53 protein-coding genes and 1 pseudogene are annotated in these 47,221 nt (G+C 64.9%); 17 read left to right on the top strand and 37 right to left on the bottom strand.

Features of this window, described 5'->3' with window-relative positions; translation table 11 throughout:
- Nucleotides 1-653: 653 nt before the first annotated feature.
- From AYJ54_RS53115 to AYJ54_RS39140, 9 genes are all read right to left on the bottom strand, one after another.
- On the bottom strand, nucleotides 654-896 hold the full coding sequence (locus AYJ54_RS53115; protein WP_063707933.1) for a hypothetical protein: 243 nt from the start codon (nucleotides 894-896) through the stop codon (nucleotides 654-656).
- An 83-nt stretch (nucleotides 897-979) separates the two neighbouring features.
- Nucleotides 980-1,366, bottom strand: coding sequence for a VOC family protein (locus AYJ54_RS39105; protein WP_063707832.1), 387 nt, complete (start codon nucleotides 1,364-1,366; stop codon nucleotides 980-982).
- A gap of 24 nt (nucleotides 1,367-1,390) precedes the next feature.
- Nucleotides 1,391-2,248: an FkbM family methyltransferase gene (locus tag AYJ54_RS39110; RefSeq protein WP_136624237.1), complete on the bottom strand. Its 858-nt coding sequence runs from the start codon at nucleotides 2,246-2,248 to the stop codon at nucleotides 1,391-1,393.
- Between the two features lie 57 nt (nucleotides 2,249-2,305).
- Complete coding sequence (locus tag AYJ54_RS39115; RefSeq protein WP_063707834.1) at nucleotides 2,306-4,444, bottom strand: hybrid sensor histidine kinase/response regulator; 2,139 nt, start codon at nucleotides 4,442-4,444, stop codon at nucleotides 2,306-2,308.
- A gap of 191 nt (nucleotides 4,445-4,635) precedes the next feature.
- Nucleotides 4,636-5,418 carry a succinate dehydrogenase iron-sulfur subunit gene (locus AYJ54_RS39120; protein WP_063707835.1) on the bottom strand — a complete coding sequence of 261 codons (783 nt, stop codon included), beginning with the start codon at nucleotides 5,416-5,418 and terminating at the stop codon, nucleotides 4,636-4,638.
- Nucleotides 5,419-5,548: 130 nt separating this feature from the next.
- Complete coding sequence (gene sdhA / locus AYJ54_RS39125) at nucleotides 5,549-7,384, bottom strand: succinate dehydrogenase flavoprotein subunit (protein ID WP_063707836.1); 1,836 nt, start codon at nucleotides 7,382-7,384, stop codon at nucleotides 5,549-5,551.
- 3 nt (nucleotides 7,385-7,387) lie between these two features.
- Nucleotides 7,388-7,792: a succinate dehydrogenase, hydrophobic membrane anchor protein gene (sdhD, locus tag AYJ54_RS39130; RefSeq protein ID WP_063707837.1), complete on the bottom strand. Its 405-nt coding sequence runs from the start codon at nucleotides 7,790-7,792 to the stop codon at nucleotides 7,388-7,390.
- Nucleotides 7,789-8,187, bottom strand: coding sequence for a succinate dehydrogenase, cytochrome b556 subunit (gene sdhC / locus AYJ54_RS39135; protein WP_063707838.1), 399 nt, complete (start codon nucleotides 8,185-8,187; stop codon nucleotides 7,789-7,791). The genes sdhD and sdhC overlap by 4 nt, the downstream gene beginning before the upstream one ends.
- Nucleotides 8,188-8,644: 457 nt before the next feature.
- Nucleotides 8,645-9,562: a LysR family transcriptional regulator gene (locus AYJ54_RS39140; RefSeq protein WP_063707839.1), complete on the bottom strand. Its 918-nt coding sequence runs from the start codon at nucleotides 9,560-9,562 to the stop codon at nucleotides 8,645-8,647.
- Nucleotides 9,563-9,669: 107 nt separating this feature from the next.
- On the opposite strand from AYJ54_RS39140, the gene AYJ54_RS39145 reads away from it, so the two are divergent.
- On the top strand, nucleotides 9,670-10,530 hold the full coding sequence (locus AYJ54_RS39145) for a sulfite exporter TauE/SafE family protein (protein WP_063707934.1): 861 nt from the start codon (nucleotides 9,670-9,672) through the stop codon (nucleotides 10,528-10,530).
- 248 nt (nucleotides 10,531-10,778) lie between these two features.
- Here the strand turns inward: AYJ54_RS39145 and AYJ54_RS39150 are convergent, their stop codons facing one another.
- Nucleotides 10,779-12,308, bottom strand: a complete 1,530-nt coding sequence (locus tag AYJ54_RS39150; RefSeq protein ID WP_063707840.1) for a malonate--CoA ligase — start codon at nucleotides 12,306-12,308, stop codon at nucleotides 10,779-10,781.
- Nucleotides 12,309-12,408: 100 nt separating this feature from the next.
- On the opposite strand from AYJ54_RS39150, the gene AYJ54_RS39155 reads away from it, so the two are divergent.
- From AYJ54_RS39155 to AYJ54_RS39170, 4 genes are all read left to right on the top strand, one after another.
- Complete coding sequence (locus AYJ54_RS39155; RefSeq protein ID WP_063707841.1) at nucleotides 12,409-13,170, top strand: SDR family oxidoreductase; 762 nt, start codon at nucleotides 12,409-12,411, stop codon at nucleotides 13,168-13,170.
- A gap of 504 nt (nucleotides 13,171-13,674) precedes the next feature.
- Nucleotides 13,675-14,229: a fasciclin domain-containing protein gene (locus AYJ54_RS39160; protein ID WP_063707842.1), complete on the top strand. Its 555-nt coding sequence runs from the start codon at nucleotides 13,675-13,677 to the stop codon at nucleotides 14,227-14,229.
- A 183-nt stretch (nucleotides 14,230-14,412) separates the two neighbouring features.
- Entirely contained in the window at nucleotides 14,413-15,042 is a 630-nt protein-coding gene (locus AYJ54_RS39165; RefSeq protein ID WP_063707935.1) for a cytochrome b/b6 domain-containing protein, read from the top strand.
- A gap of 11 nt (nucleotides 15,043-15,053) precedes the next feature.
- Nucleotides 15,054-15,836, top strand: coding sequence for a molybdopterin-binding protein (locus tag AYJ54_RS39170; protein ID WP_063707843.1), 783 nt, complete (start codon nucleotides 15,054-15,056; stop codon nucleotides 15,834-15,836).
- Nucleotides 15,837-15,944: 108 nt separating this feature from the next.
- Here AYJ54_RS39170 and AYJ54_RS39175 read toward each other — a convergent pair whose 3' ends face one another.
- Nucleotides 15,945-17,156 (bottom strand): YbfB/YjiJ family MFS transporter, encoded by a 1,212-nt coding sequence (locus AYJ54_RS39175; RefSeq protein WP_063707844.1) that lies wholly within the window; start codon nucleotides 17,154-17,156, stop codon nucleotides 15,945-15,947.
- Between the two features lie 234 nt (nucleotides 17,157-17,390).
- Between AYJ54_RS39175 and leuB the strand changes: the two genes are divergently transcribed.
- Nucleotides 17,391-18,503, top strand: a complete 1,113-nt coding sequence (gene leuB / locus AYJ54_RS39180) for a 3-isopropylmalate dehydrogenase (protein WP_063707936.1) — start codon at nucleotides 17,391-17,393, stop codon at nucleotides 18,501-18,503.
- Nucleotides 18,504-18,674: 171 nt separating this feature from the next.
- Here leuB and AYJ54_RS39185 read toward each other — a convergent pair whose 3' ends face one another.
- Both AYJ54_RS39185 and AYJ54_RS39190 read right to left on the bottom strand, forming a co-directional pair.
- Complete coding sequence (locus AYJ54_RS39185; protein WP_063707845.1) at nucleotides 18,675-19,043, bottom strand: hypothetical protein; 369 nt, start codon at nucleotides 19,041-19,043, stop codon at nucleotides 18,675-18,677.
- A gap of 156 nt (nucleotides 19,044-19,199) precedes the next feature.
- Nucleotides 19,200-19,988 (bottom strand): hypothetical protein, encoded by a 789-nt coding sequence (locus tag AYJ54_RS39190; RefSeq protein WP_063707846.1) that lies wholly within the window; start codon nucleotides 19,986-19,988, stop codon nucleotides 19,200-19,202.
- A gap of 116 nt (nucleotides 19,989-20,104) precedes the next feature.
- On the opposite strand from AYJ54_RS39190, the gene AYJ54_RS39195 reads away from it, so the two are divergent.
- Nucleotides 20,105-21,139: an aspartate-semialdehyde dehydrogenase gene (locus tag AYJ54_RS39195; protein ID WP_063707847.1), complete on the top strand. Its 1,035-nt coding sequence runs from the start codon at nucleotides 20,105-20,107 to the stop codon at nucleotides 21,137-21,139.
- A gap of 222 nt (nucleotides 21,140-21,361) precedes the next feature.
- Here the strand turns inward: AYJ54_RS39195 and AYJ54_RS39200 are convergent, their stop codons facing one another.
- Entirely contained in the window at nucleotides 21,362-22,006 is a 645-nt protein-coding gene (locus AYJ54_RS39200) for a carbonic anhydrase (protein ID WP_063707848.1), read from the bottom strand.
- A gap of 112 nt (nucleotides 22,007-22,118) precedes the next feature.
- On the opposite strand from AYJ54_RS39200, the gene AYJ54_RS39205 reads away from it, so the two are divergent.
- Both AYJ54_RS39205 and AYJ54_RS39210 read left to right on the top strand, forming a co-directional pair.
- Complete coding sequence (locus AYJ54_RS39205) at nucleotides 22,119-23,000, top strand: HpcH/HpaI aldolase/citrate lyase family protein (protein WP_063707849.1); 882 nt, start codon at nucleotides 22,119-22,121, stop codon at nucleotides 22,998-23,000.
- Nucleotides 23,001-23,030: 30 nt separating this feature from the next.
- Entirely contained in the window at nucleotides 23,031-23,339 is a 309-nt protein-coding gene (locus tag AYJ54_RS39210) for a barstar family protein (RefSeq protein ID WP_063707850.1), read from the top strand.
- Between the two features lie 64 nt (nucleotides 23,340-23,403).
- Here the strand turns inward: AYJ54_RS39210 and AYJ54_RS39215 are convergent, their stop codons facing one another.
- From AYJ54_RS39215 to AYJ54_RS39230, 4 genes are all read right to left on the bottom strand, one after another.
- Complete coding sequence (locus AYJ54_RS39215; RefSeq protein ID WP_063707851.1) at nucleotides 23,404-23,823, bottom strand: hypothetical protein; 420 nt, start codon at nucleotides 23,821-23,823, stop codon at nucleotides 23,404-23,406.
- A 345-nt stretch (nucleotides 23,824-24,168) separates the two neighbouring features.
- On the bottom strand, nucleotides 24,169-24,954 hold the full coding sequence (locus AYJ54_RS39220) for a glycosyltransferase family 32 protein (RefSeq protein ID WP_063707852.1): 786 nt from the start codon (nucleotides 24,952-24,954) through the stop codon (nucleotides 24,169-24,171).
- 82 nt (nucleotides 24,955-25,036) lie between these two features.
- On the bottom strand, nucleotides 25,037-25,642 hold the full coding sequence (leuD, locus tag AYJ54_RS39225) for a 3-isopropylmalate dehydratase small subunit (protein WP_063707853.1): 606 nt from the start codon (nucleotides 25,640-25,642) through the stop codon (nucleotides 25,037-25,039).
- Between the two features lie 80 nt (nucleotides 25,643-25,722).
- Nucleotides 25,723-26,121 carry a metallopeptidase family protein gene (locus AYJ54_RS39230; RefSeq protein ID WP_063707854.1) on the bottom strand — a complete coding sequence of 133 codons (399 nt, stop codon included), beginning with the start codon at nucleotides 26,119-26,121 and terminating at the stop codon, nucleotides 25,723-25,725.
- 164 nt (nucleotides 26,122-26,285) lie between these two features.
- Between AYJ54_RS39230 and AYJ54_RS39235 the strand changes: the two genes are divergently transcribed.
- Nucleotides 26,286-26,564 (top strand): hypothetical protein, encoded by a 279-nt coding sequence (locus tag AYJ54_RS39235; RefSeq protein ID WP_063707855.1) that lies wholly within the window; start codon nucleotides 26,286-26,288, stop codon nucleotides 26,562-26,564.
- Between the two features lie 83 nt (nucleotides 26,565-26,647).
- Here AYJ54_RS39235 and AYJ54_RS51610 read toward each other — a convergent pair whose 3' ends face one another.
- Nucleotides 26,648-26,857 carry a hypothetical protein gene (locus AYJ54_RS51610; RefSeq protein ID WP_245329241.1) on the bottom strand — a complete coding sequence of 70 codons (210 nt, stop codon included), beginning with the start codon at nucleotides 26,855-26,857 and terminating at the stop codon, nucleotides 26,648-26,650.
- A 234-nt stretch (nucleotides 26,858-27,091) separates the two neighbouring features.
- Here AYJ54_RS51610 and AYJ54_RS39245 point away from each other — a divergent pair, with 234 nt between their 5' ends.
- Nucleotides 27,092-27,292, top strand: a complete 201-nt coding sequence (locus AYJ54_RS39245; protein WP_136624240.1) for a hypothetical protein — start codon at nucleotides 27,092-27,094, stop codon at nucleotides 27,290-27,292.
- Nucleotides 27,293-27,411: 119 nt separating this feature from the next.
- Nucleotides 27,412-27,672: a hypothetical protein gene (locus AYJ54_RS48330; protein WP_082906046.1), complete on the top strand. Its 261-nt coding sequence runs from the start codon at nucleotides 27,412-27,414 to the stop codon at nucleotides 27,670-27,672.
- Between the two features lie 10 nt (nucleotides 27,673-27,682).
- Here AYJ54_RS48330 and AYJ54_RS39250 read toward each other — a convergent pair whose 3' ends face one another.
- The 9 genes from AYJ54_RS39250 to ffh form a co-directional block, all read right to left on the bottom strand.
- Nucleotides 27,683-27,982, bottom strand: coding sequence for a DUF1330 domain-containing protein (locus AYJ54_RS39250; RefSeq protein ID WP_063707938.1), 300 nt, complete (start codon nucleotides 27,980-27,982; stop codon nucleotides 27,683-27,685).
- Between the two features lie 85 nt (nucleotides 27,983-28,067).
- Nucleotides 28,068-28,355 (bottom strand): hypothetical protein (locus tag AYJ54_RS51725; protein WP_210184084.1); only part of this gene is annotated, 288 nt, incomplete at its 5' end.
- An 84-nt stretch (nucleotides 28,356-28,439) separates the two neighbouring features.
- Nucleotides 28,440-28,649, bottom strand: a complete 210-nt coding sequence (locus AYJ54_RS39255; RefSeq protein WP_063707856.1) for a hypothetical protein — start codon at nucleotides 28,647-28,649, stop codon at nucleotides 28,440-28,442.
- 94 nt (nucleotides 28,650-28,743) lie between these two features.
- On the bottom strand, nucleotides 28,744-30,150 hold the full coding sequence (leuC, locus tag AYJ54_RS39260) for a 3-isopropylmalate dehydratase large subunit (RefSeq protein ID WP_063707857.1): 1,407 nt from the start codon (nucleotides 30,148-30,150) through the stop codon (nucleotides 28,744-28,746).
- A gap of 413 nt (nucleotides 30,151-30,563) precedes the next feature.
- On the bottom strand, nucleotides 30,564-30,944 hold the full coding sequence (gene rplS / locus AYJ54_RS39265; protein WP_063707858.1) for a 50S ribosomal protein L19: 381 nt from the start codon (nucleotides 30,942-30,944) through the stop codon (nucleotides 30,564-30,566).
- A 108-nt stretch (nucleotides 30,945-31,052) separates the two neighbouring features.
- A complete protein-coding gene (trmD, locus tag AYJ54_RS39270) occupies nucleotides 31,053-31,796 on the bottom strand; it encodes a tRNA (guanosine(37)-N1)-methyltransferase TrmD (RefSeq protein WP_063707859.1) in 744 nt (247 codons plus the stop codon).
- Nucleotides 31,797-31,944: 148 nt separating this feature from the next.
- Entirely contained in the window at nucleotides 31,945-32,502 is a 558-nt protein-coding gene (rimM, locus tag AYJ54_RS39275; protein ID WP_063707860.1) for a ribosome maturation factor RimM, read from the bottom strand.
- Nucleotides 32,503-32,511: 9 nt separating this feature from the next.
- Nucleotides 32,512-32,844, bottom strand: coding sequence for a 30S ribosomal protein S16 (rpsP, locus tag AYJ54_RS39280; RefSeq protein WP_063707861.1), 333 nt, complete (start codon nucleotides 32,842-32,844; stop codon nucleotides 32,512-32,514).
- A gap of 157 nt (nucleotides 32,845-33,001) precedes the next feature.
- A complete protein-coding gene (ffh, locus tag AYJ54_RS39285) occupies nucleotides 33,002-34,555 on the bottom strand; it encodes a signal recognition particle protein (protein WP_063707862.1) in 1,554 nt (517 codons plus the stop codon).
- Between the two features lie 474 nt (nucleotides 34,556-35,029).
- Here ffh and AYJ54_RS39290 point away from each other — a divergent pair, with 474 nt between their 5' ends.
- Nucleotides 35,030-36,094, top strand: a complete 1,065-nt coding sequence (locus AYJ54_RS39290; RefSeq protein ID WP_063707863.1) for an MBL fold metallo-hydrolase — start codon at nucleotides 35,030-35,032, stop codon at nucleotides 36,092-36,094.
- 200 nt (nucleotides 36,095-36,294) lie between these two features.
- Here AYJ54_RS39290 and AYJ54_RS39295 read toward each other — a convergent pair whose 3' ends face one another.
- Together AYJ54_RS39295 and AYJ54_RS48335 are read right to left on the bottom strand one after the other, a co-directional pair.
- Complete coding sequence (locus AYJ54_RS39295; protein ID WP_063707864.1) at nucleotides 36,295-37,011, bottom strand: SIMPL domain-containing protein; 717 nt, start codon at nucleotides 37,009-37,011, stop codon at nucleotides 36,295-36,297.
- Between the two features lie 5 nt (nucleotides 37,012-37,016).
- On the bottom strand, nucleotides 37,017-37,757 hold the full coding sequence (locus AYJ54_RS48335; RefSeq protein ID WP_082906042.1) for a GyrI-like domain-containing protein: 741 nt from the start codon (nucleotides 37,755-37,757) through the stop codon (nucleotides 37,017-37,019).
- A 203-nt stretch (nucleotides 37,758-37,960) separates the two neighbouring features.
- On the opposite strand from AYJ54_RS48335, the gene dapF reads away from it, so the two are divergent.
- Both dapF and mtaB read left to right on the top strand, forming a co-directional pair.
- Complete coding sequence (gene dapF / locus AYJ54_RS39310) at nucleotides 37,961-38,836, top strand: diaminopimelate epimerase (protein WP_063707867.1); 876 nt, start codon at nucleotides 37,961-37,963, stop codon at nucleotides 38,834-38,836.
- Entirely contained in the window at nucleotides 38,836-40,089 is a 1,254-nt protein-coding gene (gene mtaB / locus AYJ54_RS39315; RefSeq protein WP_063707868.1) for a tRNA (N(6)-L-threonylcarbamoyladenosine(37)-C(2))-methylthiotransferase MtaB, read from the top strand. The genes dapF and mtaB overlap by 1 nt, the downstream gene beginning before the upstream one ends.
- Before the next feature lie 389 nt (nucleotides 40,090-40,478).
- On the opposite strand, the gene AYJ54_RS39320 is transcribed toward mtaB, so the two are convergent.
- Together AYJ54_RS39320 and AYJ54_RS39325 are read right to left on the bottom strand one after the other, a co-directional pair.
- Nucleotides 40,479-41,588 carry a DUF2336 domain-containing protein gene (locus tag AYJ54_RS39320; protein ID WP_063707869.1) on the bottom strand — a complete coding sequence of 370 codons (1,110 nt, stop codon included), beginning with the start codon at nucleotides 41,586-41,588 and terminating at the stop codon, nucleotides 40,479-40,481.
- 277 nt (nucleotides 41,589-41,865) lie between these two features.
- A complete protein-coding gene (locus AYJ54_RS39325; RefSeq protein WP_063707870.1) occupies nucleotides 41,866-42,567 on the bottom strand; it encodes an RluA family pseudouridine synthase in 702 nt (233 codons plus the stop codon).
- Between the two features lie 223 nt (nucleotides 42,568-42,790).
- Here AYJ54_RS39325 and ftsY point away from each other — a divergent pair, with 223 nt between their 5' ends.
- Nucleotides 42,791-43,735: a signal recognition particle-docking protein FtsY gene (ftsY, locus tag AYJ54_RS39330; protein WP_063707871.1), complete on the top strand. Its 945-nt coding sequence runs from the start codon at nucleotides 42,791-42,793 to the stop codon at nucleotides 43,733-43,735.
- A gap of 2 nt (nucleotides 43,736-43,737) precedes the next feature.
- Complete coding sequence (locus tag AYJ54_RS39335) at nucleotides 43,738-44,340, top strand: septation protein A (RefSeq protein ID WP_063707872.1); 603 nt, start codon at nucleotides 43,738-43,740, stop codon at nucleotides 44,338-44,340.
- Between the two features lie 136 nt (nucleotides 44,341-44,476).
- Here AYJ54_RS39335 and AYJ54_RS39340 read toward each other — a convergent pair whose 3' ends face one another.
- From AYJ54_RS39340 to AYJ54_RS53120, 5 genes and pseudogenes are all read right to left on the bottom strand, one after another.
- Entirely contained in the window at nucleotides 44,477-45,070 is a 594-nt protein-coding gene (locus AYJ54_RS39340) for a DsbE family thiol:disulfide interchange protein (RefSeq protein WP_063707873.1), read from the bottom strand.
- A complete protein-coding gene (gene ccmD, locus AYJ54_RS39345; protein ID WP_063707874.1) occupies nucleotides 45,067-45,246 on the bottom strand; it encodes a heme exporter protein CcmD in 180 nt (59 codons plus the stop codon). Before ccmD ends, AYJ54_RS39340 begins: the two co-directional genes overlap by 4 nt.
- A 1-nt stretch (nucleotide 45,247) precedes the next feature.
- On the bottom strand, nucleotides 45,248-45,979 hold the full coding sequence (locus AYJ54_RS39350; RefSeq protein WP_063707875.1) for a heme ABC transporter permease: 732 nt from the start codon (nucleotides 45,977-45,979) through the stop codon (nucleotides 45,248-45,250).
- A 76-nt stretch (nucleotides 45,980-46,055) separates the two neighbouring features.
- Nucleotides 46,056-46,724, bottom strand: coding sequence for a heme exporter protein CcmB (gene ccmB / locus AYJ54_RS39355; RefSeq protein ID WP_063707876.1), 669 nt, complete (start codon nucleotides 46,722-46,724; stop codon nucleotides 46,056-46,058).
- 322 nt (nucleotides 46,725-47,046) lie between these two features.
- Nucleotides 47,047-47,221 (bottom strand): annotated as a pseudogene (locus AYJ54_RS53120) (heme ABC exporter ATP-binding protein CcmA); the annotation flags it as partial.

Genomic DNA, 47,221 nt, shown 5'->3' on the forward strand with positions numbered 1-47,221 from the left:
GACGCGCGCGGGCGGTGCGGCCGGAGGCGGCGGGGTTGGCGTCGGCGCATGCTGCTGCGGTGCCGCTGCCGGGGGCGGAGACGGCTGCTTCGGGGCCGCAGGCGGCGGCGGAGGAGGTGCCTGATGCGTCGCAGGGGGCGGCGGAGGCGTCGGCCGAGCGGGCGCTGGTGGCGGCGGAGGCGGCGTTGGGGCATGCGGAGGCGCAGCCGTTGGCGGCGGCGCGCTCGGACGCTGGGGGGCTGCCGGCGGCGGGGTCGGTGCGGGGCGAGCGCCAGGCGGTTGTTGTGCCGGCGGACCCTTCGGTTGCTCCTTCGGCGGCTGCTTCGGTTTTCCGTCAGGCCCCGTCTCTTGCGTCTGGGCCTGCGCAACCACGAGCGGCGGCGCGCTTTGCGCGTGCGATGCGGAACTTGCGAATTGCATCGCGGTCAGAGCCGTCGTGGCAAGCAGCACGAAGCGAAGGTCAGTCATGTCGTGAAATTCCCCGGAAGGTTCTTTGACGAAGTTGAGTGATGAACAGCTACGCGTTAGGCCGCATTGTGGCGGGCGAAGACATCGCGGCTCGATTTATTTCTGCATGCAAATCATGTCATACGATCGATGTTCATTGCGCATTCAGATGCTGGTTGCAATCGCCTCATATGTGGTCGTTCGCTTTATATGAGATGCTGCGACGAATTTGCATCCGTCGCGGGATTCGGCGAGGGCGGTCCGTTCGGTCCGCGTCGTGGAATCTCTTCGGGGATATGGCCGGGCAATTCATCCGGCCGCGGCGATTCGCCGGGCTCACGCGTCGGTGGCACGATGTCGGGCTGCGGATTGCCCGGCGGGATTCCCGGCGGAGGCTCGGTCGGAGTCCCCGGTGTGGCCGGCGGAATCTCGGGCGGTTCGATCGGCATCGGCACCATCGCGATCAGTTGTCCAGAGTACGACAACGATGACGCCGCCTCGATGTTCCTTCTCGCGTGGCGTCGGAGCCGCTTTATTCCGGCGCGTGACAGACGGCCTCGATGTTGTGGCCGTCGGGATCGAGCACGAAGGCACCATAATAGTTCGGATGATAATGCGCGCGAATGCCGGGCGCTCCGTTGTCGCGGCCGCCCGCTGCGATCGCCGCCTTGTAGAAGGCGTCGACCGTGGCGCGGTCTTTCGCCAGGATCGCGACATGCACCGGCTTGTTCAGCGCGCCTTCGCCGCCGATCCAGAAATCCGGCTTGCCGTCGGCGCCGAAGCCTGCGGCCGGATCGTGGCCGGTCTGCTCCTGCGTCACTTCCATGATCAGGCTGTAGCCGAGCGGCGCCAGCGCCTTGGTGTAGAACGCTTTCGCGCGCTCATAGTCGGAGACCGGGAAGCCCATGTGATCGATCATCGCAACCTCCGTTGTTCGTCGTCGTCAGCGTGACAGGAACGTGTTGCTCCGCGTCCTGCGCGTAATCGCAAAGCCGCGCGCGACCATGTCCGCAATACAATCCTTGCGCCATTCGTTTTGTGACAGATGCTCGATCACCACAGCGCGGGGCCACAATGAGGGCGGCGCATCCCTGAAGAAGCCGATCAGCACGCGATCCTCAAAACCTTCGACGTCGATCTTCAGCGCATCGACCTTTGTAACGCCGGCCTCGTCGAGGATCCGTGTCAGCCGCAACGACGGCACATTGATGGCATCAGCGCTGGCTGTGCCTGTGACGACGCGACTGGCGCCGAGATTGCCGCCGCCGGTCTCGATCATCAACTCGCCGTCGCTGTCGCCCGCGGCGGCCTGCACCAGGCGAACCTGCGTGGCTCTCGATGCGGCGTGGTTGAAAGAGAGCCGCGCGAAGGTCGTGGGATGCGGCTCGATTGCGACGACCTTGCCCTGCGGCCCGACCTGGTGCGCCATCACCAGCGCGAACGTGCCCACATTGGCGCCGACGTCGACGAACACGCCGCCAGCGGGCGTGTGCTGGCGCAGGAAGTCAAGCTCGTCGAGATTGTAGTCGGGATTGAACAGCGCGCCGCGCTCGGTCGCGCTGCCCTGATGATAGAAGCGGAACGAGGCGCCCTGATAGCTCACGTCGACCGGACCGCCGCGCATCAGGTTGACCAGCCGCGACAACCATGGACGGAACGCGCCGCGCTTCAGCCCCGACTGTTTTGCGAGGCGGATGATCGCGGCCTGCGCCGCATTCGGCGCAAACGCGCCGAACGGCGCGGGCGAAGGGTCGTGGTCGGGAGTCAAGCAGGCTGTCCTCGTTGCAAGTGGCGCATGCATAGCCGGTTTTGCCGGGGACTCCAACGGCCGGCCCCGTTACCCCATCGACTCGCAAATTCACTCGGCCGCGCCGTCCCGCACCCGGCGCAGGCGTGCGGTCCGGTGCAGCACGCGCGACAGTTCCTCGATCGAGTAGGGCTTTTGCACGAGATCGAAGCCCGCGATGCCGTCCTGTGACAGCGCCTCGCTGTAGCCCGTGGTCAGCACGACCGGCACGCCGATGCTGCGATCGCGAATCGCCTGCGCCAGATCGAGCCCGGTCATGCCGGGCATCACGACATCCGAGAATACGACATCGAAGCGACCGGCATCGATGACCAGCTCCGCGAGTGCGTCGGTGGCATTGTCGACCAGCGTGATGCTGTAACCGAGCTCGGTGAGGCCGTCGGCGGCGAAGTTGGCGAGCTCGATATTGTCCTCGATCACCAGCACCGAGATGCCGCTGCCGGTCATGGCCGGCGCGGTGTTGGGGGCCTGCCGTTGCGGCAGCACCTCCGGCGGCATACGCGGCAGATAGAGCGAGAAGGTGCTGCCCTGGGCGACCTCGCTCTCCACCGTCACCTCGCCGCCGGACTGCCTGGCGAAGCCGAACACCTGCGACAGGCCGAGACCGGTGCCGTGGCCGACCTGCTTGGTGGTGAAGAACGGCTCGAAGATGTGTCCGATCTGGCCTGCGGGAATGCCGACACCGGTATCGCTGACCGCGATGCTGACAAAGCCCCGGCTGCCGGCGTGGTGCGCCAAGGTGTCCGGAACGGTTGTCGCCGCCTGCACGGTGAAGGCGATTTTGCCCCTGCCCTGCATGGCGTCGCGCGCATTGGTCGCCATGTTGATCAGCGCCGTCTCGAACTGGCCGGCATCGGCATTGACGAGGCAAGGCTCCGCCGGCAGCCGCATCGTGATCTCGATGGCCGGTCCGAGCAGTGTGGCGAGCATGTCGTGCAGCGATTGCATTCGCGTGCCGATGTCGAATACCTCCGGCTTCAAGGTCTGCCGCCGTGCGAAGGCGAGGAGCTGCGAAGTCAGCTTGGCGGCGCGCGCCACCGCGTCCGCGATGGCGGTGATGTAGCGCTGGCGTCGCTCCTCCGGCAGCTGCGGCCGGCTCAGGAGGTCGACGGAGGCGCGGATCACGGTGAGGAGGTTGTTGAAGTCGTGCGCGACGCCGCCGGTGAGCTGTCCGAGCGCTTCCAGGCGCTGGCTGTGCTTGAGCGCCTCTTCGGCCTCGCGCCGCCGGGCGGCTTCGGCCTGGAGATGCTGCGTGCGCCGGAACGCCAGCGCCAGCAGCAGAAACAGCAGCGCGGTGGCGGGAACGCCGAACACCAGATGCTGGCCCATCGTGGCGTACCAGCGCGCGCGGATCGCCGAGGTTTCCAGCCCGGCGCTGACATAGATCGGATATTCGGCGACGCGCCGGTAGCCGATGCGCCGCTCGATGCCGTCCGACGGCCAGGCGATGGTGATGAGGCCGTGGTCGGGGCTGGCCGCGATCTTCTGGCCGACCGGTCCGCTGGGATCGAGCCGGACGTCACGGTCGAGCTGCGGAAAATGCGCCAGCACCACGCCGTCCGTGCGGCCCATGGCGAAGAAGCTGCCGGGATCGGAGCCGATCCGGGCGTAGAAGCTCTCGAAATATTCCGGCAGGACGGACGCCTGGATCACACCGACGAAGCGGCCGTCGTCGGAATCGCGGCGGCGGCTCACCCCGAAGAAGCGGGCGCCCTGATAGGGCGCCCGCGGCGTCAGGGGCGTGCCGATATAGGTGCCGATGTTCTGGTCAACATGGGCATAGAAGTAATCCCGGTCGGCGAAGATCAGCTCCGGCGGCGGCGAGGCGAGGCTGTTGACCAGCGATCGTCCTTCCGCGTCGAAAATCCAGGCCGATTTGAGCTGCGGCAGCGAATCGGTCAGCCGCTTCAGGCGGCGGTGTAGCGTCGGCTCGCGTGAGCGGACGACGTCGTCGGGAATGCCGCGCACGACCTCGTTGAGTTCGGCGAGGCTGCGGTCAATGGTCTCGAACACCTTGAGCGCATGCTCATGCGCGACATCGAGCGTGCGCTCGATCTCGCGGTCGGCGATGTCCCTGGTCGAGGTGTAGGAGATCGTGGAGGCGATCACGAACAGCGCAATCGGCAGCGCCAGGGATGCAACCATCATCCACTGCAACAACCTCAGCGAGTTGCGTTGCGCTCCCTGCACAGTCGCTCCGGTCCCTCACCGGAGAGCTTACTTGAATTTCCCGTAAGGAAGGAAGCGGCTTGTGACTGGAACCTTTGGTTGTAATCCGCCGATTCGCCCGCGACGCGGGTCGCGGCAAATTCTACTCAAACTGGCGCTGACCGCAGCACGCCCCGGCCGTCCCGGCCGGGGATCGAAGCATGAAAATAAGGCTAGATCTGTCGCTCGACCATCTTGAGCTTCAGCTCGGCAATGGCCTCCGCCGGGTTTAGGCCCTTCGGGCAGGCCTTGGCGCAGTTCATGATGGTGTGGCAGCGGTAGAGCCGGAACGGGTCCTCGAGATTGTCGAGCCGCTCGCCGGTCGCCTCGTCGCGGGAATCGGAGACCCAGCGGTTGGCCTGGAGCAGCGCGGCGGGGCCGAGATAGCGCTCGCTGTTCCACCAGTAGCTCGGGCACGAGGTCGAGCAGCAGGCGCAGAGGATGCACTCGTAGAGGCCGTCGAGCTTCTCGCGATCCTCGTGGCTCTGGCGCCATTCCTTCTGCGGCGTCGGCGAGGTCGTCTTCAGCCACGGCTCGACGGAAGCATACTGCGCGTAGAAATTGGTGAGGTCGGGGACGAGGTCCTTGACGACGGGCTGGTGCGGCAGCGGATTGATCTTCACCGCGCCGTCCTTCACGTCGTGCATCGAGCGGGTGCAGGCGAGCGTGTTCTGTCCGTCGATGTTCATGGCGCAGGAACCGCACACGCCTTCGCGGCAGGACCGGCGGAAGGTCAGCGACGGGTCGATGTGGTTCTTGATCCAGATCAGGCCGTCCAGCACCATCGGACCGCAGTCGTTGGTGTCGACGTAATAGGTGTCGATGCTCGGATTCTTGCCGTCGTCCGGGTTCCAGCGATAGACGCGGAATTCGCGAAGCTCAGTCGCGCCCGCGGGCTTCGGCCAGGTCTTGCCGCCTGATATCTTCGAGTTCTTCGGAAGTGCGAATTCAACCATTAGTCCTGCCTCTGGTTCTCCGCGTCACAGCCGGGCTAAAGCGCGAAGCACGTCTTCACCCAAGAGTCCGGCAATCCATCCCTTTTGGAAGATGGATGCGCGGGTCAAGCCCGCGCATGACGAGTCTTGATCAGTACACGCGCGCCTTCGGCGGGATGTACTGCACGTCGTTGGTCATGGTGTAGTTGTGCACCGGACGGTACTCGATCTTGACCTTGCCGGCGTCATCCAGCCAGGCCAGCGTGTGCTTCATCCAGTTCTTGTCGTCGCGCTCGGCAAAATCCTCGCGGGCATGCGCGCCGCGGCTCTCGGTGCGGTTGGCGGCCGAGTTCATCGTCACCACCGCCTGCGAGATCAGATTGTCGAACTCGAGCGTCTCGACCAGGTCGGAATTCCACACCAGCGAGCGGTCGGAGACGGCGATGTCGGTGATGCCGCTGTGGACCTTCTGGATCAGGTTCTGGCCTTCGCTCAAAACTTCGCCGGTGCGGAACACGGCGCAGTTGTTCTGCATCACGTGCTGCATGCCCTCGCGCAGCTTCGCGGTCGGCGTGCCGCCGGAGGCGTAGCGGTAATGGTCGAGGCGGCCGAGCGCCATTTCGGCCGAGTTCGCCGGCAGCTCCGGCTGGCTGGCATTGGCCGTGAGTTTTTCGGCCAGCCGCAACGCGGCGGCGCGGCCGAACACCACGAGGTCGATCAGCGAGTTGGAGCCGAGGCGGTTGGCGCCGTGCACGGAGACGCAGGCCGCTTCGCCGATCGCCATCAGGCCGGGGATCACGGCGTTGTCGTCGCCGTCCTTCTTGGTCAGCACCTCGCCGTGATAGTTCGTCGGGATGCCGCCCATGTTGTAGTGCACGGTCGGCACGATCGGGATCGGCTCGCGCGTCACGTCGACATTGGCGAAGATCTTTGCGGATTCGGAGATGCCCGGCAGCCGCTCGGCCAGCACCGCGGGATCGAGGTGGTCGAGATGCAGGAAGATGTGGTCCTTCTTCTTGCCGACGCCGCGGCCTTCGCGGATCTCGATGGTCATCGCGCGCGAGACGACGTCACGCGAGGCGAGGTCCTTGGCCGACGGCGCGTAGCGCTCCATGAAGCGCTCGCCTTCGGAGTTGACGAGATAGCCGCCTTCGCCGCGCGCGCCTTCGGTAACGAGACAGCCCGAGCCGTAGATGCCGGTCGGGTGGAACTGCACGAACTCCATATCCTGCAGCGGCAGGCCTGCGCGCAGCACCATGCCGCCGCCGTCACCGGTGCATGTGTGCGCCGAGGTGCAGGAGGCATAGGCGCGGCCGTAGCCGCCGGTCGCCAGAATCGTGGTCTGGGCGCGGAAGCGGTGCAGCGTGCCGTCGTCGAGCTTGAGCGCGATCACGCCGCGGCAGACGCCCTGGTCGTCCATGATCAGGTCGATGGCGAAGAACTCGATGAAGAACTCGGCCGCGTGACGCAGCGACTGGCCGTACATCGTGTGCAGCATGGCGTGGCCGGTGCGGTCGGCGGCGGCGCAGGTGCGCTGCGCCTGGCCTTTGCCGTAGTCCATGGTCATGCCGCCGAACGGGCGCTGATAGATCTTGCCGTCCTCGGTGCGCGAGAACGGCACGCCCCAATGCTCGAGCTCGTAGACCGCCTCGGGCGCGTTGCGCACCATGTATTCGATCGCGTCCTGGTCGCCGAGCCAGTCCGACCCCTTCACGGTGTCGTACATGTGCCAGCGCCAGTCGTCCTTGTGCATGTTGCCGAGCGAGGCAGAAATGCCGCCCTGTGCCGCGACCGTATGCGAGCGCGTCGGGAATACCTTGGTGATGCAGGCCGTGCGCAGGCCGGCCTCGCTGCAGCCGACCACGGCGCGCAAGCCCGCGCCGCCGGCGCCGACCACGACGACGTCATAGGTGTGGTCTTCGATCGGGTAGGCTTTTCCGTTGGTGGCGGGAGCGCCGTTGCCCTTGCCATTCGTCGCTGCGGCCATGGGTTACACTCCGGAGGACAGTTTCAGGATCGCGTAGATCGAGGCGAGCGCCACGGCGATCGAGAAGAAATTGTTGAGCATCATCGAAACGAGCTTCAGCTTCTCGTTATGGACGTAGTCGTTGATCACCTCCTGCATGCCGATCTTCATGTGCCAGGCGCTGGCGATGATGAAGAGCAGCATGATCACTGCGATCGGCAGCGAGCCGAGAATCTGCGCGGCGCCGGCCTGGTTGCGGCCGAGCAGCATCATGATGATCACCAGCACCGGGATCATGAGGAGCGTCATCGCGACACCGGTGAGGCGCTGGCGCCAGAAATCGGACGTGCCCGAATGCGCGGCGCCGAGATTGCGGACGCGGCCGAGCGGGGTGCGCATGCTGCGCTTCGGCGTATCGGTCGAGCTCATCGTCCACCTCCGATCGCGTAGGCGATGATCCAGATCAGCACCGTCAGCACGATGCCGCCGATCAGCGCGGCCCAGGTCAGCGCCTCGCGCTCATTGGCCTTGAAACCAAAGCCGAGGTCCCACACGAAGTGCCGGATGCCGCTCAACATATGGTGCATCAGCGCCCAAGTGTAGCCGAACACGATCAGGCGCCCGATGATGCTGCCGGTGAAAGCCTGGACGTTGGCATACGCCGCGGGGCCCGAGGCGGCTGCGATCAGCCACCAGGCGAGCAGCAGGGTTCCAACATACAGGGCAATACCGGTGGCGCGGTGGACGATGGACAGCGCCATCGTCAGCGTCCAGCGGTAGGTTTGCAGGTGTGGTGAAAGCGGTCGTTCGATCCGTGCGGTCATGGGCTTTGATGTTTTATTGCGGCCCAGCAAGGGCGCGCGGGGATCGCGAAAGGTCGGCCCTATTTACGGAGTCGAATCTATCCACGCAATCACCAAATCGCCATAAAGCGAACGCCGGTTCATTGCTACAACCATGAGAAACAAGGCTGATCAGGGGCTTGGTATACCAGAGCGCCACTCTTGCCTAAAGTAACGAACATAGAATCATTTCTTTCGGAGCCACCTCAATCCGCATTGAAATCACTATTGGAACGCCTCTAAAGCCATTGCCGCGAGGTCTTTCGCTTTTGCATCGAGGTTCCGAGCCGAACCAGGGCCGCCGCTCCCGAGGCCCTCGTCACGTGGCGTGTCCCGTCACTGTCCGGCATCGCGAGGGATATGCGCATCCCGCAATCCACCCAGCCAGAAGACTTAACCGGACACCTGCGATTGCGCCGGCCGGAATCCGCGGACGGACTTACTCGCACTCCGCCGAATCGAAGGGGCGGTTCTTGCGCCAGTGTTCGACGAGGAAATCCACGAAGGCCCGGATTTTCGCCGATCCTCGACGAGACGGCTCATAAAGCGCATGAAGCGGCGCGGCCGCCGGCTCGTACTCCCTGAGGACGCGGCACAGCCGCCCTTCGGCCAGCTCCGCGTCGACCTGCCACGACGGCACGCGGACGATGCCTGCGCCGTTCCGCGCGGCCGTGACAAGCGCATCGAGGCTGTTGACCCAGAGCCGGCCCGATATGCGCACCCGGGACGCGGTCTTCGCATCGCGACCGAATCGCCAAAGGGCAACGCCCGGCGTGTCGGAAAACACGAGGCAGTCATGCTGGAGAAGATCCGATGGAGCCTGCGGCGTGCCGCAGCGCGCCAGATAGTCCGGCGAAGCGCAATGGATCATCTGCACCTCGGCCAGCTTTCGCGTGACGAGCTGCGAATCCGGCAACCGTCCGACACGGAGCGCCAGATGGACATCCTCCTCGACCAGCTCGACGCGGCGATCGACCAGCAACAGCTCGACCGAGAGCGATGGATAGCGGCACAGGAAGTTCCCCAGCAGCGGTGAAATCAGCAGGCGTCCCATCAATGATGGTGCGCTGACGCGCAGGCGTCCCGACGGCTCCCCGCGCGTGCCCGCCAGCGCTTCCTCGATCTCCCTGACATCGCCGAGGATCGATCGGGCGCGCTCATAGAGGATGCGCCCCTCTTCCGTGAGCGCCAGCTGTCGCGTCGTTCGCACCAAGAGGCGCGTGCCGAAATGCTGCTCCAGCGCGGTGATCTGCCGGCTCACCGATGTCAGCGAACTCGGCAACGCCCTCGCCGCAGCGGACAGGCTTCCGGCGTCCACCACCTGGACGAAGGTCGCCATGGCCTCGAGCTGGTCCATGCTCATCCTTCCACGATTCGCAAGCTAGCCTACCCAGCCTCGCGCATAGTCGCGGAATGTGAAAGGGTCTATGGACGTCCGACAATTGGGAACCAAGCTTGGACGTGCTGATGGCGGGCCTTGATATTGCGGAGATCGTGGAGCTGGCGCTGCTGCTGATCGTGGTCGGCGCGCTCTCCGGCTTCCTCGCCGGCTTGTTCGGTATCGGCGGCGGCGCCATCCTGGTGCCGGTGTTCTACGAATGCTTCCGCATCGCCGGCGTGCCGCTGGAGGTGAGGATGCCGCTCTGCGTCGGCACATCGCTCGCCGTGATCATCCCGACCTCGATCCGTTCGTTCCAGGCGCACTACAAGCGCGGTGCGGTCGACATGAGCATCCTGCGCGTCTGGTGGCTGCCGATCGTGACCGGCGTCGTCGCCGGTAGCGTGATCGCGCGCTACGCGCCGGAGCGGCTGTTCAAGATCGTGTTCGTCTGCGTCGCCTATTCGGCCGCCACGCGACTCATCTTCGCGCGCGAGACCTGGAAGTTCGGCGACGACCTGCCGAAGGGCCCCTTGATGCGCGTTTACGGCTTCTGCGTCGGCATCCTGTCGACGCTGATGGGGATCGGCGGTGGCCTGTTCTCGAACCTGCTGATGACCTTCTACGGCCGTCCGATCCATCAGGCGGTCGCGACCTCGTCCGCGCTCGCCGTGCTGATCTCGATCCCCGGCGCGCTCGGCTACATCTATGCCGGCTGGCCGGCCGCGGCGACCTATCCCGCCGTCGCAGCCCTGCAAGTCCCGTTCGCGCTCGGTTACGTCTCGCTGATCGGCGCCGTGCTGGTGATGCCCATGAGCCTCGTCACAGCGCCGCTCGGCGTGAAAGCGGCGCATGCGATGTCCAAGCGCACGCTGGAAGTCGCGTTCGGCGGCTATCTGTTCATTGTCGGCAGCAGGTTTGTGATGAGCCTGGTGGGCGGACAATGATGAGCTTGGGCAAAGTGCACGCCACGCACTCAGGTGTCATTGCCCGCGTAGGCGGGCAATCCAGTATTCCAGAGACGGCAGTGATTGAACCGAGAGGCCGCGGCGTACTAGATGCCCCGGTCAAGCCGGGATGACAGTGTGTGGGGCGTTTAGCAGCTCGCGCCACAACTTCTCCCTGGGGTAATGGGTTCCTGGCTTTCGCCAGGACGACGGCGGGAGTGCGGCGCGGTCCTGCAGTTACGTCGGACCTATTTCTTCGCGTAAATATCCTTGTACGTATCCCGCAGAATATTCTTCTGCACCTTGCCCATCGTGTTGCGCGGCAGCTCGTCGACGACGAAGACGCGCTTGGGCATCTTGAATTTTGCCAGCCGTCCGTCGAGTGCCTTGAGCACCGACGATTCGCTGACGTCAGCCCCCTTGTTGCAGACGACGACGGCAGTCACGCCCTCGCCGAAATCGGCATGCGGCACGCCGATCACGGCGGACTCGATCACGCCGGGCATGGTGTCGATCTCGGTCTCGATTTCCTTCGGATAGACGTTGAAGCCACCGGAGATCACGAGATCCTTGCCGCGGCCGAGAATATGAACATAGCCCTGGGCGTCGATCTTGCCGAGGTCGCCAGTGATGAAGAAGCCGTCGGGACGGAATTCGGATTTCGTCTTCTCCGGCATGCGCCAGTAGCCCTTGAACACGTTGGGGCCCTTGACCTCGATCATGCCGATCTCGTCGCGCGGCAGCTCCTTGCCGGTCTCGGGATCGGTGACGCGCACGGAGACGCCGGGCAGCGGGAAGCCGACCGCGCCGGGCACGCGCTCACCGTCATAGGGGTTCGACGTGTTCATGTTGGTCTCGGTCATCCCGTAGCGTTCGAGCACCGCATGGCCCGTGCGCGCCGACCATTCGCGGTGGGTCTCGGCGAGCAGCGGCGCCGAGCCGGAGATGAACAGCCGCATCTGCTTGGTCGTCTCGCGCGACAGCGCGGGATTTTGCAAGAGGCGCGTGTAGAAGGTCGGCACGCCCATCAGCACCGTGGCGCGCGCCATCAGCTTGATGATGAGCTCGGAGTCGAGCTTCGGCAGGAAGATCATCGACGCCCGGGCAAACAGCGTCACGTTGGTCGCCACGAACAGGCCGTGGGTGTGATAGATCGGCAGCGCGTGGATCAGCACGTCCTTGTCGGTGAAGCGCCAGTACCCGACGAGGCTCAGCGAGTTCGATGCGAGATTGTCGTGGGTGAGCATCGCGCCCTTGGAACGGCCGGTGGTGCCGGACGTGTAGAGGATGGCGGCGAGATCGTCGCCCGCGCGCGGCACCGTGGTGAATTCGCTGCTCGCGTTGTCGGCGGCTTCCGTCAGCGAGCCCTTGCCGTCGGGCCCGAGCGTCTCGACCTTGGCCTTCACCTTGGCGGCGATCGGGGCGAGACCCTCGGCCTTTGAGGGATCGCAGACCACCAGCGAAGGCTCGGCATCGCCGATGAAGTAGTCGAGCTCGTTCAGCGTATAGGCAGTATTGAGCGGCAGGTAGACCGCACCGGCCCGCACGGTCGCCAGATACAGCACGATGTTGGCGACGGATTTCTCCACCTGCACCGCGACGCGGTCGCCGGGCTTGACGCCGCGCGCGACCAGCACATTCGCCATTTGCCCAGCGCGCGCGATCAGATCGCCATAGCTGATGCGGCCCCCGTCATGCGTCTCGATCGCGAGGCGCGCAGGGCTGTCGAGGCCGTCGAACAGGCGGGAAAACAGGTTGGCGTTGGCTGGTTGGTTCATGCAAGATTTCCTCGACCGCAGGGCTTGTAAAACAAGGCCGGTCAAAACCGAGGGCTGGATTAGCAAAAACCGCCCCAAAGAAGCAACGGAGACAGTTTGCATGACCAAAAACGGGAAACGCGTGGCCTGGGTCACCGGCGGCGGCAGCGGGATCGGGGAGGCCGGCGCCGAGGCGCTCGCGGCCGATGGCTGGACGGTGGTGGTATCCGGCCGGCGCAAGGATGCCCTGGGTGCGGTGGTTGCGAAGATCGCCAAGGCGGGCGGGGCGGCCGAGGCCGTGGCGCTCGACGTCTCGGTTGCCGCCGACGCCCAGAAGGCGGCCGATCAAATCGTCGCGAAGCATGGCCGCATCGACCTGCTCGTGAACAATGCCGGCATCAATGTCCCCAAGCGGAGCTGGAATGACCTGGAACTGGAGGGCTGGGACAAGCTCGTCCAGGTCAATCTCAACGGCGTGCTCTATTGCATGCGCGCGGTGCTGCCGACGATGCGCAAGCAGCAGGACGGTTCGATCATCAACGTCTCGTCCTGGGCCGGCCGTCACGTCTCGAAGATGCCGGGCCCGGCCTACACCACCACCAAGCATGCAGTGCTGGCGCTGACCCACTCCTTCAACATGGACGAATGCGTCAACGGCCTGCGCGCCTGCTGCCTGATGCCGGGTGAGGTCGCTACCCCAATCCTGAAGCTGCGCCCCGTCGTGCCGAGCGAGGAAGAGCAGGCCAGGATGCTGCAATCCGAAGATCTGGGCCGCACCATCGCGTTCATCGCGAGCATGCCGCCGCGCGTCTGCATCAACGAGCTGCTGATCAGCCCGACGTACAATCGCGGGTTCATTCAGACGCCGCAAAGCAGGGACTAGCAGCACACGTAGTCCTGTAGGGTGTGCAAAGCGAAGCGTGCCCAGCACGCGCATCTCAATCGTGGAAGGATGGTGGGCACGGCGCGTTCGCGCCTTTGCCCACCCTACAGCGCCGAGGTGCGTAGCACGCGCCACATTCTCCACTCGTCGTCCCGGACAAGCGTAAGCGCAGATCCGGGACCCATAACACAGGATTGGGTTTGGCGAAGACTCGTGGTTATCAGTCCGCGCCACAACTTCTCCCTGGGGCTATGGGTCCCGGGCTCGCGACTTCGTCGCGCCCCGGGACGACAGTGGAGAACGTGGCGCAGTCATGCCATCACACGAAATGCCTCCCGCAAAGTTTCACGCATCACAAAGAGTTTTCGTCCGAAACCGTCTCGCAAATCCTCCCGTAGTTCGGGCCAACGACGCTGCTGCCCCACGTCAAACGGTCGCAGTCGCCGTTGTTACCCAACTCGAACGCCGGCCACTGCCGGTCACAATCCAATCGGGAGACTCTTCATGTCGAAGCGCATTGCCTATCTCGCTGCCGCGGCTTTCAGCGCCCTGGCCATCACCGCGACCGTCGTCGCACCCGTCCGCGCCGAGGAGAAGACCGTCATGGTCGGCGGCGCGGCGATGTTCCCCTCCAAGAACATCATCCAGAATGCCGTCAACTCGAAGGACCACACCACGCTGGTGGCGGCGGTGAAGGCGGCCGGTCTCGTGCAGACGCTGGAAGGCAAGGGCCCGTTCACGGTGTTCGCACCGACCAACTCCGCCTTCGGCAAGCTGCCGGCCGGCACCGTCGACACCCTGGTCAAGCCCGAGAACAAGGCGACGCTGACCAAGATCCTCACCTACCATGTCGTGCCCGGCAAGCTCGAGGCCTCCGATCTCACCGACGGCAAGAAGCTGAAGACCGCCGAAGGCGAGGAACTCACGGTCAAGAAGATGGACGGCAAGACCTGGATCGTCGACGCCAAGGGCGGCACTTCGATGGTGACGATCACCAACGTCAACCAGTCGAACGGCGTGATCCACGTAGTCGACACCGTACTGATGCCGGCGACGTAACACCGCGCAGGCCTGTTTCATCCCCCAGACAGGATGCGGCGAAACGGCGAGCCGGGGGCACCCGGCTCGCTTTATTGTGACCACGATAGCTCGCCGGCATCGATTCGATAGCGGGCGGGGCGTAACGAAAGCGGAATGACCGGCGTATATCTACTGACACACGACGACCAGAACGGAACCATCATGTCGAGCCTCACCGTAACCGACGAGCAGGTCAGGGCCACCCCGGCCAAAGTGATCCAGCCGGCCTGGGTCCGGGTCATGCACTGGATCAACGCCCTCGCCATGATCCTGATGATCATGTCGGGCTGGCAGATCTACAACGCCTCGCCGCTGTTCAACTTCAGCTTCTCCCGCGACATCACCCTCGGTGGCTGGCTCGGCGGCGCACTGCTCTGGCACTTTGCCGCGATGTGGCTGCTCATGATCAACGGGCTCGCCTATCTCATCACCGGGCTAGCCACCGGCCGCTTCCGCAGGAAGCTGCTGCCGATCTCACCTGCGGGCGTGATCGGTGACGTCAAGGCGGCGCTGACCTTCAAGCTCAGCCATGACGACCTCACCGTCTACAATTACGTCCAGCGCCTGCTCTATGCCGGCATCATCGTGGTCGGCATCCTCATTGTCCTGTCCGGCCTGTCGATCTGGAAGCCGGTGCAGCTCTACTATCTGGTGATGCTGTTCGGCGACTATCCGACCGCGCGCTACGTTCATTTCTTCTGCATGGCCGCGATCTGCGTCTTCCTCGTGATCCACGTTGCGCTGGCGCTGCTCGTGCCGAAGAGCCTGCGCGCCATGGTCATCGGCCGCTGAGGAGGAGAACCATGGCCAAGCGTTCGTTCCTGATCCCCGGCGTCGACAAGCGGCTGCTGATCAAGGACTCCATCAAGGCGATGCCGGATTTCACCCGCCGCCGCTTCATCGCGGGCGGAGCGAGCCTCGGCGCGCTGACGCTGCTTACCGGCTGCGATGTCATCGATTCGTCCTCAGCCGAAACCATGCTGGCGAAGGTGTCGAAGTTCAACGATGCGGTGCAGGCGTGGATGTTCAATCCGGACGCACTGGCGCCGACCTTCCCGGAGAGCGCGATCACGAAGCCGTTCCCGTTCAACGCCTACTATGATCTCGACGACGCGCCCGAGATCGACGCCGACGACTGGAAGCTCGAGGTGCGCGGCCTCGTCGACAACAAGAAGTCCTGGACGCTTCCGGAACTCTACAAGTTGCCGCAGGTGACGCAGATCACCCGCCACATCTGCGTCGAGGGCTGGAGCGCGATCGGCAGCTGGACCGGTACGCCCTTGCGCGACTTTCTCAAGCTGATCGGCGCCGACACCCGCGCGAAATATGTCTGGTTCCAGTGCGCCGACAAGGACGGCTACAACTCGCCGCTCGACATGCGCAGCGCGCTGCATCCGCAGACGCAGATGACGTTCAAATACGCGAGCGAGATCCTGCCGCGCGCCTATGGCTTCCCGATGAAGATCCGCGTGCCGACCAAGCTCGGCTTCAAGAACCCGAAATACGTGGTGTCGATGGAAGTCACCAACGAGTACAAGGGCGGCTATTGGGAAGATCAGGGGTATAATTCGTTCAGTGGGAGCTAGCTCCGCATTTGTAGGGTGGGTTAGCCCTGCGGCTGCGCGAAGCGCAGTCCGCTGGCGTAACCCACCTCTTTGGTCTCCGCGGTGACAGAAGTGGTGGGTTACGCTTCGCTAACCCACCTCCAGCACCGAGTCTTTCGGCCCCACCTTCCGCTGGCACAACGCCGCGAGCGCACCAAGCGCAAGCAGCGCCGCCGACACATTCAGCGCATAGGACAGGCTGCCCAGCGCATCAGTGATCGCGCCGACGAAGATCGGCCCGAGCGTCTGGCCGACACCGAACGAGATCGTCATGGCCGCGATCGCGGTCGGCCACACCTCATGCGGATAGTTGAAGCGCACGAAGGCCGTGGTCGAACCGACGACGGCAAAGAAGGCGACGCCGAACACCACCGCAGAGATCGCCAGCCACGCCGTCGAATTTCCGAGGATCGGCAGAGCCGCGCCGAGCGCGTTGGTGCCGAGGATGATGGCGGTGGCAAGTCCGCCGCGATCGAGCGCGAGCACGCCGCGCCAGACCCAGGGCGTGACGAAGGCGCTGACGCCGATCAGGCTCCAGAACGCGGCCTGCGCCGCGGCACCGCCGCCGGCATCGCGCACATAGGCGATCATGAAGGTCATGTAGGCGATGTAGCCCGCGCCGAACAGAAAGTAGCCGGCGAGATAGATCAGCACGGGAGGGATCGCGAAAGAGGCGTGGCTGCCTTCCGTGAAGCGCGCCCTGCTCTCGATCCGGATCAAAAACAGCGGGATCGTCATAGCGGCAGAGAGCAGCGTCAGCGCCCACCACACGATCCACCACGAGCCCGGCCCGAAATACTGGAGCGCGAACGGCGCGATCAGCCCTGAGGCGAGGATGCCAACGCCGGGTCCGGCATAGAACAGGCTGAGCAGGAAATTCGCCCGCTCGGGATGTGACTGCGCGAGGGTGGCAGCCAGCGCGCCGCCGGCGACGAAGCCGGCCGCTGCTCCCAGGCCCAGCACCAGTCGCGCCAGGCTCAGCGCGATGAAATTGCCGGTCAGCGCGCAAGTAGCGAGCGCGGCGACGCAGGCCACGGTTCCGCCGCGGATCGCCACCGACCAGCCGACCCGCCGGATCAGCCGGGACGCCATCAGCGCGCCCACGAGATAGCCGACGGCATTGATGGTGTTCATGAAGCCGGCCGCCGAATAGGACCAGTTGAGGCTGTCCCGCATGTCCGGCAGGACCAGCGCGTAGGCAAAGCGGCCGATGCCGAGCCCGACCGTCGCGGCGAGCGACAGTGTCAGGATCAGCCGCGCGGGATGCGCGTCGGGTTGGGGGCGGCGGTCTGGGGCGTGCAAGGGGTACTCCGGCGACCTGGAGTGTGGCAGGCGAGGGGCGGCTTGCACAGGTACGCCCCGGCAATGGTGTCTTGCCAAGCGCGCAACGCCGCTCTAGCACTCCGGCCACCCGTCATTCCGGGGCGCGCGCCCCGAATCCATTCCGCCGCCGGTGTTGTGGCCCGATGGATTCCGAGCTCGCTCGCTTTGCTCGCGCCCCGGAATGACGAGGCAAGATTTGAGAAGGACCTGACCATGGCGACCCACAAATTGCTGCTGCTCCCCGGTGACGGCATCGGCCCGGAGGTGATGGGCGAGGTGAAGCGGCTGATCGACTGGCTCAATTCGGCAGGGATTGCCAAATTCGAGACCGACAGCGGACTGGTCGGCGGCGCCGCCTATGACGCGCACAAGGTGTCGATCTCCGAAGGCGACATGGCCAAGGCCAAGGACGCCGATGCCGTGATTTTTGGCGCGGTCGGCGGCCCGAAGTGGGATGCAGTGCCCTACGAGGTGCGCCCTGAAGCCGGCCTCCTGCGCCTGCGCAAGGATCTCGGCCTGTTCGCCAACCTGCGTCCCGCCGTGTGCTATCCGGCGCTGGCCGACGCCTCCAGCCTGAAGCGCGAGGCGGTCGAGGGCCTCGATATCGTCATCGTGCGCGAGCTCACCGGCGGCGTCTATTTCGGCGAGCCCAAGACCATCACCGATCTCGGCAATGGCCAGAAGCGCGCCATCGATACCCAGGTCTACGACACCTATGAAATCGAGCGCATCGCCCGCGTCGCCTTCGACCTCGCCAGGAAGCGTCGCAACAAGGTGACGTCGATGGAAAAGCGCAACGTCATGAAGTCGGGCGTGCTCTGGAACGAGGTGGTGACCCAGGTCCATAAGCGCGAATATGCCGACGTCACGCTCGAGCATCAGCTCGCCGATTCCGGCGGCATGATGCTGGTGAAGTGGCCGAAGCAGTTCGACGTCATTGTCACCGACAACCTGTTCGGCGACATGCTCTCCGACATCGCGGCGATGCTGACCGGCTCGCTCGGCATGCTGCCCTCGGCCTCGCTCGGCGAGGTCGACGTCAAGAGCAAGAAGCGCAAGGCGCTGTACGAGCCCGTGCACGGCTCGGCGCCTGACATCGCCGGCAAGGGCCTCGCCAATCCGATCGCGATGATCTCGTCGTTCGGGATGGCGCTGCGCTACTCCTTCGACATGGGTACGCTCGCCGACAAGGTCGATCAGGCGATCGCTGCCGTGCTCGCGAGCGGCCTGCGCACCGCCGACATCAAGTCGGAAGGCACCACGGCCGCCTCGACCACGCAGATGGGCGAAGCGATCCTGAAGGAATTGCAGAAGCTGCACGCGTAACGACGCATGGCGTCATTCCGGGGCGGCCGCGTAGCGGCCGAACCCGGAATCCAGAAGTTATGGCGCGAGATTCCGGGTTCGATGCTGCGCATCGCCCCGGAATGACGACGGAAGAAAAGCAAATGGCCGGGCGCAAGCCCGGCCATTTCGTTTCCGTCAGTCGCGTGCCGCTCAGTACAGCGGGAAATTCCGCGGGTAGCCGCCGACGTCAGCCGGCGTGCTCAGCGGCTGGCGATCGATCGGGCGGTTGTTGTTCTCGCGCGCGAAGGTCGGATAGCCGATAGCCGGCGGGAAGGCGTAATCCATGAACTTGCGATCGCCCGGATTGACCTCGGTGCCGCCGTCGAGCCAGGAACGCTTGCTCACATAGATGCGGGTGCGCGGGCCCTGCTGATAGACGGCGTTGGGACCGCTCGCGCTCTCGTCATAGCGCTGCTTCTTGGTCTGGGCCGAAGCCGACGTTGCAAAACCCATGGCAACGACGGCGCTCGCCGCAAGCCAGATCGCCAATTTGTTCGCGGCAGAGAATTTCGAGCTCATCACGTCCCCTTCAGGCGGCAAGCCGCCAATCGATTTCGCCCCATATTAGCCCGGCAAGGGCGTCCGCAACTAGGTCTATTGGGTCACACCAGGGCGGAATAATCGTGCGCGCAGGCAAAAGTTGCATGAAAACCAGCGACTTGAGCTTGGTGCTGGTCAGAGCGTCCCGCGCAATTGCGCGTTCTCGGCCCCTAACAGCCAGTCCGGCGATCCGGCCGGGCTGCACGGGCGGCGCTTCAGCTCGGCATGGGCGAACAACTCCGCCAGCTTCGGCTCGTTGCCCGATGTCAGGAGGGTCAGCCGGTTCAGTGTGCAGGCGATCGCCGCGCGTTGGGCGGGCAGGGTGTCGCCCTGGCAGGAGAAGCCGGAGATCTGGAGCGGTGCGTCCTCGCTGCCCTTGAAATAGCCAAGGCACGACGGCGTCCCCTTTGCCGCCCCGGCGGTGCGGAACAGCGCGACGGGTCCGAATTTCGTGTCGATCAGTCCGGCTTGCTCGAGTGGCATCGTCGCGCCCATCTGGCTGGCCAGGGCGGCAGAGGCCGGCACGCCTGCGTCGAATTCGCTGCCTGGCCGGTAGATGTCGAGTTCGGCGACGGTCTTGTCTGCCTCGCCGGTCCAGCGCATCATGTCCCTGCGGCCGCCGCCGGGATGCCGGGAGATGATGTAAGAGGCTGATTTTTCGGATGAATCGAGCCGGCTGAGGGCAAAGGCCGGATGCGAGCGGTCGGCAACGCTCCAGCCCGGTTTCAGCGCAGGCTCATCGTCCCGCAGGTCCGGCAACTGGCCGAGGGCTGCAAGACTGAGCATGGCAAGCAGCGCCAGAGCCCCCACATAGGCGAACAGGCGCGCCAGCGTGCCGACGACCTCGTCGGCGAAGCTGGCGAGCGCCAGATGGATACTGGTCCGGGTGGGGGTAGCGGCCATCCTGGCCTCGAGGGACTGCATCCACGGCCTTCAGGCATGGTCCAACGTTGTCTTGGGGCCGGTTCTCGCATAGAAGCGCTGCTCTTCCTGTTTAAGCGTCAGCTTCAGGAAAGGGCTTTTTCATCGGAGAGTGAACGATGGGTTACAAAGTCGCAGTCGTCGGCGCGACCGGCAATGTCGGACGGGAAATGCTGGGCATCCTCGATGAGCGCAAATTTCCCGCGGACGAGGTCGTGGCATTGGCATCACGCCGCAGCGTCGGCGTCGAGGTCTCCTATGGCGACCGCACCCTGAAGGTCAAAGCGCTCGAGCATTACGACTTCTCCGACATCGACATCTGCCTGATGTCGGCGGGCGGTTCGGTGTCGAAGGAATGGTCGCCGAAGATCGGCGCCGCCGGCGCGGTCGTGATCGACAACTCGTCGGCCTGGCGCATGGATCCGGACGTGCCGCTGATCGTGCCGGAAGTGAATGCGGACGCGACCAAGGATTTTGCCAAGAAGAACATCATCGCCAATCCGAACTGCTCGACCGCGCAGCTCGTGGTCGCGCTGAAGCCGCTGCACGACAAGGCGACCATCAAGCGCGTGGTGGTCTCGACCTATCAATCGGTGTCGGGCGCCGGCAAGGATGCGATGGACGAGTTGTTCTCGCAGACCAAGGCCGTCTACACCAATGACGAGCTGATCGCGAAGAAATTCCCCAAGCGCATCGCCTTCAACGTCATCCCCCACATCGACGTCTTCATGGAGGACGGCTACACCAAGGAAGAGTGGAAGATGATGGCGGAGACCAAGAAGATCCTTGATCCCAAGATCAAGCTCTCGGCGACCTGCGTGCGCGTGCCGGTGTTCGTCGGTCACTCCGAGGCCGTCAACATCGAGTTCGACAACCCGATCACCGCCGATGAAGCGCGCGACATCCTGCGCAAGGCGCCGGGCTGCCTCGTCATCGACAAGCAGGAGCCCGGCGGCTACGCCACGCCCTATGAGGCGGCAGGTGAAGACGCGACCTATATCAGCCGCATCCGCGAGGATGCGACGGTGGAGAACGGCCTCGCGCTGTGGTGCGTGTCCGACAATCTGCGCAAGGGCGCCGCACTGAACGCGATCCAGATCGCCGAGGTCCTGATCAACCGCAAGCTGATTACGGCGAAGAAGAAGGCCGCGTAAAAACGGATCGTCCGGCTGCCGGCCCCAACTCGTCGTCCCGGACAAGCGAGCGGAGCGAAGCGCAGATCCGGGACCCAACCACAGGACGTGGTTTAGCGAAGATTCGTGGTTACCAGCTCGCGCGACAACGCAGGCCTGTAGTTGGGTCCCGGATCTGCGCTTGCGCTTGTCCGGGACGACAATCTTATGTGACGCGGCGGTTAGTTAGCCCACCCTACAAGACTAAGCCGCGTCTTTGACGCTGCGAAATTCCTTCGCGACCTTGTCGAGCACGAACAGCGAACCCTCCGCGACGCCGAAATAGGCGCCGTGGAGCTGCATCTGGCCGGCGTCGACCGCCTTGCGCACGAACGGGAAAGTCATCAGGTTTTCGAGGCTGCGGAACACCGCGGCCTTCTCGATGCGCTCGACGAATTGCGCCATGGTTTCGTGGTCGCGCTGCTCGACCACTTCGCCGGGCTTGATGAACATCTGCATCCATTTGCCGATGAAATCGCCCGGCGTGAGCGGCTCGATCTTGTCGACGAAGGCGCGGATGCCGCCGCATTGCGCATGCCCGAGCACCACGATGTGCTTGATGCGCAGCACGGTGACGGCATATTCGAGCGCCGCCGAGACGCCATGCGCGCTCTCATCGGGCTGATACACCGGCACCAGATTGGCGATGTTGCGGACGACGAAGAGTTCGCCCGGGCCGACGTCGAAGATCACTTCGGGCGAGACGCGGGAGTCGCAGCAGCCGATCACCATCACTTCAGGCGACTGTCCCTTCACCGACAGCTCGCGGTAGCGGCTCTGCTCGGCCGGCAGCCGCTGGGTGGCGAAGGCCTTGTAGCCATCCAGCAAGTGCTGAGGGAACGTGATCATGGCCTATGCCTAATCATATGCCCGAGGGGCGAACAAGCCTTTCGAATAGGCAGGCCAAGTGCTATCGGCTCGGTCAAGAGCCCAACTCGAGGAACCCGGAAGGAACGCTTGCATGACCCGCCCGCGCCGCAGCCATCTGTTCATGCCCGGCTCCAACCCCCGTGCCCTTGAAAAGGCGCGCAACCTGCCGGCCGACGGCCTGATCCTCGATCTCGAGGATTCCGTCGCCCCCGACGCCAAGGCGGTGGCGCGCGACCAGATCGCCGCCGCGATCGCGGCCAAGGGGTTTGGCAGGCGGGAAATCCTGATCCGTACCAACGGTCTCGACACGCCCTGGTGGGCCGATGACGTCGCGATGGCCGCCAAGGCGTCGCCGGACGGCATCCTGGTTCCAAAGGTCTCCAGCATCGAGGATCTCGACACGATCGGCCGCCGCCTTTCCGAACTCGGCGCCGCGCCGACGGTCGGGGTCTGGGCCATGATCGAGACTGCGCGTGCGGTCCTGCATGCAGACGAATTGTCTGCAGCAGGGCGCGATCCGAAGACGCGGTTGTCAGGCTTCGTATTCGGACCGAACGACATTTCGCGCGAGACGCGCATCCGGATGCTGCCGGGCCGCGCCGCGATGATCCCGATGATCACCCATTGCATCCTGGCGACGCGCGCCCATGGTCTCGAAATCCTCGACGGTCCCTACAGCGACATCAACAACTCCGATGGCTTTGCGACCGAATGCGCGCAGGGCCGCGATCTCGGCTTCGACGGCAAGACGCTGATCCATCCGTCGCAGATCGAGGCCTGCAACGCGATCTTCACGCCGCCTGATGAGGAAGTCGCGCGCGCCCGAAAAATCATCGCGGCGTTCGAACTGCCGGAGAACGTCTCACGCGGCGCGATCCGGCTCGATGGTGCGATGGTGGAGCGACTGCACGCCGACATGGCCCGGCGCACGATCGAGATCGCGGACGCGATCGCCGCGATGGGTAAGGGCTAGCGGCCAACTTAGGTAGCCTATCACATTGCCATGCGCACCATAGAGCTTGACGCTACCGGTTGGAAAACGCCTTTCGATTTCATATCAGCCCTCAAGGCGACGTTGGGAGCACCGGAGTGGCATGGGTCAAACGTGGTTGCGTTTGTGGACTCTATGGTTGCGGGTGGAATCAACGCCCTCAAGCCTCCCTACGTCATCAAGGTCGTGAATGCGGCCGAACTTGCGCCCGAAGTGATAGACTTAATTCGTGCGATTTCATCTGCAGTTGAGAGCACGCGTCTTCGTAGGCTTGCGCGAACCGGCGAGGATGTTGCCGTCAGCCTTGGGATCGCTAATTAGGACAACTGCGGCTTAACTACGGGCAGCACCCGTCGCTGGATCAGCCGATCCCGCGGGTACGGTGTCAGTGCGTAGTCGTGGCGTCGCGATCGAGTGACTCCAGCGTCGAGGCGTTGCCGCAATAGCCCTGATAATTCTCGGCGGCGGTGCCATCGGCGAGATCGCGGTCGCACTGCGACTTGTGACCGCACAGCGCGCACACCCGCTCCATGTCGCGCAGCAGCAGTGGCTGCGTGCGGCCGAGTTGCTCCGCGCTGATGCCGAGCTGGTCCAACATTTTCGGCAGCTCGTCGGCGGCGTGCCGGCCGTGACGGACCAGCTCCTCCAGATCATCGGGAGCGATCCTGAGATCGCTCGCGATCCGGTCGAAATCGGCGCGATCGAGCTGCCGCATTTCGTTCAGCTCGCGGCGATGCTTCAGCCAGTTCGCAAAGGACTCGATGAGGTCCTGGACGATGGGATACGGCCTGCTTGCGGTGCTCATGCGAGGTTCCATTCGGACGAGTGAATTGGATCCAATAGAGCACAATGGTGCATATGCGCGTTGCGCTGGATCAAATTCAGCTCTCGTGTCCCGGACGCGGTGCAGCGCGCCGCACCGAACTCGGGACACGCGAGGTGGGAGCGTGATGAAATTGAGTTGGTCGCGCCCGCAAAGTCGGTGCGCTCCCTCTGCCGCTTGCGGGGAGGGCTGGGGTGGGGGTGCTTCCGCTATCGAGATACTCCCCGTGTGGAGAGAGCCCCCACCCGGCGCTTCGCGCCGACCTCCCCCGCATGCGGGAGAGGTGAACCGCGTCCGGGACACGAGAGCGCTACGCAACGAATAGAACTAGCGAAACCTCTCCGTCGCCCACGCGTACAGGCTGCCCGGAATCGGTGGCTGGCCGCCGCGGCCCTTGGGCGAGATGTGCAGGCCGATGATGTCGGGATTGGTGACGAGGCCGAGATAGCTCGACGGCTCGAAGAAAAGCTTCGGTTCGGCATGCACGGCGTAGAACGACTGCTTCGGCAGCGCATTCCGTAATTCGCCGGTACGGCGCGCGAGCGCGGTCAGCGCCGCAGGCCCAAAGATCGCGACGCGGATGTCGGAGAGACGGTTCGAGCCGCCGCGCAGGCGGCGCATCGCAAAGGTGATGCGATGGCGCAGCGACAGCCAGTTGGGCGTCAGCTCCTCCTGCTCCATCAGGTCTTCGAAGGCGCGAACGATGCCATGCTCCGCCGGCAGATAGATCACGGAGTTGCCGAGCTGGCGTGGCCGCTCCCAGGCGAAGTACGGTTTTACGGGATCGATCTCGACGGGCTTCAGCAGCAGCACGTCGGCGTCGAGCCAGAGGCCGAGGCTCTTTGCCATCAGCTTCATGCGAAAGAAGTCGCTGAACTGCAGCGTGGTCCAGTCGCGCCAGCCGCCATCCGGCTGCGGCGGCCGCAGCCGTTCGGAGAAGGCATGCGGCAGGATCGCCTCGGCGTCCGCGTTGCCGACGCCTGTGGGCAGGCCGGGGATGGGGTCGAAGCTGTAGACCGTGACCTTGTGGCCGGCCGCGAGCTGCGAGCGCAGACAGGTCTGGCGCAGCGCATCCATCGGGCCATGCCAGAAGGTGACGACGTCGGGAAGCATGAAGGGAAGCTATAAGGGATAACGAGAGCAAAGAAAAAGCCCCGGCGCTCACGGCACCGGGGCTCGAACCGAAAAGCCGATCTCAGGCCCAGGCGCGCTCGCGCTTGAGCTTCTCCTCGTAGGTGTCGATCGAGGACTTCTTCTCCATCGTCAGGCCGATGTCGTCGAGGCCGTTGATCAGGCAGTGCTTGCGGAACGGGTCGATCTCGAACTTGACCTTGCCGCCGTCGGGTCCGCGGATCTCCTGGTTCGGCAGATCGATGGTGAGCGTCGCATTGGCACCGCGCTCGGCATCATCGAACAGCTTGTCGAGGTCTTCCTGGCTCACGCGGATCGGCAGAATGCCGTTCTTGAAGCAGTTGTTGTAGAAGATGTCGCCGAACGAGGTCGAGATCACGCAGCGGATGCCGAAGTCGAGCAGCGCCCAGGGCGCGTGCTCGCGGCTCGAGCCGCAGCCGAAATTGTCGCCGGCGACCAGCACCTTGGCGTTGCGATAGGCCGGCTGGTTGAGCACGAAATCCGGATTCTCGCTGCCATCGTCCTTGTAGCGCTGCTCGGAGAAAAGCCCCTTGCCAAGGCCGGTGCGCTTGATGGTCTTAAGATACTGCTTCGGAATGATCATGTCGGTGTCGACATTGATGATCTTCAGCGGCGCCGCGACGCCTTCCAGCGTAGTGAACTTGTCCATGGTTGCGCTTCCCGGGGTAGGTCAGGGGAACAGGTATTTATCGCGATCGGGGCCCGAATCCTAGGCCGAATTAGGCAGATCTAGTCTGCTTGAGCCTCAATCGCCGCCATATCATCGTCCGACAGGCCGAAATGGTGGCCGATTTCATGGATCAGCACGTGGCGGACGATGTGGCCGAGCGCTTCCTCATGCTCGGCCCAGTAGTCCAGGATCGGCCGGCGGTAGAGCCAGACCATGTTGGGCAGCCGCGCCACGTCGCCAAGGCTCTGCTGCGGCAGGCCGACGCCCTGGAACAGGCCGAGCAGGTCGAATTCGCTCTCGCATTCCATCTCGTCCAGGACCTCATCGGTCGGGAAGTCGTCGACCCGGATGATCACGCCCTCGCAGAGGCCGCGAAACTGCGCCGGCAGCCGTTCGAAGATGTCGTGCGCCACCACCTCCATCTCGGCCAGCGAGGGCGCTTTCAATTCCGTCCACATGCTCTCTCCTTACCGCGGGTTCCGTAGCGATGCATCCAGCTTTATAGGATGGGACGAAGAGTTGACGCCGCCCGCGAAAACGGGGAGCGTACGGCGGCTCGGTGGGGATGTTTCAGGTGGGTGGTACGATGCGGGCGGGAACAGCGGTACTGGTTCTACTTTGCATGGGGTTGTTTTCGCAGTTTTGCGTTGGCGCGAAAGCCCAGACGGCTGGTCCCGAAGTCCGATTGGCCCAGGCGGCCTCGCCCGATGCCCCGCCGTCACGCAAGCGGGCCCCCACCCGGCTCCGCGTGACGCCCTACTACAATCCGGATGGCGTCTATCCGCGCTACAATCCCGGTCCCGACGCGGTCCGCGAGTGCAACGCGACCTATGTTCAGGAATATCGGCCAAGCGGCACGGTGATCGTGCCGCGCATGAGCTGCTACTGGCGCCGGGGCTGACGCCCGGCCGATCCGGAAAAGTGGAGATCGGTTTTCCGGCAAGATCATGCTCGATCAAGAATCTAAAGCGCGATGGTCGCGCGTCAGTGTCCGCGCAGCGCGCCGATCAGCCCGGCGCCGATAATGAGCGCGGAAGCTCCATAGACCAGGATCGCCATCACGAGCTGCGTCAGCGGGCTTGCGCTGCCGGCTTCGACGCCTGGCCCCTGCGCGGCGAGCGCCGTGCTCGCGCCAAGGAGCACACTTGCTGCGATCACCAGGCAAGACATCGATCGTCCGTGAGACTGTGCCATGAGCATGTCCTGCATTCGCTTGACCAGAAGATACGTGCGTCAATGACGGCCGGTTTCGGCGGCGCGTGAAATCTTGCGCCGGCGCTGCGGAACTCGCCGCGTGTGCTCTGCATTCATGTCTGTGGTGCGCTCATTCACACGCGATTCAGGCCGTGGGCTCTAGCGTCGTTCTCGTGCAGCGACGTCTTCGCACTGCGTGCACCGCAGGAAAGATGTCAGGAGATCACACAGGAAATGCAGTCTTTGAAAGTCTTCGGCCTCAAGGCCCTGGGTCTTGCGGCCGTCGGAGCGTTGTTCGTTATCGCTGCGCCGGTCGAACGCGCGCAGGCCGTATCGCTGATCAATCCGGGCGCCGCGCAATCGGTGCTGGATGTCGCCAAGCCCACGACCGAAGTGCGCTGGCATCACTGGCATCCCCGCCATCATTGGCACTGAATCGTCATCATCGCCACTGGTGAGGCGACAGCGCTCACGCGCGGACAGGCCCGGCTCCCGGGCCTGTTTTTGCTTGCAGACGGCCGCGTGAAGCCCGCATGCTGAGGGCGGAGGTCGTCATGCCGAAACGGATTACACTGGCCGTCGTTGTCGGGCTGGCCGCCGGCTTGCCGAGCGTCTCCGTTGCTCAGCCTGTGGCGAAACCGGACGCCTCAGCAGGGGTGGCGGATTTCGGTGTACGACGCCACGCGCGACACCACGACGTTGTACGCCGCTATGCGCCTTACGAGCCGCACTACTACGCGCGGCCCGTCTATTATCGCCCTTATCCTTACGCCGTACCTTATCCCTTCGTGTTCGGCTTCGGGCCGTGGCGGTGATGTCGCCGCGTTAGCCGGCGGGCGCAAATCCCTTGACCAGAAGCACGGTCGCTTGTGCGCCCGCCTTGCGGTCGCGTGAGATCTCCAGATAGTCAGGTGAGTTCGAGAAGGCGTGAAACGCAGCCTCGTCGGGAAACGACATCATGACAAGCTTATCGAACAGCCAGGTGCCTTCCAGCAGGTGCGGATGTTCATCGGCAGCGAGCAGCCGTCCATCGAACTTCCTGAACACCTCGTAGAACCGCGCCTGATAGCGGTCATAGGCTGCGCGGTCGGTCATCTTCAATTGTGCGATCGCATAAACAGTCATCGCAAAAAACTCCAAAGTCGCGGCGCTGCGTCGCAGCCCGATGCGCGGAACGTCGTTCATTCAGAAGGCGTTCACGTCGCTGTCCCTAATTTAACGTTGGCAATGACCGCAATGAAAGACGCCGAGAACAGGCGTCGTTGTGCGGATTCAGGGAGAATTCCATGCTGAGGGGGTTGGGTCCCGCGGCAAGCCCGATGCGCTTGCTCGGACTTGCGGCCGTTGCAACACTGATACTGTCGGTGGGAAGTGCGCGTCGCGCCGGGGCGCTGACCTTGATCAATCCGGCGACCTCGCCTGTGGCGAAGGCCGCGACCTGCGTACCGCTATTGGTGATGTGAGCCGCTTCGGCTAACAGCGGGTCGTCATGGCCGGGNTGTCCCGGCCATCCACGTTTTTACCTCGGGCTCTGAAGTTCGTGGATGCGCAGGGACAAGCCCGGGCATGACGGAGAACGCGGCTAAATCCAATCCTTCAGCTTCCACGACGCCGGCTTCCAGCGCATCAGGGTCTCGAGTTTCCACTGCCGCAACATCGCCGGCGGCCAGCGGCTGAGCTTTGACGTCTCCTCGACCTCCGGCTTGGCGACGATGCGCAGCGGCGCGGCGCGCCGCCGGTGCTGGCGTGTCGCCTCGCTGATCAGATCGACATATTCAGGCTTGTTGGCCATGGCGCGCGTCCTCGCGAAACCGTCGCGAGGACGCAATGTCGGCGATGCCGATTAACGACGGCTTGCCGCGATAGCTAGAATTGCAGGGAACGGCTCAGCGCCAATCCGTGACGTCGACGAAGTGACCCGCAATCGCTGCGGCCGCCGCCATCGCCGGCGAAACGAGGTGGGTGCGGCCCTTGAAACCCTGGCGTCCCTCGAAGTTGCGGTTCGAGGTCGAGGCGCAGCGCTCCTCCGGCTTCAGCTTGTCCGGGTTCATCGCAAGGCACATCGAGCAGCCCGGCTCGCGCCACTCGAAGCCGGCCTTGATGAAGATCTTGTCCAGACCTTCAGCCTCGGCCTGCTCCTTCACGATGCCGGAGCCCGGCACGACCATGGCGTTGACATGGGCCGAGACCTGCTTGCCTTCCGCGATCTTGGCGGCGGCGCGCAAATCCTCGATGCGGCCGTTGGTGCAGGAGCCGATGAAGACGCGATCGAGCTTGATGTCGGTGATCCTCGTTCCCGGAGTCAGGCCCATGTACTTCAGCGCGCGGTGCTTCGAGATGCGCTTGGCCTCGTCCTCGATCTTCTCCGGGTCGGGCACGAAGCCGGTCACCGAGATGACGTCCTCAGGGCTTGTGCCCCAGGTCACGATCGGCGGCAGCTTGGCTGCGTCCAGCCGGATCTCATGGTCGAAATGCGCGCCCTCGTCGGAGCGCAGCTTTTCCCAGTAGCGCATCGCTTCATCCCAGGCGGCGCCCTTCGGCGCCTTGGGACGATCGCGCAGGAAGTCGTAGGCCTTCTGGTCGGGCGCGACGAGGCCGGCGCGCGCGCCGCCTTCGATCGACATGTTGCAGACCGTCATGCGGCCTTCCATCGACAGCGCGCGGATCGCATCGCCGGCATATTCCAGCACGTAGCCGGTGCCGCCCGCGGTGCCGATCTCGCCGATGATGGCGAGAATGATATCCTTGCCCGTCACACCCTCCGGCAACTTGCCGTCGACGGTGACGCGCATGTTCTTCGCCTTCTTCTGGATCAGCGTCTGCGTCGCCAGCACGTGCTCGACCTCGCTCGTGCCGATGCCGTGCGCGAGCGCGCCGAACGCGCCATGCGTCGAGGTGTGGCTGTCACCGCAGACGATGGTCGTGCCGGGCAGCGTAAAACCCTGCTCCGGGCCGATGACGTGGACGATGCCCTGGCGCTTGTCGAACTCGTTGTAATATTCGATGCCGAATTCCTTGGCGTTCTCGGCGAGAGCCTTGATTTGCGCGATGCTCTCCGGATCGGGGTTCGGCTTGGTACGATCGGTGGTCGGCACGTTGTGGTCGACGACGGCGAGTGTCTTCTCGGGCGCGTGGACCTTGCGGCCCGTGGTGCGCAGGCCTTCGAACGCCTGCGGTGAGGTCACCTCGTGGACCAAATGACGGTCGATATAGAGCAGGCAGGTGCCGTCCTCGGCTTCGTGCACCAGATGGTCGTTCCAGATCTTGTCGTACAGTGTGGTCGGCTTGGACATGAGCGTCAGCTCCGGGAATGTTGTGTAGCGGATAGGCGCGGTCACGCGCGGGGCAACAGAATCGTCTTCAGCGCAGCGGTTAAGCTGCGGGACTAAGCTCTGATGTTGCCGAGGTCGCGAAGCGTCCGAAGAACCGGCCAGGCAGCCGCGAGCGATCGTCGATGACGATGCGCTTGATGAGTGCGAAGCTGGTCAGATCTGGAAACATTCTAGAAGCTATATAGCACGCAGAGGTAAAAGCGCGAGAGCCTTCCACGACGGTCATTGCGAGGAGCGAAGCGACGAAACAATCCAGACTGCTTCCGCGGATGCATCTCTGGATTGCTTCGCTGCGCTCGCCATGACGATTGAACGCAACAAAAAAGCGCGGGGTTTGACCCCGCGCTTTTCGAAAACTTGCCTGGTGGCGAAGATTACTCGCCGACGGCAGCCGCGCGGTCCTGCTTCTCGACGATGCGGGCCGACTTGCCGCGAAGGTTGCGGAGATAATAGAGCTTGGCGCGACGCACCTTGCCGCGACGCACCACCTTGATCGAGTCGATCATCGGGGAGAGCAGCGGGAACACGCGCTCGACGCCCTCGCCATACGAGATCTTGCGCACGGTGAAGCTCTCGTTGAGGCCGCCGCCGGAACGGCCGATGCAGACGCCTTCATAGGCCTGCACGCGGGTGCGGTCGCCTTCGACGACCTTCACGTTGACGATCACGGTGTCGCCGGGGGCGAATTCCGGAATGTCCTTGCCGGCGGAGAGCTTGTCGAATTGCTCTTTTTCGAGCTGCTTGATCAGGTTCATGGGTAAATCTCCATCGGCGCGCCCAGCCGCAGGACGGGGGCTGCGCGAAATTCGTCTATCCAGCCATTGCGGATTTGGCCGCTCCTATAAGGCAAGCCGAAGCGTTTGTCACCCGTCTGTCTTGTTTTTTGGCGTTTTTCGGCCGGAGGGCCGATTCGGGGCTTTGGCCCACAAATCCGGCCGCCGCGCCGCCGTCAGGGCCTCGGATTCCGCCCGCCGCCAGGCAGCGACCTTGGCGTGGTCGCCGGAGGTCAGGATTTCGGGGATCGGAACCCCCTCGAAGAGCTGCGGACGGGTGTATTGGGGGTATTCCAGGAGGCCGTCGGAGAAGCTCTCCTCGGTTCCGGAGGCCTCCTTGCCCATGACGCCCGGCAGCAGCCGGACACAGGCGTCAATGAGCGCGAGGGCCGCGATTTCGCCCCCGGACAGCACGTAATCACCGATCGAGACCTCCTCGAGGCCCCTTCCGTCAATCACCCGCTGGTCCACCCCCTCGAACCGTCCGCAGACGATCAAGGGGCCGGGGCCTTCGGCCAGCTCCACAACGCGGGCCTGGGTCAATGGCCGACCCCTTGGGCTCATCAAGAGACGGGGTCGGTCAGGGCCGATCTCAGCCGCGTCGATCGCGGCGGCCAGGATATCTGCCCGCAGCACCATGCCCGGCCCGCCGCCTGCCGGCGTGTCGTCGACGCTGCGGTGGCGATCGGTCGCGGAGGCCCGGATGTCCCGCGCCTCGAGCTCCCACAGCCCGGAAGCCAGCGCCCGTCCGGCCAGGCTCACGCCAAGCGGTCCCGGAAACATCTCCGGAAACAACGTCAGCACCGTCGCGCGCCAGGGTGAGGGGTTCGCCATTGTTTCTCATTCTCGTCGTCCCGGACAAGCGCAGCTCTTGGCAACGCGTAGCGTTGCCCAGCGCGGAGCGCAGATCCGGGACCCACCACCGCAGCCAGTTTTGCGATGATCGGGGCCACCAGCTTAGCCAAAAAACCACGGCCTGTGGTTATGGGTCCCCGCTTTCGCGGGGACGACTCGCGGAGGAATCTTCGTCCCGATCCTCGCCCTCGATCTCCTGCGGCAGCGCGATCACGATACGTCCGCCGGCAACATCGACCTCAGGCACCACCGCGTTGGAGAACGGCAGCAGCAGCGTCGTGCCTTTGGGCGGAGCGATCTCGATGATGTCGCCGGCGCCGAAATTATGGATCGCGACGACGCGGCCAAGCGCGTCGCCCGTCGTTGTGACGGCGGCGAGCCCGATCAGGTCGGTGTGGTAATATTCGTCCTCGTCGGTCGCGGGCAGTTTTTCGCGCGCGACGTAGAGTTCGATGCCGTTGAGGCGCTCGGCCTCATCGCGGGTCGTGACGCCCGTGAACGTCGCGACCAGATGATCCTTGGCCTCACGCGCCTGCGCGACCTCGAACTGGCGCCTGCCATCCTTGGTGACAAGCGGCCCATAGCGCCGCACGGCAAAGGGATCCTCGGTGAAGGTCCACAATTTGACCGCGCCGCGCACACCATGCGCGGCGCCGATCCGCGCGACGCAGACCAGCGCCGGCATGGGCTGGCCTTAGGCCTTCGCGGCGGCTTCGGCCTGCGCCTTGCGCTCCTTGCGCGGCACGGCCTTCTGCGGGTTGTTGCGCGCTTCGCGCTTCTTGACGCCGGCGGCGTCGAGGAAACGCATCACGCGGTCCGACGGCTGCGCGCCCTTGGCGATCCAGGACTTCACCTTGTCCATATCGAGCTTGAGGCGAGCCTCGTTGTCCTTCGGCAGAAGCGGATTGAAATAGCCGAGACGCTCGATGAAGCGGCCATCGCGCGGAAAGCGCGAGTCGGCGGCGACGACGTGATAGACGGGGCGCTTCTTGGTGCCCGCGCGCGCGAGGCGGATAACGACTGCCATGTTGGTCTCCTGAGTGTCGGTTAATTGAAAAGTCAGCTCGTCATTCCGGGGCGCACGCGAAGCGGGCGAGCCCGGAATCCATAACCACGATCGGGAGTATGGATTCCGGGCCCGCGCCTAAGGGCGCGTCCCGGAATGACGAGGCGAGAGAGTGCCCTCACTTCTTCTTCCCCAGTCCGGGGAAGCCGCCGAGCCCGGGCAGGGTCGGCTTGTTGCTGAGGCCCGTGAGCCCCGGCACATTCGGTAGCCCCTGGCGGAGGCCCGCGGGTAGGTCCTTCGGCAGGTTGGGAAGGCCTTGTCCGCCGCCGCCCTGCATCTTCTCCTGCAGCGCCTTCATCTCCTCGGGCGACGGCATCTTCATCCCGCCGCCGAAGCCCATGGCCTGCGCGATGCCGGCGAGCGGACCGCGCTTGCCCGAGCCCATGGCCTTCATCACGTCGGCCATGTTCCGGTGCATCTTCAAGAGCTTGTTAACGTGCTCGACGCTCTGGCCGGAGCCGGCGGCGATGCGCTTCTTGCGGCTCGCCTTGAGCAGGTCGGGGTGACGGCGCTCCTCGCGCGTCATGGAATCGATGATCGCGACCTGGCGCTTCAAGATCCTGTCGTCGATGCCGGCGGCAGCGATCTGGTTCTTCATCTTGGAGATGCCGGGCATCATACCCATCAGGCCGCTGATGCCGCCCATATTGGCCATCTGCGAGAGCTGCTCGCGCATGTCGTTGAGGTCGAACTGACCCTTGCGCATGCGCTCGGCGGTGCGCGCGGCCTTTTCCGCATCGATGTTGGCGGCGGCCTTCTCGACCAGCGACACGACGTCGCCCATGCCGAGGATGCGCCCCGCAATACGATCGGGATGGAAATCCTCCAGCGCATCGGTCTTTTCGCCGGTACCGATCAGCTTGATCGGCTTGCCGGTCACCGCGCGCATCGACAGCGCGGCGCCGCCGCGGCCGTCGCCGTCGACGCGGGTCAGCACGATGCCGGTGAGGCCGACGCGCTGATCGAACGAGCGGGCGAGATTGACGGCGTCCTGGCCGGTGAGGGAGTCCGCGACCAGCAGCACTTCATGTGGGTTGGCGGCGGTTTTAATCGCGGCTGCTTCCGCCATCATCTCTTCGTCGAGCGTGGTGCGGCCGGCGGTGTCGAGCAGCACGATGTCGTAGCCGCCGAGCTTGCCGGCTTCCAGCGCGCGCTTCGCAATCTGCGGCGGCTGCTGGCCGGCGACGATCGGCAGGGTCGGAATGTCGAGATCGCGGCCGAGCACGGCCAGCTGCTCCATCGCCGCCGGGCGGTAGACGTCGAGCGAGGCCATCAGCACCTTGCGCTTGTCGCGCTGGACGAGGCGGCGGGCGAGCTTGGCGGTGGTGGTGGTCTTGCCGGAGCCCTGCAGGCCGACCATCATGATCGGCACCGGCGGCACCGAATTCACGTCGATGGTCTGGCCCTCGGCGCCGAGCGTGTTGACGAGCTCGTCATGGACGATCTTGACGACCATTTGGCCCGGCGTCACCGACTTCACGACGGTGGCGCCGATCGCCTGCTCGCGGACGCGTTCGGTGAAGCTGCGCACCACTTCGAGCGCAACGTCGGCCTCCAGCAGCGCGCGGCGCACCTCGCGCATCGCGGCGTCGACGTCCTTTTCGGTCAGCGCACCGCGCCCCGTCAGACGATCGAGGATGCCGCCAAGCCTTTCCGACAGATTGTCGAACAATGCCGTTTGTCCTGTTGCTGCCCTCCCAACGGGAGGAGCGCTCCGTTATTCTCCGCTGTCATGCCCCGCGAAGGCGGGGCATCCAGTACGCTGTGGCGTCTCGGTTCAAGCCGAGGTGCCTCTGGAATACTGGATCACCCGCGTTTGCGGATGATGACCCTCAATGTGCCTTGGCGCATTGCCCCAAGACGTAGTTCCAAACACCTTTACGCCCGAGGGCGCACAGCGCTGTCGGGCGTTGACCTCTGGCCTCCAGGACCAGTCGGCGGGTCGAAAAGAAAGCCTTTCCGAGAAAGTGCGCGGGGTTAAACGCCGCTCACGCCCAAAAGTCAAGGAAAGTTAGGGTGCCGGAGTGCGTTTGGTAGAGTAAGGCCTTGAAGATAGAGACGTTCTGGCAACGGGTTCCATTTCCTGCGGTCGCGCCCATATAGCCGGTGATGATTTACCTCGGCTACCATCCCTGAAGTCCGCCCCGTGCCGGTCACCCGCCGCCGCCTGTTTGGAGTGCTTGCCGGTGTGGGCGCGCTGATCGGCGTCCCGCCCCTTTGGATGTCCCGCATGAAAACCTATGACGGTTCCGTCTCCGACCATTTCGACGGTCTGCACTTCTTCGATCCCGACGGCGTGCCGCCGAAATCGCTTGGGGAAGTGTTCCGCTGGCAATTCGGCGGCGGCCGGCAGCGCGCGACCTGGCCGGACTGGGCGCCGAGCCCCTATGCTGACACCCCGCCGGCCCGCGTCGACGGCGACAAGGTGCGGCTATCCTTCGTCGGCCATGCAAGCTGGCTGATCCAGGCCGGCGGCCTCAACATCCTCGTCGACCCCGTCTGGTCCATGCGGGTCTCGCCAGTCAGCTTTGCCGGACCGAAGCGGCATAACGATCCCGGCATTGCCTTCGACAAGCTTCCCAGGATCGACGTCGTGCTGGTCTCGCACGGGCATTACGATCATCTCGACATCGCGACGCTATCGCGGCTCGCCAAGAATTTTGCCCCGCGTGTGGTCACGCCGCTCGGCAATGATGTGACGATGCGTGGCGCCGATCCCACGATCAAGGCGGAGGCCTTCGACTGGCATGCCCGGGTCGATCTAGGCTCCGGCGTCGCCGTGCACCTGGTGCCGACCCGGCACTGGTCGGCGCGCGGCATGTTCGACCGCAACAAGGCGCTGTGGGCCAGCTTCGTGCTGGAGACGCCGGCAGGAAAAATCTACGTCGTCTGCGATTCCGGCTATGGCGACGGCAAGCACTTTCGCCGCGTTGCCGAAGCGCACGGGCCGTTCCGGCTGGCGATCCTCCCCATCGGTGCCTATGAACCGCGCTGGTTCATGCGCGACCAGCACATGAATCCCGAGGACGCGGTGAAGGCGTTGCTTGATTGTGGCGCGCAGGCTGCGCTCGGGCACCACCACGGCACGTTCCAGCTGACGGACGAAGCGATCGACGCGCCGGCCATGGCGCTGGTCGAGGCGCTCGATGCGGCGAAGATTCCGCAGGAGCGGTTCGTGGCGATGAAGCCGGGGCAGGTGGTGGAGATTTAGCTCTCTGCACGAATCAAACTGTCGTCCCGGCGAAGGCCGGGACCCATAACCCCAGGGAGTAGTTTGGCGAAAAACTCGGGGTTACCGTCTTCACGCCACAACGCGATCCTGTGGCTATGGGTCCCGGCCTTCGCCGGGACGACACCTGTATTGTTGCGGCAGTGTGCCCCTTACCGAGTCGCTCGCAACGAGCGCCTCGTCTACTGTCCCGCCTTGATCGCCCAGCTCACATTCACCGTCACCGACAGCGTTTCCTCGCCGGGCGCAACGGCGGCGGGGGCTGCGGCCATCGGTGCGGCGGCGATGCGGCCCTTGAACAGCGGCACCGGGCCGCCGCCTTCGGAGACGCTGAGCGGCGGACCTAACGTGACGCCGGTGGCCCTCGCGTAGATCTCGGCCTTGCGGCGGGCATCGGCCACCGCCTGCTCGCGGGCATCGTCGAGCAGCTTCGAGGCCTGGGTCACCTCGAAGGAGATGTTGCCGATATCGTTGGCGCCGGCGCTTACCAGCGTGTCGATGATGCTGGCGATCTTGGTCACGTCGCGAATCTTCACGGTGATGCGGTTGCTGGCACGGAAGCCGACCACGGGCGAAGCGCCAGTAGAGCGGTTCGGCGCATATTGCGGCTGCAGCGACAGCCGTGAGGTCTGATAATCCTTCTCTGCGATCCCGGCCCCCTTCAGCGCCAGCAGCACCTTGCCCATCGCCGCATTGTTGGCGTCGGAGGCTTCCTTCGCCGTCTTGGCGTCGTTGGCGACACCCGCGTCGAGCTGCGCGAGGTCCGGGGCGGCGGAAACCGTGGCTGCGCCGCTCACCGAGATCACGGACGGAAAATCATCGGCGAGCGCGGGTGCGGTCAGCAGCTTGGTGGCAAGGACGGCGGCCAGAATAGAGGTCAGCGCGGCAGTTTTTTTCATCAGTCTCACTTCAGGGGCACGTACACATTGATCACGAGCTTGTCCTCCGCCGTCTTCAGGGGATCGGTGAGGTACTCCTCGATGAAGGTGTCCTTGGCTTCCAGTTTCTTGTCGTCGAGGTGATTGGTGATCGCCTCATAGGTGTTGTCCATGTTGTCGTAGGAGCCGCGATGGACGAACTTCAGCGCCTTGCCCTCCGGCGATTTGCCGACGCTCATGTCCTTGGGCAAGTTTTTCGGATCCTGCTCGACCGGGATCTCGGCGAGGAAGGTGAAGCCGGTATCGTCCGTCGAGGTATAGACGATCATCTGATTGCCTGACGGCTTGATGCCCTGCTTGTCGAGCAGCGTGTTCAGCGCCTTGAAGGCGTCGACCAGCGTGTCGAAAGCCGAATCCCAATTGGCAGTGCCCTTGACCATCACGACCTTCTTGGCCTCGAGCGTGGTCTCCTGGCCGAAGGGGTCGGCGGTCTGCACCGGGGCAGGGCTGGCGGCCGCGGCGGGCGGCACCGTCGGGCTGGGCGAGGGGGAGGCGCCGGCCGCCGGGGACGGCGTTGCCGCCGGGGCGGGCGAGGCGCTCGCGGCCGGAGGCGGCGAGGCCGATGGCGCCGGGGAGGGACTTGCCGACACGGCCGGCGCCGGGCTCGGGGTTTGCGCTGAGGCACCTGTCAGTCTGGCGGACAGGCCAAACGACATGGCCGCTGCCGGGATCAGCGCGGCCAGAGCGAGACGACGAAAGCTTTTCATTTTATTCTCCCCAAGACCTTACCCACCAAGGTCTTAATCCGGCTTTGCGCCCGGCCGCGCATCCCGGTTCGCGTGAATTGTGTCGTTCTAACACGCGAGCGCCGAATTCGTCCCATGACAGATGCGTCATGGCGATCCGCAGCAAATCACTGGCCAAGCCGGCAAGGAACGCCATATAAGGCAGGCGAAATTCGGGAATTTTCATGAGCGCGCTGGCCAACCACGCATTTGCCAAGATGAATGGCATCGGCAACGAGATCGTCGTTGTCGACATGCGCGATGCTGCGTCCCCGGTCACGCCTGACGATGCCCGGGCGGTGGCATCCGCGGAAGGGGGCGTGCCCTACGACCAGCTCATGGTGCTCCAGAAGCCGCGGCTCGAGGGCACCGAAGCCTTCATCCGCATCTACAATAATGACGGCTCGGAAGCCGGCGCCTGCGGCAACGGCATGCGCTGCGTGGTGCGGCGCATCTTCGAGAAGACCGGACAGACCACGGCGACCTTTGAGACCCGGGCGGGCCTGCTCAATTGCTGGCAGGGTCCTGCCCCCGATCTCTATACCGTCGACATGGGCCGGCCCAAGTTCGGCTGGCAGGACATTCCGCTCGCGGAAGAGTTTCGCGACACCCGCTACATCGAATTGCAGATCGGACCGATCGACAATCCGATCCTGCATTCGCCATCAGCGGTGAGCATGGGCAACCCGCACGCGATCTTCTGGGTCGACGACGTCAACGCCTATGATCTCGGGCGCTTTGGTCCGCTGCTGGAAAACCATCCGATCTTCCCCGAGCGGGCCAACATCACGCTCGCCCATATCGTCGATCGCGACCACATCACGATCCGCACCTGGGAGCGCGGCGCCGGCCTGACCAAGGCCTGCGGCTCGGCAGCCTGTGCGACCGCGGTCGCTGCGGCGCGCCTGAAGCGCGCGAACCGCAACGTCGAGATCACGCTGCCCGGCGGCAAGCTCGGCATCGAATGGCGCGAGCGCGACGACCACGTGCTGATGACGGGCACGGCGACCTTCGAATATGAGGGCACCTTCGATCCGGCGCTGTTCGCGCCGGTGACGTAATGGCCGTCGAGGTCGTCAGCTTCGGCTGCCGCCTCAATGCGTTCGAGGCCGAGGTGATCCGCCGCGAGGCGGACGGCGCAGGTCTTTGCGATACCATCGTCATCAATAGCTGCGCCGTCACCAACGAGGCGGTGGCGCAGGCACGGCAGTCGATCCGCAAATTGAAGCGCGAACGTCCCAATGCGCGCATCATCGTCACCGGCTGCGCGGCGCAGACGCAGAGCGAGATGTTCGCTGGTATGGCCGAGGTCGATCGCGTCGTCGGCAATGACGACAAGATGCGGGCGTCATCCTGGCGCGAGGCGCGCGATGCATTTGACATCGGCGCCAGCGAAAAGATCGCCGTCAGTGACATCATGGCCGTGAAGGAGATGGCGCCGCACCTCATTGACGGCTTCGCCGCCGGCCTGCCGCGTGTGTTCGTGCAGGTGCAGAATGGCTGCGATCATCGCTGCACCTTCTGCATCATCCCCTATGGCCGGGGCAATTCGCGCTCGGTGCCGATGGGTGCGGTGGTCGAGCAGGTGCGGGCGCTGGCGGAGCGTGGCCACGCCGAGATTGTGCTGACCGGCGTCGATCTCACGAGCTATGGCGCCGACCTGCCGGGCGCGCCAAAGCTCGGAATGCTGACAAAACAGATCCTGCGGCATGTGCCGGAGCTGAAACGGCTGCGCATCTCCTCGATCGATTCCATCGAGGCAGATAGCGACCTGCTCGACGCCATCGCCGATGATGCGCGGTTGATGCCGCATCTGCATCTGTCGCTGCAATCCGGCGACGACATGATCTTGAAGCGCATGAAGCGGCGGCATTCGCGCGCGCAGGCGATTGCGTTCTGCGATCAGGTGCGCCGCCTGCGGCCGGACATCGCGTTCGGCGCCGACATCATCGCGGGCTTCCCGACCGAGACGGAGGAGATGTTCTCGCGCTCGCTCGACCTCGTCGCGGAATGCGGCCTCACCTTCCTGCACGTCTTCCCCTATTCGCCGCGCCCCGGCACGCCCGCGGCGCGCATGCCGCAGGTTGCGGGCCCCTTGATCAAGGAACGCGCGAAGCTACTCCGCGCGGCCGGCGAAGCGGCGCTGCGGCAGAGGCTGCAAGCCGAGATCGGCGCGACGCGCGATGTGCTGATCGAGAGCGAGGAGCAGGGACGCACGGAGCACTATCTGCCGGTGGCGATTGCGGGTGAGCGAGTGGGGAGTGTCGTGCCGCTCAGGATTGGCAGCAGTGATGGCGAGCGGCTGACCACATAATCCGCTGTCGTCGCCCGGCGCCGCCTTCGCTGAAGCTTCGGCGGCCGAGCATCCCTTGCGGCCCGGCGTAGCCTTGGCGCAGCCGGGATCGGGCGACCCAGTACGCGACGGCTGCTCCGTATCCCACCACAGCCTTTCGAATACCCGCTTTCGCGGGTGATGACACCGTCAACTTGGTGATCGCCTGCACCCCGATGTCGTCCCGGCGAAGGCCGGGACCCATACCGCGTGATCCATCGATCGCGCGCGGTGCTTGTCCCGACGAAGCAGAGTAACTGAGAATCCGCGCCAAATTTCTCCCTGGGGTTGGGTCCCTTCCTTCGCCGGGACGACACCGAGGGTGTGGATGCGCCGTGCCTCAAGTGCGCGCTTTACGACAGTGCGCGCCCCTACGACGCCCGCACCTGCCAGAACCGCAGCGTCCGGTGCGCGTTCTCCGGCGTCATGCGGGCGAAATGGCCCTGTGCCCTGGCAAGATCCGCCGGCTTCATCGCGCCGGTGGCGAAGCGGCTTTCGAGCACGGCGGCGGTCGTTTCCCAACTGAGATGCGCCGCCTTGCACGGCACGAGCAGGCCATCGTCGCGCAGGCTCTGCATCAGGGGACGAATGACCTCGACGGTCGAATCGGACAGCGCGGCCAATGCTGCCACGGTCTCCTCATACCGCCGCTGCGTGGCGAAGCCGAACAGTGTCGCCTCGTTGAGCTGGCCGGTCGCCTTGAGGCCCGCGATGGCGCGTTTGGCACCTTCGAAGTCGCGGACACCGGACATCTCGCGCTCGACGCCCACGGTGACGGCCGCGATCGCGGTCTGGATCTCCTCGAACAGATGCGGCGGCGCGCGCGACAACAGTCGCGTGCGCACGGCATCCGTCGCCGAGCGCAGCAATTGGCGGCGCAGCTCTGACGGTAGGTCGACGCGGACACCGACGCTCACGGCCAGTTCCGGATCGGACTCGGCCTGTCCAACGATGACGGCAAATCCGTCTCCCGAGACGCGGGCGCCGGGATTGGCGGTGAGCCGCCGGCTGACGCTTGGATAGCGGCGTGCCAGCAGCGCGTCGGTGACGATCTCCTTCAGCCACCAGCGGCCGGCGACGGCAAGCAGATGCGGCTCGCCCTTGGTCGCCGCGATCTTCATCAGTTCCGCATCGTCGAGGCGCGCGGATTCCTGGAGTACGGGACCGGCGATGCGGATCTCGTCATTGTTGGCGAGGCGGCGGATCACGGAGGGCGGCGCCTGCGCGATCGGCGCGAGTTGTGCACTGATTTCGGCCAGCGCGACGCGGGCGCCCATGTCGGCGATCGCGCGCAGCTCGATGGTGCCGATCAGGCGCTCGAGCACGTCATCGAACAGCGCGATCTGTTCGTCGTTGAAGCTGCCGGCCGAGGACAGGAACAGGTCGGTGACGCGCCGGGCCGTTTCCAGGCCCTTTTCCGCCGAGCCGAGCCTGATCGCGGATTCGACCTCGTGAATGATCGATAGCTGGGCCTTGGACATCTCGCGCTGCTCGTCCTGAGCGGATTGACGGAAGCTTGTTCTAAGCAGCCGCTATCATTAGCGGCGAGCGCTGAACGTTTCGTAAACCATGCGCCTGGGCTTGATGAGGTTAGGCTCAGTTGTCGCCGCAAAGGAGGTGGGCTCCCTCTCCCGCTTGCGGGGAGGCTGGGGTGGGGGTGTTGCCGCAATCGAAAATCCCAAGGTGGAGAAAGCCCCCACCCGGCGCCGCGCGCCGACCTCCCCCGCAAGCGGGAGAGGTTGAGCGAACTTGCGGCGCTTACTCGCCGTTCCACCCGCAGGCGCGGAGCCGCTCGTGCATATGGGCCGGCGCCGGCGCTACCACTCGAATCGGCTCCTTGTTCCTGGAAATCGGCACGACGATCTCGCGGGAGTGCAGATGCAGGCGCGGCTCGCCGAAGCGCGGGCCGTTGCCGTAAATGTTATCGCCGACGATTGGCCAGCCGCTCGCCGCCGAGTGCACCCGCAGTTGATGGGTGCGACCCGTGACGGGTTCCATGGCGAGCCAGGTGAGCCCTGCGCCCCGGCCCATCACCTTCCAGTTGGTGACGGCTTTCTGACCCTCGGGGTCGGGCTTCTGCCACCAGCCACGCTCGGCATTGAGGCGGCCGAGCGGCATGTCGATGGTGCCTTCGTTTTCGGCAGGACCACCCTCGACCACGGTCCAGTAGGTCTTGCCGATCTTGCCATGTTTGAACAAAAGGCCCAGCGAGGCCGTCGCCTTGCGATGGCGACCGAGCACGAGACAACCGGAGGTGTCCTTGTCCAGCCGGTGGGCGAGCACCGGCGGTCGCGGCAGGCCGAAACGAAGCGCGTCGAACGAGGCTTCCAGGTTTGCCCCGCCCTTGGGGCCGCGGTGCACCGGCAGGCCGGCCGGCTTGTCGATCACCAGCATCAGCCCGTCGCGGTGGAGCACGCGCGCCAGGATTTCGTCGGCGGTCAATTCGGGAACATCGAGCAAGGATAAGGACTTTCGGTCAAGACTTTCGTTTAGGAGCCGGAACGGCTAACACACCTGCGCGGCGGATTTGGCATTCGCTCGGCGGTCGCCGCACAACGCGAAGCGAATGCCAAATCCAAAGCCGCACTGGCAACAACGATTTCTCGTGCCGCTTTTCAATTTGAAGTTCCTAACCGAACTTGCGGCAAGAGAGTAGGAACTTCAAATCGGCGGCACGAGCACCATGAACGATTCCTCCGACACCCCCAAGCTGAGCTGGTGGCGCCGCCTGTCCAACGGGTTGAAGCGCACGTCGTCCTCGCTGGGGACCGCGGTCGCCGACCTCGTCACCAAGCGCAAGCTCGACCGCGCCATGCTCGACGATATCGAGGACGTGCTGTTGCGCGCCGACCTCGGCACCGAGGTTGCGGTCAGGATCGCCGATGCCGTTGGCACCGGGCGCTACGACAAGGCGATCTCGGCGGACGAGGTGAAGGACGTCGTCGCCACCGAGGTCGAGAAGGTGCTGTCGCCGGTCGCGAAGGCGCTCGAGATCGATGCGACGAAAAAGCCCTTCGTCATCCTCGTGGTCGGCGTCAATGGCTCCGGCAAGACCACGACCATCGGCAAGCTCTCGGCGAAGTTCGCATCCGAAGGCCACAAGGTCATGCTGGCCGCGGGCGATACGTTTCGCGCAGCCGCGATCGAGCAGCTCAAGGTCTGGGGCGAACGCACCAAGACGCCGGTCATCGCCGGCGCGCAGGGTTCAGACTCCGCAAGCCTCGCCTTCAGCGCGCTGACCGCGGCGAAGGAGCAGAACATCGACGTGCTCCTGATCGACACCGCGGGCCGGCTTCAGAACAAGTCCGAGCTGATGAACGAGCTCGAAAAGGTCGTGCGCGTGATTCGGAAAGTCGATGCCACCGCGCCGCACGCGGTGCTGCTGGTGCTGGATGCCACCGTCGGCCAGAACGCGCTATCGCAGGTCGAGGCGTTCCATCGCACCGCCGGCGTCACGGGCCTCGTGATGACGAAGCTCGACGGCACCGCGCGCGGCGGCATCCTGGTCGCGCTCGCCGAGAAATTCAAACTGCCGGTGCACTTCATCGGCGTCGGCGAAGGCGTCGACGATCTCGCCGCGTTCACCGCGCGCGACTTTGCCCGTGCCATCGCCGGAATCGAGAGTTGAGAATGGACAAGACCCAGCCGCATCCGCTGTTCAAGCTTGCGACCGAGATCGGTCCGCTGCTCGTCTTCTTCTTCGTGAATTCGAAGTTCAACCTTTTCGCCGCGACAGGCGCCTTCATGGTCGCGATCGTGGCGGCGATGATCGCGTCGTATGTTGTGACACGCCACATCCCGATCATGGCGATCGTGACCGGCGTGATCGTGCTGGTGTTCGGCACGCTGACGCTGGTGCTGCACGACGAGACCTTCATCAAGGTCAAGCCGACCATCATCTACGGCCTGTTCGCCGCGGTCCTCGGCGGCGGCCTGCTGTTCGGCCGCTCCTTCATCGCGATCATGTTCGACCAGATGTTCAACCTGACCCCGCAGGGCTGGCGCATCCTCACTTTGCGCTGGGCGCTGTTCTTCGCCGGCATGGCGATCCTGAATGAGATCGTCTGGCGCACCCAGAGCACGGATTTCTGGGTGAACTTCAAGGTATTCGGCGTCACGCCGCTGACGATGATCTTCGCGATCGCGCAGATGCCGCTGACCAAGCGCTACCACCTCGCGCCGGTGTCGCTGGAAGCCAGCGAGGCCGAGGCGGGGGATGTGCGGAAGGGGTAAGTAGGTCTCATGTCCCGGACGCGCGAAGCGCGAGCCGGGACCCAGGAGGCCGCGATTGATCTGTCGGCATGGGCCCCCGGCTCTGCAGCGCATCGCTGAAGAAGCGCTGCGCTGCGTCCGGGGCACGAGACCCGTACTATGACCCCGCCTTCAACGCCTTCTCGAGCTCCGGCAGCAGCACCGTCCGGAAATTCTCCGGCGTGATCGGCCCGACCAGCTTGTAAACGATGGTGCCTTCGCGCCCGACGACGAATGTCTCCGGCACGCCGTAGACACCCCACTCGATCGCGGCGCGGCCGTTGGCATCTAGGCCGACGCGGCCGAACGGATTGCCGTAGCGGCCGAGGAAGCGCCGCGCGTTATCGGGCGTATCCTTGTAGTTGATGCCGACGATCTGGAAGCGCTTGTCCTTGGCGAGTTCGGTCAAGAGCGGCGCCTCGTCATGGCACGGCACGCACCAGGAGGCCCAGACATTGACCAGACTGACCTTGCCCTTGAACGCGGCCGGATCGAGCCCCGGCACCTGCGCGCCGTTGTCCTGCAAGCCGTCTAGCGGCGGCAGCATGGTCTGCGGCGCCGGCCGTCCGATCAGTGCGGACGGAATCCGCGAGGGATCGCCGCTGCCAAGCCGGAACCAGAACAGCAGCGCCAGGGCGAGGAAGACGAGCAGCGGCAGCACCATCAGGAAGGTGCGGCGCGGCCGCGCGGCGGAAGCCGAAGGATCGTTCATGGCCTGTCCGTGGCGCTGCGCCCCGAGCGGCGGGTGATGCCGCTGCGATCGAGCTCGCGCAGGCGCTGGGTCTGGTTGCGATAGTCGATCATGACCCAGCCGATCAGAGTCGCGACCACCAGGGCCGCAGCGGCATAGGACGTCATGATGAACGACGCGTACGGGCCAAGCGACATCTTAGGCGGCCCTCTGGCTCGCTTGCATCATCTGCAAGGAGCGGACGCGGCGGCGCAGGATCTCGTTGCGCATCGCCGCCAGATGCAGCGTGATGAACAGCAGCGTGAACGCGATCGCCATCACCAGCAGCGGGATGAGGAACGCGCGATCGAGCGTCGAGCCGCCCATGCGCATCACCGAGGCCGGCTGGTGCAGCGTGTTCCACCAGTCGACCGAGAACTTGATGATGGGAAGATTGATCGCGCCGACCAGCGTCAGCACGGCGGCGGCGCGCGCCGCGCGCGAGGGATCTTCCACCGCGCGCCACAGCGCCATCAGGCCGAGATACATCAGGAACAGGATCAGCACCGAGGTCAGCCGCGCATCCCATTCCCAATAGGTGCCCCACATCGGCCGGCCCCACAGCGATCCCGTGACCAGCGCGAGGAAGGTGAAGGCGGCGCCGATGGGAGCTGCCGCTTTCGCGGCGACGTCGGCGAGCGGATGCCGCCACACCAGCGTGCCGAGCGAGGCCACGCTCATCACGCCCCACACGAACATCGACAGCCAGGCATTAGGCACGTGAATGAACATGATCTTCACGGTCGCGCCCTGCTGATAGTCGTCGGGCGCAAAGGCGGATTGATAGAGGCCGATCGTGAGCAGGATGACGGTTGCGGCCGCAAGCCACGGCAGGACCCGCGCTGAAAGCGCAAGGAACCGCGTCGGATTGGCGAGGTCGATCGGCGTCATGATGTCCTGATAATCACAGGGGGCCGCTCAGGCAATGAGCACGAAAGGGCACAGCGAAAGTTGATCGGGGTCAAGATCAGTCGAGTCCATGCCTGAGGCTCGCCGCCGCGGCGAAAGGGCCGACCACGAGGCTGACCAGCGACAGCGCGCAGAGGATCGAGAACGGTGCGCCGAACGACAATGGTCCGGTGATCGCGGCCTGCGAGGCCGCGACCCCGAAGATCAGCACGGGAATCGACAGCGGCAGCACCAGAACCGCCATCAATAGCCCGCCCCGATGCAGCGTCACCGCCAGCGCGGCCCCGATCATGCCGGTGAAGGTCAGCGCCGGCGTGCCGGCGAGCAACGTCAGCGCCACCGCACCGGTTGCGACCACGTCGAGGTTGAGCAGGAGCCCGAGCACGGGGGTTGCGACAATCAGCGGCAGGCCCGCCGCCAGCCAATGCGCCAGCGCCTTGGCCGCACAGGCGAGTTCCAGCGGCGTCCGGCTCATCGTGATCAGGTCGAGCGAGCCGTCCTCATGGTCGGCCATGAACAGCCGGTCCAGCGTGAGCAGGCTCGCCAGCAGCGCTCCCAGCCACAGGATCGCCGGTCCGAGCCGCGCCAGCAGTGCCAGATCCGGCCCCACCGCGAACGGCATCAGCACCACCACGGTCAGGAAGAACAACACGCCAATCAGCGCCCCGCCGCCGACGCGCAGTGCGATCCGGATGTCCCGGCGGATGAGGGAGGCGAGGGCGGTCATGGATTGTCTTGCCTGGCGGAACATTCGAGCGAGGCCGGCAGCCTCGAGCACACTGCGCTCCCTCCCCCCTTGCGGGGGAGGGTGGGGGAGAGGGGTAGCCCCGGGCGCGATGCCCGTTGGAAGCGGTTTGCCAGCAACAGTACGCCTGCCTCCCACGTGCTTGAACCGAAAGGCCCTGCCGTGTGGCACCCCCCTCCCTGACCCTCCCCCGCAAGGGGGGAGGGAACGGAGAGAGCGGAGCCCGGCCCCTGGGAAGGTCGTAGCGGGGAGAGCCGCGTGTGCCGGACGCACACACCCGAGAAAACCTGAGGGTCAGCCCACCTCACGCCGCGCCCCCGATCCGCAGCTCCCGCGCGTCGATGCCGAGCGGGGCGTGAGTCGCCGCGATGATGAGGCCGCCGCGGGCGAGATGGTCGCGCATCAGGCCGCCGAACATGTCCTGGCCGGCCGCATCGAGCGCCGTGGTCGGCTCGTCCAGCAGCCAGACCGGGCGGCGG

Source organism: Bradyrhizobium centrolobii (assembly GCF_001641635.1).
Lineage (GTDB): Bacteria > Pseudomonadota > Alphaproteobacteria > Rhizobiales > Xanthobacteraceae > Bradyrhizobium > Bradyrhizobium centrolobii.

Excerpts from the sequence above, each read along its gene's own strand:
- AYJ54_RS53115 (WP_063707933.1), bottom strand. The coding sequence starts at position 896 with ATGCCGATCGAACCGCCCGAGATTCCGCCGGCCACACCGGGGACTCCG.
- AYJ54_RS39105 (WP_063707832.1), bottom strand. The coding sequence starts at position 1,366 with ATGATCGATCACATGGGCTTCCCGGTCTCCGACTATGAGCGCGCGAAA.
- AYJ54_RS39110 (WP_136624237.1), bottom strand. The coding sequence starts at position 2,248 with ATGCATGCGCCACTTGCAACGAGGACAGCCTGCTTGACTCCCGACCAC.
- AYJ54_RS39120 (WP_063707835.1), bottom strand. The coding sequence starts at position 5,418 with ATGGTTGAATTCGCACTTCCGAAGAACTCGAAGATATCAGGCGGCAAG.
- sdhA (WP_063707836.1), bottom strand. The coding sequence starts at position 7,384 with ATGGCCGCAGCGACGAATGGCAAGGGCAACGGCGCTCCCGCCACCAAC.
- sdhD (WP_063707837.1), bottom strand. The coding sequence starts at position 7,792 with ATGAGCTCGACCGATACGCCGAAGCGCAGCATGCGCACCCCGCTCGGC.
- sdhC (WP_063707838.1), bottom strand. The coding sequence starts at position 8,187 with ATGACCGCACGGATCGAACGACCGCTTTCACCACACCTGCAAACCTAC.
- AYJ54_RS39140 (WP_063707839.1), bottom strand. The coding sequence starts at position 9,562 with ATGGACCAGCTCGAGGCCATGGCGACCTTCGTCCAGGTGGTGGACGCC.
- AYJ54_RS39150 (WP_063707840.1), bottom strand. The coding sequence starts at position 12,308 with ATGAACCAACCAGCCAACGCCAACCTGTTTTCCCGCCTGTTCGACGGC.
- AYJ54_RS39155 (WP_063707841.1), top strand. The coding sequence starts at position 12,409 with ATGACCAAAAACGGGAAACGCGTGGCCTGGGTCACCGGCGGCGGCAGC.
- AYJ54_RS39160 (WP_063707842.1), top strand. The coding sequence starts at position 13,675 with ATGTCGAAGCGCATTGCCTATCTCGCTGCCGCGGCTTTCAGCGCCCTG.
- AYJ54_RS39165 (WP_063707935.1), top strand. The coding sequence starts at position 14,413 with ATGTCGAGCCTCACCGTAACCGACGAGCAGGTCAGGGCCACCCCGGCC.
- AYJ54_RS39170 (WP_063707843.1), top strand. The coding sequence starts at position 15,054 with ATGGCCAAGCGTTCGTTCCTGATCCCCGGCGTCGACAAGCGGCTGCTG.
- leuB (WP_063707936.1), top strand. The coding sequence starts at position 17,391 with ATGGCGACCCACAAATTGCTGCTGCTCCCCGGTGACGGCATCGGCCCG.
- AYJ54_RS39185 (WP_063707845.1), bottom strand. The coding sequence starts at position 19,043 with ATGAGCTCGAAATTCTCTGCCGCGAACAAATTGGCGATCTGGCTTGCG.
- AYJ54_RS39190 (WP_063707846.1), bottom strand. The coding sequence starts at position 19,988 with ATGCAGTCCCTCGAGGCCAGGATGGCCGCTACCCCCACCCGGACCAGT.
- AYJ54_RS39195 (WP_063707847.1), top strand. The coding sequence starts at position 20,105 with ATGGGTTACAAAGTCGCAGTCGTCGGCGCGACCGGCAATGTCGGACGG.
- AYJ54_RS39200 (WP_063707848.1), bottom strand. The coding sequence starts at position 22,006 with ATGATCACGTTCCCTCAGCACTTGCTGGATGGCTACAAGGCCTTCGCC.
- AYJ54_RS39205 (WP_063707849.1), top strand. The coding sequence starts at position 22,119 with ATGACCCGCCCGCGCCGCAGCCATCTGTTCATGCCCGGCTCCAACCCC.
- AYJ54_RS39210 (WP_063707850.1), top strand. The coding sequence starts at position 23,031 with ATGCGCACCATAGAGCTTGACGCTACCGGTTGGAAAACGCCTTTCGAT.
- AYJ54_RS39215 (WP_063707851.1), bottom strand. The coding sequence starts at position 23,823 with ATGAGCACCGCAAGCAGGCCGTATCCCATCGTCCAGGACCTCATCGAG.
- AYJ54_RS39220 (WP_063707852.1), bottom strand. The coding sequence starts at position 24,954 with ATGCTTCCCGACGTCGTCACCTTCTGGCATGGCCCGATGGATGCGCTG.
- leuD (WP_063707853.1), bottom strand. The coding sequence starts at position 25,642 with ATGGACAAGTTCACTACGCTGGAAGGCGTCGCGGCGCCGCTGAAGATC.
- AYJ54_RS39230 (WP_063707854.1), bottom strand. The coding sequence starts at position 26,121 with ATGTGGACGGAATTGAAAGCGCCCTCGCTGGCCGAGATGGAGGTGGTG.
- AYJ54_RS39235 (WP_063707855.1), top strand. The coding sequence starts at position 26,286 with ATGGGGTTGTTTTCGCAGTTTTGCGTTGGCGCGAAAGCCCAGACGGCT.
- AYJ54_RS51610 (WP_245329241.1), bottom strand. The coding sequence starts at position 26,857 with ATGGCACAGTCTCACGGACGATCGATGTCTTGCCTGGTGATCGCAGCA.
- AYJ54_RS39245 (WP_136624240.1), top strand. The coding sequence starts at position 27,092 with ATGCAGTCTTTGAAAGTCTTCGGCCTCAAGGCCCTGGGTCTTGCGGCC.
- AYJ54_RS48330 (WP_082906046.1), top strand. The coding sequence starts at position 27,412 with ATGCCGAAACGGATTACACTGGCCGTCGTTGTCGGGCTGGCCGCCGGC.
- AYJ54_RS39250 (WP_063707938.1), bottom strand. The coding sequence starts at position 27,982 with ATGACTGTTTATGCGATCGCACAATTGAAGATGACCGACCGCGCAGCC.
- AYJ54_RS39255 (WP_063707856.1), bottom strand. The coding sequence starts at position 28,649 with ATGGCCAACAAGCCTGAATATGTCGATCTGATCAGCGAGGCGACACGC.
- leuC (WP_063707857.1), bottom strand. The coding sequence starts at position 30,150 with ATGTCCAAGCCGACCACACTGTACGACAAGATCTGGAACGACCATCTG.
- rplS (WP_063707858.1), bottom strand. The coding sequence starts at position 30,944 with ATGAACCTGATCAAGCAGCTCGAAAAAGAGCAATTCGACAAGCTCTCC.
- trmD (WP_063707859.1), bottom strand. The coding sequence starts at position 31,796 with ATGGCGAACCCCTCACCCTGGCGCGCGACGGTGCTGACGTTGTTTCCG.
- rimM (WP_063707860.1), bottom strand. The coding sequence starts at position 32,502 with ATGCCGGCGCTGGTCTGCGTCGCGCGGATCGGCGCCGCGCATGGTGTG.
- rpsP (WP_063707861.1), bottom strand. The coding sequence starts at position 32,844 with ATGGCAGTCGTTATCCGCCTCGCGCGCGCGGGCACCAAGAAGCGCCCC.
- AYJ54_RS39295 (WP_063707864.1), bottom strand. The coding sequence starts at position 37,011 with ATGAAAAAAACTGCCGCGCTGACCTCTATTCTGGCCGCCGTCCTTGCC.
- AYJ54_RS48335 (WP_082906042.1), bottom strand. The coding sequence starts at position 37,757 with ATGAAAAGCTTTCGTCGTCTCGCTCTGGCCGCGCTGATCCCGGCAGCG.
- dapF (WP_063707867.1), top strand. The coding sequence starts at position 37,961 with ATGAGCGCGCTGGCCAACCACGCATTTGCCAAGATGAATGGCATCGGC.
- mtaB (WP_063707868.1), top strand. The coding sequence starts at position 38,836 with ATGGCCGTCGAGGTCGTCAGCTTCGGCTGCCGCCTCAATGCGTTCGAG.
- AYJ54_RS39320 (WP_063707869.1), bottom strand. The coding sequence starts at position 41,588 with ATGTCCAAGGCCCAGCTATCGATCATTCACGAGGTCGAATCCGCGATC.
- ftsY (WP_063707871.1), top strand. The coding sequence starts at position 42,791 with ATGAACGATTCCTCCGACACCCCCAAGCTGAGCTGGTGGCGCCGCCTG.
- AYJ54_RS39335 (WP_063707872.1), top strand. The coding sequence starts at position 43,738 with ATGGACAAGACCCAGCCGCATCCGCTGTTCAAGCTTGCGACCGAGATC.
- AYJ54_RS39340 (WP_063707873.1), bottom strand. The coding sequence starts at position 45,070 with ATGAACGATCCTTCGGCTTCCGCCGCGCGGCCGCGCCGCACCTTCCTG.
- ccmD (WP_063707874.1), bottom strand. The coding sequence starts at position 45,246 with ATGTCGCTTGGCCCGTACGCGTCGTTCATCATGACGTCCTATGCCGCT.
- AYJ54_RS39350 (WP_063707875.1), bottom strand. The coding sequence starts at position 45,979 with ATGACGCCGATCGACCTCGCCAATCCGACGCGGTTCCTTGCGCTTTCA.
- ccmB (WP_063707876.1), bottom strand. The coding sequence starts at position 46,724 with ATGACCGCCCTCGCCTCCCTCATCCGCCGGGACATCCGGATCGCACTG.